The 53,236-nt window shown below is 55.5% G+C and carries 66 protein-coding genes and 6 pseudogenes (2 of these 72 only partly in view); 26 read left to right on the forward strand and 46 right to left on the reverse strand.

Going from position 1 to position 53,236, the window contains the following annotated elements; translation table 11 throughout:
- Together SK35_RS26340 and SK35_RS26345 are read right to left on the reverse strand one after the other, a co-directional pair.
- On the reverse strand, nt 1-1,191 hold the 5' portion of the coding sequence (locus SK35_RS26340; RefSeq protein WP_016479992.1) for a ParB/RepB/Spo0J family partition protein. The gene continues 819 nt to the left of window position 1, outside the view; 1,191 of the gene's 2,010 nt are visible here — the first part of the coding sequence; its start codon is at nt 1,189-1,191; the stop codon falls past the left edge of the window.
- 70 nt (nt 1,192-1,261) lie between these two features.
- Nucleotides 1,262-1,492: a DUF905 domain-containing protein gene (locus SK35_RS26345; RefSeq protein WP_015493071.1), complete on the reverse strand. Its 231-nt coding sequence runs from the start codon at nt 1,490-1,492 to the stop codon at nt 1,262-1,264.
- A gap of 284 nt (nt 1,493-1,776) precedes the next feature.
- Between SK35_RS26345 and SK35_RS27200 the strand changes: the two are divergent.
- Nucleotides 1,777-2,000 (forward strand): annotated as a pseudogene (locus SK35_RS27200) (hypothetical protein); the annotation flags it as partial.
- A gap of 117 nt (nt 2,001-2,117) precedes the next feature.
- Here SK35_RS27200 and SK35_RS26355 read toward each other — a convergent pair.
- From SK35_RS26355 to SK35_RS26390, 8 genes are all read right to left on the reverse strand, one after another.
- On the reverse strand, nt 2,118-2,435 hold the full coding sequence (locus tag SK35_RS26355; protein ID WP_016247540.1) for a hypothetical protein: 318 nt from the start codon (nt 2,433-2,435) through the stop codon (nt 2,118-2,120).
- Between the two features lie 34 nt (nt 2,436-2,469).
- A complete protein-coding gene (locus tag SK35_RS26360) occupies nt 2,470-2,724 on the reverse strand; it encodes a DNA polymerase III subunit theta (RefSeq protein ID WP_008324193.1) in 255 nt (84 codons plus the stop codon).
- A 192-nt stretch (nt 2,725-2,916) separates the two neighbouring features.
- A complete protein-coding gene (locus tag SK35_RS26365; RefSeq protein WP_015493073.1) occupies nt 2,917-3,108 on the reverse strand; it encodes a hypothetical protein in 192 nt (63 codons plus the stop codon).
- Nucleotides 3,109-3,150: 42 nt separating this feature from the next.
- Entirely contained in the window at nt 3,151-3,657 is a 507-nt protein-coding gene (locus tag SK35_RS26370) for an antirestriction protein ArdA (RefSeq protein WP_008324195.1), read from the reverse strand.
- Between the two features lie 398 nt (nt 3,658-4,055).
- Complete coding sequence (locus SK35_RS26375) at nt 4,056-4,835, reverse strand: hypothetical protein (protein ID WP_008324198.1); 780 nt, start codon at nt 4,833-4,835, stop codon at nt 4,056-4,058.
- Between the two features lie 53 nt (nt 4,836-4,888).
- The gene (locus tag SK35_RS26380; RefSeq protein ID WP_008324200.1) at nt 4,889-5,308 is read right to left on the reverse strand and encodes a DUF1380 family protein; all 420 of its coding nucleotides are present in this window, start codon (nt 5,306-5,308) and stop codon (nt 4,889-4,891) included.
- Nucleotides 5,292-5,540 carry a hypothetical protein gene (locus SK35_RS26385; protein WP_008324202.1) on the reverse strand — a complete coding sequence of 83 codons (249 nt, stop codon included), beginning with the start codon at nt 5,538-5,540 and terminating at the stop codon, nt 5,292-5,294. Before SK35_RS26385 ends, SK35_RS26380 begins: the two co-directional genes overlap by 17 nt.
- Nucleotides 5,540-6,217 (reverse strand): DNA methylase, encoded by a 678-nt coding sequence (locus SK35_RS26390; protein ID WP_016247541.1) that lies wholly within the window; start codon nt 6,215-6,217, stop codon nt 5,540-5,542. Before SK35_RS26390 ends, SK35_RS26385 begins: the two co-directional genes overlap by 1 nt.
- A gap of 359 nt (nt 6,218-6,576) precedes the next feature.
- Here SK35_RS26390 and SK35_RS26395 point away from each other — a divergent pair, with 359 nt between their 5' ends.
- The 3 genes from SK35_RS26395 to SK35_RS26405 all read left to right on the forward strand — a co-directional run bounded on the left by SK35_RS26395 (nt 6,577) and on the right by SK35_RS26405 (nt 9,124).
- Nucleotides 6,577-7,248, forward strand: coding sequence for an SOS response-associated peptidase family protein (locus SK35_RS26395; RefSeq protein ID WP_016247542.1), 672 nt, complete (start codon nt 6,577-6,579; stop codon nt 7,246-7,248).
- A 179-nt stretch (nt 7,249-7,427) separates the two neighbouring features.
- A complete protein-coding gene (umuD, locus tag SK35_RS26400; RefSeq protein ID WP_008324207.1) occupies nt 7,428-7,850 on the forward strand; it encodes a translesion error-prone DNA polymerase V autoproteolytic subunit in 423 nt (140 codons plus the stop codon).
- The gene (locus SK35_RS26405) at nt 7,850-9,124 is read left to right on the forward strand and encodes a Y-family DNA polymerase (RefSeq protein ID WP_016247543.1); all 1,275 of its coding nucleotides are present in this window, start codon (nt 7,850-7,852) and stop codon (nt 9,122-9,124) included. The genes umuD and SK35_RS26405 overlap by 1 nt, the downstream gene beginning before the upstream one ends.
- Nucleotides 9,125-9,162: 38 nt before the next feature.
- On the opposite strand, the gene SK35_RS26410 is transcribed toward SK35_RS26405, so the two are convergent.
- The 6 genes from SK35_RS26410 to SK35_RS26435 all read right to left on the reverse strand — a co-directional run bounded on the left by SK35_RS26410 (nt 9,163) and on the right by SK35_RS26435 (nt 13,955).
- Nucleotides 9,163-9,486: a hypothetical protein gene (locus SK35_RS26410; RefSeq protein WP_016247544.1), complete on the reverse strand. Its 324-nt coding sequence runs from the start codon at nt 9,484-9,486 to the stop codon at nt 9,163-9,165.
- Between the two features lie 433 nt (nt 9,487-9,919).
- A complete protein-coding gene (locus SK35_RS26415) occupies nt 9,920-10,951 on the reverse strand; it encodes a ParB/RepB/Spo0J family partition protein (RefSeq protein ID WP_016247546.1) in 1,032 nt (343 codons plus the stop codon).
- Entirely contained in the window at nt 10,951-11,817 is an 867-nt protein-coding gene (locus SK35_RS26420; protein WP_016247547.1) for a ParA family protein, read from the reverse strand. Before SK35_RS26420 ends, SK35_RS26415 begins: the two co-directional genes overlap by 1 nt.
- A gap of 405 nt (nt 11,818-12,222) precedes the next feature.
- On the reverse strand, nt 12,223-12,561 hold the full coding sequence (locus tag SK35_RS26425; RefSeq protein WP_071839718.1) for a hypothetical protein: 339 nt from the start codon (nt 12,559-12,561) through the stop codon (nt 12,223-12,225).
- Between the two features lie 109 nt (nt 12,562-12,670).
- Nucleotides 12,671-13,123, reverse strand: a complete 453-nt coding sequence (locus SK35_RS26430; RefSeq protein WP_016247548.1) for a hypothetical protein — start codon at nt 13,121-13,123, stop codon at nt 12,671-12,673.
- A 58-nt stretch (nt 13,124-13,181) separates the two neighbouring features.
- Complete coding sequence (locus SK35_RS26435) at nt 13,182-13,955, reverse strand: hypothetical protein (protein ID WP_016247549.1); 774 nt, start codon at nt 13,953-13,955, stop codon at nt 13,182-13,184.
- A 568-nt stretch (nt 13,956-14,523) separates the two neighbouring features.
- On the opposite strand from SK35_RS26435, the gene SK35_RS26440 reads away from it, so the two are divergent.
- The 3 genes from SK35_RS26440 (at nt 14,524) to SK35_RS26450 (ending at nt 16,507) form a co-directional block, all read left to right on the forward strand.
- A complete protein-coding gene (locus tag SK35_RS26440) occupies nt 14,524-15,120 on the forward strand; it encodes a recombinase family protein (protein WP_016247550.1) in 597 nt (198 codons plus the stop codon).
- A 190-nt stretch (nt 15,121-15,310) separates the two neighbouring features.
- A complete protein-coding gene (locus tag SK35_RS26445) occupies nt 15,311-15,466 on the forward strand; it encodes a hypothetical protein (RefSeq protein ID WP_000074143.1) in 156 nt (51 codons plus the stop codon).
- Between the two features lie 48 nt (nt 15,467-15,514).
- Nucleotides 15,515-16,507: a hypothetical protein gene (locus SK35_RS26450; protein ID WP_001145102.1), complete on the forward strand. Its 993-nt coding sequence runs from the start codon at nt 15,515-15,517 to the stop codon at nt 16,505-16,507.
- On the opposite strand, the gene SK35_RS27090 is transcribed toward SK35_RS26450, so the two are convergent.
- On the reverse strand, nt 16,446-16,673 hold the full coding sequence (locus SK35_RS27090; protein WP_306292279.1) for a hypothetical protein: 228 nt from the start codon (nt 16,671-16,673) through the stop codon (nt 16,446-16,448). The genes SK35_RS26450 and SK35_RS27090 overlap by 62 nt on opposite strands.
- A complete protein-coding gene (locus tag SK35_RS26455) occupies nt 16,655-17,635 on the reverse strand; it encodes an IS5-like element ISKpn26 family transposase (RefSeq protein ID WP_032432566.1) in 981 nt (326 codons plus the stop codon). Before SK35_RS26455 ends, SK35_RS27090 begins: the two co-directional genes overlap by 19 nt.
- Before the next feature lie 185 nt (nt 17,636-17,820).
- Between SK35_RS26455 and SK35_RS26460 the strand changes: the two are divergent.
- A pseudogene (locus tag SK35_RS26460) lies at nt 17,821-18,060 on the forward strand (helix-turn-helix domain-containing protein); the annotation flags it as partial.
- Nucleotides 18,061-18,112: 52 nt separating this feature from the next.
- Here SK35_RS26460 and SK35_RS26465 read toward each other — a convergent pair.
- Nucleotides 18,113-18,817: an IS6-like element IS26 family transposase gene (locus SK35_RS26465; RefSeq protein WP_001067855.1), complete on the reverse strand. Its 705-nt coding sequence runs from the start codon at nt 18,815-18,817 to the stop codon at nt 18,113-18,115.
- A gap of 319 nt (nt 18,818-19,136) precedes the next feature.
- Between SK35_RS26465 and SK35_RS26470 the strand changes: the two genes are divergently transcribed.
- Together SK35_RS26470 and SK35_RS26475 are read left to right on the forward strand one after the other, a co-directional pair.
- Complete coding sequence (locus tag SK35_RS26470) at nt 19,137-19,559, forward strand: MarR family winged helix-turn-helix transcriptional regulator (RefSeq protein ID WP_223296479.1); 423 nt, start codon at nt 19,137-19,139, stop codon at nt 19,557-19,559.
- A 26-nt stretch (nt 19,560-19,585) separates the two neighbouring features.
- Nucleotides 19,586-20,545 carry a YeeE/YedE thiosulfate transporter family protein gene (locus SK35_RS26475; protein WP_004099025.1) on the forward strand — a complete coding sequence of 320 codons (960 nt, stop codon included), beginning with the start codon at nt 19,586-19,588 and terminating at the stop codon, nt 20,543-20,545.
- 38 nt (nt 20,546-20,583) lie between these two features.
- Here the strand turns inward: SK35_RS26475 and SK35_RS26480 are convergent, their stop codons facing one another.
- A complete protein-coding gene (locus tag SK35_RS26480; RefSeq protein ID WP_166479491.1) occupies nt 20,584-20,943 on the reverse strand; it encodes a DUF6314 family protein in 360 nt (119 codons plus the stop codon).
- Nucleotides 20,944-21,240: 297 nt separating this feature from the next.
- Here SK35_RS26480 and SK35_RS26485 point away from each other — a divergent pair, with 297 nt between their 5' ends.
- Nucleotides 21,241-21,729 carry a YkgB family protein gene (locus tag SK35_RS26485; protein ID WP_004099027.1) on the forward strand — a complete coding sequence of 163 codons (489 nt, stop codon included), beginning with the start codon at nt 21,241-21,243 and terminating at the stop codon, nt 21,727-21,729.
- A 557-nt stretch (nt 21,730-22,286) separates the two neighbouring features.
- Nucleotides 22,287-22,781 (forward strand): MarR family winged helix-turn-helix transcriptional regulator, encoded by a 495-nt coding sequence (locus SK35_RS26495; protein ID WP_004099028.1) that lies wholly within the window; start codon nt 22,287-22,289, stop codon nt 22,779-22,781.
- 396 nt (nt 22,782-23,177) lie between these two features.
- Here the strand turns inward: SK35_RS26495 and SK35_RS26500 are convergent, their stop codons facing one another.
- The 3 genes from SK35_RS26500 to SK35_RS26510 all read right to left on the reverse strand — a co-directional run bounded on the left by SK35_RS26500 (nt 23,178) and on the right by SK35_RS26510 (nt 26,031).
- Nucleotides 23,178-24,203, reverse strand: a complete 1,026-nt coding sequence (locus tag SK35_RS26500) for a zinc-binding alcohol dehydrogenase family protein (RefSeq protein WP_004357654.1) — start codon at nt 24,201-24,203, stop codon at nt 23,178-23,180.
- Nucleotides 24,203-24,691, reverse strand: coding sequence for a peptide-methionine (S)-S-oxide reductase MsrA (msrA, locus tag SK35_RS26505; RefSeq protein WP_045269765.1), 489 nt, complete (start codon nt 24,689-24,691; stop codon nt 24,203-24,205). The genes SK35_RS26500 and msrA (SK35_RS26505) overlap by 1 nt, the downstream gene beginning before the upstream one ends.
- A 107-nt stretch (nt 24,692-24,798) precedes the next feature.
- Nucleotides 24,799-26,031 (reverse strand): bifunctional alpha/beta hydrolase/OsmC family protein, encoded by a 1,233-nt coding sequence (locus SK35_RS26510; RefSeq protein ID WP_004357650.1) that lies wholly within the window; start codon nt 26,029-26,031, stop codon nt 24,799-24,801.
- 228 nt (nt 26,032-26,259) lie between these two features.
- Here SK35_RS26510 and SK35_RS26515 point away from each other — a divergent pair, with 228 nt between their 5' ends.
- A complete protein-coding gene (locus tag SK35_RS26515) occupies nt 26,260-27,135 on the forward strand; it encodes a LysR family transcriptional regulator (protein ID WP_011191349.1) in 876 nt (291 codons plus the stop codon).
- 145 nt (nt 27,136-27,280) lie between these two features.
- On the opposite strand, the gene SK35_RS26520 is transcribed toward SK35_RS26515, so the two are convergent.
- Nucleotides 27,281-28,312, reverse strand: coding sequence for an IS630-like element ISEc33 family transposase (locus SK35_RS26520; protein WP_032425611.1), 1,032 nt, complete (start codon nt 28,310-28,312; stop codon nt 27,281-27,283).
- Nucleotides 28,313-28,436: 124 nt separating this feature from the next.
- Between SK35_RS26520 and msrB the strand changes: the two genes are divergently transcribed.
- The 3 genes and pseudogenes from msrB to SK35_RS26535 form a co-directional block, all read left to right on the forward strand.
- Complete coding sequence (gene msrB / locus SK35_RS26525) at nt 28,437-28,880, forward strand: peptide-methionine (R)-S-oxide reductase MsrB (RefSeq protein WP_004099035.1); 444 nt, start codon at nt 28,437-28,439, stop codon at nt 28,878-28,880.
- 1 nt (nt 28,881) lies between these two features.
- Nucleotides 28,882-29,421 carry a peptide-methionine (S)-S-oxide reductase MsrA gene (gene msrA, locus SK35_RS26530; RefSeq protein WP_004099036.1) on the forward strand — a complete coding sequence of 180 codons (540 nt, stop codon included), beginning with the start codon at nt 28,882-28,884 and terminating at the stop codon, nt 29,419-29,421.
- A gap of 132 nt (nt 29,422-29,553) precedes the next feature.
- A pseudogene (locus SK35_RS26535) lies at nt 29,554-30,255 on the forward strand (glutathione S-transferase N-terminal domain-containing protein); the annotation flags it as partial.
- Between the two features lie 278 nt (nt 30,256-30,533).
- Here the strand turns inward: SK35_RS26535 and SK35_RS26540 are convergent.
- A pseudogene (locus tag SK35_RS26540) lies at nt 30,534-30,710 on the reverse strand (IS110 family transposase); the annotation flags it as partial.
- Nucleotides 30,711-30,773: 63 nt separating this feature from the next.
- On the opposite strand from SK35_RS26540, the gene SK35_RS26545 reads away from it, so the two are divergent.
- Nucleotides 30,774-31,478: an IS6-like element IS26 family transposase gene (locus SK35_RS26545; RefSeq protein WP_001067855.1), complete on the forward strand. Its 705-nt coding sequence runs from the start codon at nt 30,774-30,776 to the stop codon at nt 31,476-31,478.
- 217 nt (nt 31,479-31,695) lie between these two features.
- On the opposite strand, the gene SK35_RS26550 is transcribed toward SK35_RS26545, so the two are convergent.
- The 12 genes from SK35_RS26550 to SK35_RS26605 all read right to left on the reverse strand — a co-directional run bounded on the left by SK35_RS26550 (nt 31,696) and on the right by SK35_RS26605 (nt 38,803).
- On the reverse strand, nt 31,696-32,268 hold the full coding sequence (locus tag SK35_RS26550) for a hypothetical protein (protein ID WP_004099040.1): 573 nt from the start codon (nt 32,266-32,268) through the stop codon (nt 31,696-31,698).
- A gap of 91 nt (nt 32,269-32,359) precedes the next feature.
- On the reverse strand, nt 32,360-33,328 hold the full coding sequence (locus SK35_RS26555) for a magnesium and cobalt transport protein CorA (protein ID WP_032640602.1): 969 nt from the start codon (nt 33,326-33,328) through the stop codon (nt 32,360-32,362).
- A gap of 36 nt (nt 33,329-33,364) precedes the next feature.
- Complete coding sequence (locus SK35_RS26560; RefSeq protein WP_048216446.1) at nt 33,365-33,922, reverse strand: recombinase family protein; 558 nt, start codon at nt 33,920-33,922, stop codon at nt 33,365-33,367.
- Nucleotides 33,916-34,287 carry a hypothetical protein gene (locus SK35_RS26565; protein ID WP_003100853.1) on the reverse strand — a complete coding sequence of 124 codons (372 nt, stop codon included), beginning with the start codon at nt 34,285-34,287 and terminating at the stop codon, nt 33,916-33,918. Before SK35_RS26565 ends, SK35_RS26560 begins: the two co-directional genes overlap by 7 nt.
- Nucleotides 34,284-34,784: a hypothetical protein gene (locus SK35_RS26570; protein WP_003100856.1), complete on the reverse strand. Its 501-nt coding sequence runs from the start codon at nt 34,782-34,784 to the stop codon at nt 34,284-34,286. The genes SK35_RS26565 and SK35_RS26570 overlap by 4 nt, the downstream gene beginning before the upstream one ends.
- Nucleotides 34,781-35,107, reverse strand: coding sequence for a hypothetical protein (locus SK35_RS26575; protein ID WP_003100858.1), 327 nt, complete (start codon nt 35,105-35,107; stop codon nt 34,781-34,783). Before SK35_RS26575 ends, SK35_RS26570 begins: the two co-directional genes overlap by 4 nt.
- Nucleotides 35,108-35,361: 254 nt before the next feature.
- Nucleotides 35,362-35,718, reverse strand: coding sequence for a cupin domain-containing protein (locus SK35_RS26580; RefSeq protein WP_000215515.1), 357 nt, complete (start codon nt 35,716-35,718; stop codon nt 35,362-35,364).
- A complete protein-coding gene (locus tag SK35_RS26585; RefSeq protein ID WP_001293886.1) occupies nt 35,708-36,109 on the reverse strand; it encodes a HepT-like ribonuclease domain-containing protein in 402 nt (133 codons plus the stop codon). Before SK35_RS26585 ends, SK35_RS26580 begins: the two co-directional genes overlap by 11 nt.
- Nucleotides 36,106-36,396 carry a nucleotidyltransferase family protein gene (locus tag SK35_RS26590; protein WP_001247892.1) on the reverse strand — a complete coding sequence of 97 codons (291 nt, stop codon included), beginning with the start codon at nt 36,394-36,396 and terminating at the stop codon, nt 36,106-36,108. The genes SK35_RS26585 and SK35_RS26590 overlap by 4 nt, the downstream gene beginning before the upstream one ends.
- Before the next feature lie 167 nt (nt 36,397-36,563).
- A complete protein-coding gene (locus SK35_RS26595) occupies nt 36,564-36,869 on the reverse strand; it encodes a PadR family transcriptional regulator (protein ID WP_040110298.1) in 306 nt (101 codons plus the stop codon).
- A gap of 10 nt (nt 36,870-36,879) precedes the next feature.
- Complete coding sequence (gene chrA, locus SK35_RS26600; RefSeq protein ID WP_048216447.1) at nt 36,880-38,040, reverse strand: chromate efflux transporter; 1,161 nt, start codon at nt 38,038-38,040, stop codon at nt 36,880-36,882.
- 58 nt (nt 38,041-38,098) lie between these two features.
- Entirely contained in the window at nt 38,099-38,803 is a 705-nt protein-coding gene (locus SK35_RS26605) for an IS6-like element IS26 family transposase (RefSeq protein WP_001067855.1), read from the reverse strand.
- Here SK35_RS26605 and SK35_RS26610 point away from each other — a divergent pair.
- Both SK35_RS26610 and SK35_RS26615 read left to right on the forward strand, forming a co-directional pair.
- A complete protein-coding gene (locus SK35_RS26610) occupies nt 38,794-39,327 on the forward strand; it encodes a recombinase family protein (protein WP_251365203.1) in 534 nt (177 codons plus the stop codon). The two genes, SK35_RS26605 and SK35_RS26610, sit on opposite strands and share 10 nt — an antisense overlap.
- A 131-nt stretch (nt 39,328-39,458) precedes the next feature.
- Nucleotides 39,459-39,791, forward strand: coding sequence for a DMT family transporter (locus SK35_RS26615; RefSeq protein ID WP_004118538.1), 333 nt, complete (start codon nt 39,459-39,461; stop codon nt 39,789-39,791).
- 353 nt (nt 39,792-40,144) lie between these two features.
- Here the strand turns inward: SK35_RS26615 and nhaA are convergent, their stop codons facing one another.
- Together nhaA and merR are read right to left on the reverse strand one after the other, a co-directional pair.
- A complete protein-coding gene (nhaA, locus tag SK35_RS26620) occupies nt 40,145-41,293 on the reverse strand; it encodes a Na+/H+ antiporter NhaA (RefSeq protein WP_011977829.1) in 1,149 nt (382 codons plus the stop codon).
- Between the two features lie 408 nt (nt 41,294-41,701).
- A complete protein-coding gene (gene merR, locus SK35_RS26625) occupies nt 41,702-42,157 on the reverse strand; it encodes an Hg(II)-responsive transcriptional regulator (protein WP_001166628.1) in 456 nt (151 codons plus the stop codon).
- Between the two features lie 71 nt (nt 42,158-42,228).
- Here merR and merT point away from each other — a divergent pair, with 71 nt between their 5' ends.
- Genes merT through merE form a run of 6 tightly spaced genes read left to right on the forward strand, consistent with a single transcriptional unit; the run spans nt 42,229 to nt 45,642 of the window.
- Nucleotides 42,229-42,594: a mercuric ion transporter MerT gene (gene merT, locus SK35_RS26630; protein ID WP_001294656.1), complete on the forward strand. Its 366-nt coding sequence runs from the start codon at nt 42,229-42,231 to the stop codon at nt 42,592-42,594.
- Between the two features lie 15 nt (nt 42,595-42,609).
- Complete coding sequence (merP, locus tag SK35_RS26635; RefSeq protein WP_000732275.1) at nt 42,610-42,885, forward strand: mercury resistance system periplasmic binding protein MerP; 276 nt, start codon at nt 42,610-42,612, stop codon at nt 42,883-42,885.
- A 27-nt stretch (nt 42,886-42,912) separates the two neighbouring features.
- A complete protein-coding gene (merC, locus tag SK35_RS26640; protein WP_000522996.1) occupies nt 42,913-43,338 on the forward strand; it encodes an organomercurial transporter MerC in 426 nt (141 codons plus the stop codon).
- Between the two features lie 38 nt (nt 43,339-43,376).
- Nucleotides 43,377-45,062 carry a mercury(II) reductase gene (gene merA / locus SK35_RS26645; RefSeq protein WP_000209296.1) on the forward strand — a complete coding sequence of 562 codons (1,686 nt, stop codon included), beginning with the start codon at nt 43,377-43,379 and terminating at the stop codon, nt 45,060-45,062.
- A 17-nt stretch (nt 45,063-45,079) separates the two neighbouring features.
- Nucleotides 45,080-45,445, forward strand: coding sequence for a mercury resistance co-regulator MerD (merD, locus tag SK35_RS26650; protein ID WP_001277466.1), 366 nt, complete (start codon nt 45,080-45,082; stop codon nt 45,443-45,445).
- Nucleotides 45,442-45,642, forward strand: a complete 201-nt coding sequence (merE, locus tag SK35_RS26655) for a broad-spectrum mercury transporter MerE (protein WP_022652206.1) — start codon at nt 45,442-45,444, stop codon at nt 45,640-45,642. Before merD ends, merE begins: the two co-directional genes overlap by 4 nt.
- A gap of 138 nt (nt 45,643-45,780) precedes the next feature.
- On the opposite strand, the gene SK35_RS26660 is transcribed toward merE, so the two are convergent.
- The 6 genes and pseudogenes from SK35_RS26660 to SK35_RS26685 all read right to left on the reverse strand — a co-directional run bounded on the left by SK35_RS26660 (nt 45,781) and on the right by SK35_RS26685 (nt 50,428).
- Complete coding sequence (locus tag SK35_RS26660; RefSeq protein ID WP_000027057.1) at nt 45,781-46,641, reverse strand: broad-spectrum class A beta-lactamase TEM-1; 861 nt, start codon at nt 46,639-46,641, stop codon at nt 45,781-45,783.
- Nucleotides 46,642-46,823: 182 nt separating this feature from the next.
- Nucleotides 46,824-47,141: pseudogene (locus tag SK35_RS26665) on the reverse strand (recombinase family protein); the annotation flags it as partial.
- Between the two features lie 199 nt (nt 47,142-47,340).
- The gene (locus SK35_RS26670; RefSeq protein ID WP_000722315.1) at nt 47,341-48,165 is read right to left on the reverse strand and encodes an oxacillin-hydrolyzing class D beta-lactamase OXA-9; all 825 of its coding nucleotides are present in this window, start codon (nt 48,163-48,165) and stop codon (nt 47,341-47,343) included.
- Between the two features lie 59 nt (nt 48,166-48,224).
- Nucleotides 48,225-49,013 (reverse strand): ANT(3'')-Ia family aminoglycoside nucleotidyltransferase AadA1, encoded by a 789-nt coding sequence (gene aadA1 / locus SK35_RS26675; RefSeq protein ID WP_001206315.1) that lies wholly within the window; start codon nt 49,011-49,013, stop codon nt 48,225-48,227.
- Nucleotides 49,014-49,082: 69 nt separating this feature from the next.
- Nucleotides 49,083-49,637 (reverse strand): aminoglycoside N-acetyltransferase AAC(6')-Ib', encoded by a 555-nt coding sequence (locus SK35_RS26680; protein ID WP_014454105.1) that lies wholly within the window; start codon nt 49,635-49,637, stop codon nt 49,083-49,085.
- 233 nt (nt 49,638-49,870) lie between these two features.
- Nucleotides 49,871-50,428 (reverse strand): recombinase family protein, encoded by a 558-nt coding sequence (locus SK35_RS26685; protein WP_001217881.1) that lies wholly within the window; start codon nt 50,426-50,428, stop codon nt 49,871-49,873.
- Between the two features lie 163 nt (nt 50,429-50,591).
- Between SK35_RS26685 and SK35_RS26690 the strand changes: the two are divergent.
- Nucleotides 50,592-51,491, forward strand: a pseudogene (locus SK35_RS26690) (DUF4158 domain-containing protein); the annotation flags it as partial.
- 51 nt (nt 51,492-51,542) lie between these two features.
- On the opposite strand, the gene tnpR reads toward SK35_RS26690, so the two are convergent.
- A protein-coding gene (tnpR, locus tag SK35_RS26695; RefSeq protein ID WP_004152391.1) for a Tn3-like element Tn4401 family resolvase TnpR crosses the window boundary here: on the reverse strand, nt 51,543-53,236 show its 3' portion. The gene runs 22 nt beyond the window's last position; 1,694 of the gene's 1,716 nt are visible here — the last part of the coding sequence; the start codon falls outside the window, past its right edge; it ends in the stop codon at nt 51,543-51,545.

The raw sequence follows: 53,236 nt of genomic DNA on the forward strand, positions 1-53,236 counted from the left end.
GCGCTGCACGTACACCTGCCCTTCGTACAGGCTGACCATCACTCCCGCGCCTGACTTCATGTCGTCAGTCCACGCGCTGGCTTCTGCCGCCGCCTGAATGGCGAGGATGTCCGCTTCGATCGCATCTGACTCGTCGCAAACGCTGTCATATGTATCGTACTGCTCCCGCAGCGCACCAAGACGCTGCTGCTGCTCAGGGGTGTACACCGGATCGGGTTCAGCAGGCTGCACGAACTCCTTACCGTCTTCGCCGTGGTACCAGATGCGGGCTGCGCGTCCGCGACTCCATGCCCAGCCCTCCCGCTGCTGAATGTCCTGCGCGATACGCTCCAGCTTTTCCTGCACCAGACGCTCAACCAGCACGCTGTCAGCCGTACCGTCGCCCTCGTCCTGGCTGAACAGATCTTCACGGACGTAACCCCCTGCCGCCTCGTAGGCATCGCGCCCGATAAAACGAAATTTGGCGTTGTCGGTGCGCATCTCGGTTTCGGTAATAGCGCGTTTAATCAGGTGTGCGGGCGCGTTTGACCAGCTGGCCTTCACGTTTTCGAATACCTCGACCTGACGGGCAGGATCGTCCTCGAGACAGAGCGCCTGACACTGCTCAACGGTCAGTTCGTCCTGTGCAAGCTTCTCCATCAGGGAGGGGGCGAGGTTTGCCAGCTTCAGCATGCGCTGCACGTGACGGGAGCCGAAGCCGAGCGCGTCGCCAATCTGCGCGGGGGTTTTGCCCTGCCCTGCCAGCGTACGGAAACCTGCAATCTGCTCGGCGGGATGCATGGCGGCGCGCTGCTCGTTCTCGGCGACGGAGGCAAGGGCGGCAATGTCGTCGGAAACACGCTTCACCATAACGGTATGGTCAGCAGCGAGACGCCCTTCCTGCGCCAGCAGTTGCAGGGCAGTTAATCGGCGGCCACCTGCGGCCACGCCGGATTGTCCGTCCGCGAGGGTGTGAACAATAAGGTTCTGCAGCAGTCCGAGCGTCTCGATGGAGTCGGCCAGACCGCGAACGCTGTCCACGGAATAGGGGATGGAGCGCACGTTCAGCGGGGATTTAACGAGATCGGACAGCGGAACGTACTCGACCGCAGCGGCCTCAAGGGCGATCTTCAGGGCAGCCTCCTGTGCCTTCGTAATTTTTTTGCTGCTCGCTTTTTTGGGTGCTTTTGCTTTAACATCGGTTACTGACATAGTTGATACCTCACTGATTGATGATTGTCCGGCCCTGCGGAGTTACCGCTCCGGCAGGGCACCTTCTTATTTACTGCTGTTTACGAATACCGTAACGTTCGATGTAACGGTTGAGCCATTTCCCGGTATCCGCTTCAAAATTCCACGCGCGCCAGACCATTACGCCGTTCTGACGAACGACCAGACGAAAATGTGTACCCTGATCGTCCTCAATTGCCACGTTGGTGTACTGCGCCGCAACGACCTCAGCCTGTTCGCGGGTAAAGGTGTCGTCGGGTAAAACCGCCAGCGCCTCGCTCATGTTGCCCCTCCTTCTGAACCTGTTTTGCTTTTAAAAAACCATCACCCGTTGAGTTGCCGGGGCCGCGGTTTTGACGTTTTGCGGGGACCTGCTGAACGCCCCCGCTGGTTGTTACCTTCACCCGTTTGAGAGCCGTTCGCCGCAGGGGCGTAAACCAGCGCGGGCGATGGCGGATGTCCGGGGCGCGGTTTACCGCGTGCCATTTACCCTGGACAGCTGACAGCGGCTGTGCTTGTCTCAGCCCCGGCGAAAGGACTCAAAAGGGTGAAAAAACCAGGCAAGGAATGAGCAGGAACCCGCCGCAACGACGGAAAGCGCGGGCGCGAAACGGCGTTGCCCCTTACAGCCCGGCGGCCGTTGATTTTCGCCGGGGTGCAGGGAGCGCAGGCCACGGCGCGACAGAGGCGGCGCATCCTGATAAGGATGCTGCAAGCCCTGGTGTTGCGTCATGGGATGGAAGCCCGAAGGGCGGAGACGGTTTACCGGCTCCGTTCACGACAGCCCGCCCGGACGCCCGCAATGAAAACGGGAACGGGCAGAAAACAGAAAACGGGAGGATAAGAATGGATTACATGCGGCTAAAATGATGGCTGACGATCATCCAGCTTGATGCCAGCCGGGAACATCAGGAGCGAAAATGCTTTTCTTTTCTGTACTGCACAACGCTATACCAGGCCGAAGCCAGGAAAGCAAAAACGGTGATCAGCACTCTTAATTCGTCCCCCGGTTCCTTCCCCTTCAGCATCAACATTATGATGATGCCGGCAACGATAATCCATGCAACGCCACTCCAGAGACGCAGTTTATCCGCCGCGACATTAATCAGGATAAAAGCAACGGCCAAGATTCCCCCCCATAGAGCCGGTACAGGCTGAAACGGAATAAACAACAGGTTAATACCGGTTAAAAGAGTCACGGCCGCAAACATCAGAGACATACGCATAAAATTTCCTCCCTGGACACACTGACTATAAGAATCACTTCTGCTGCTCATCTCCGGGTTTATTATATTCGGGCGCATTTGCGCGCGGCAGCTGCTGACTGTTCTGCCGATGAACGTCAAGCCGTTCACGAAAATACTGGCGAAGATGTTCAGGCTGTTCCCGTTCAACAAGCTCAGGCACAACAGGCTTGTTCATCCTTTCCTGCCAGGCAACGGCAGCGGCGGCTTTATCGACTGAGACCTTATCCTGATCATCTTTTGAGAAAGAGGCGATATTCCACTTCGACATATGCTTCACCGGTCTGCTTTACAGGAAGATATCCCTGATAATACGCGCATTCCCGGGCAACAGCGACTGACAACGGAGAGGAGAGTGCGCGGCGCCGGAGGCGCGGCGAAGTTTCTCTCCGGCAGGCGCAGCCTGCCCGGTTTTTCGCGCGGGCTGACAGGCGCCCTCCGGCCCGGACGCCTGCCATCATACTTACTGGCCTTTTCCACCCTGTAAGATGAAATGACCGCCGATGTACACGGCACACTGACAGGTCATGTATTCGCAGATTTCATCCATCACCTGCGCGGTGGTCAGTTCCCGCTGACCGGCATCACGTCGGCGGGCATTAATCAGGGCTTTGTACTGTCGCAGGATCTCGCGGGTTTCCGGTGCAAGTTTCATACGTTTTCTCCTTAACCGGCGGGTTTCCCCGCCGGACATTAATCAGTTGCTGAAGACATAGCCGTCATGGAACACATAACCGCTGCTGAACAGGTCACGCGCCCAGGCTTCAAAATCGAAATAGCTGCGCAACGGCTCCGGCACCTCATTTAACAGGCCGTTGTCCTCCACCATCTCCCGCGCATAGTCTTCCTCGCTTTCCGCCTCGCCGCGGTACGCATCATCAAACGCGTCATAGTCACATTCGCCGGTATACTCCGCCCAGGCGATAAAAGCGGCTTCCCTGCCCTCTTCTTCGGCGCGTTTGTAAGCGGCGATAAAATCCCAGTCAATGGAGCATTCAGAGACGAACTGCGACGGAATGCCCTCCCAGTCCTGGAACATAAACTCGGCATCCCATTCATCGGCATGCAGTGCCTGACAGGCCTCGTAAAAATCTTCCCTGCCGTTAAACTCCGTCAGATCAAACCATTTGCCGAAAATGCTGCCGCAGTTGTATTTGTGATACGTGCCCACGTAAACAGCCGGTGTGGTGGTTGTAGTGCGCATAAAAAATCCTCCATAGTCGATGTCGTCTGAGTTCCGGCTTACGCCGTGCCGACACGACAGCCGGGCGAAAAGCGGAGGATGCAAGGGCGTCACCGAAGCCGCAGCGCAGTAAAAAAGCAGGAGCTGGCTGGACGGTTTGACGGCGAAAATTGAGCCGGAAAACGACGGGAAGACGGCGGATAACGTATGAAATAAACTGCGACCGGGTGAAGGTGACGGCGTTTACGCTTCCCTTGCATCAGCCGCGGCCCGGCTATAGTAGAGGCACGGCGTTTGCCGCAGGCCGCACGGGACGTTACTCACCGCGAAGCCGGAACAACGTGAAGGAAGAGCCGTAAAAGTGGAGCCGGCGACATCCTTCGTGGTGGATTCAGGGGGCCGCCGCCCCCTGCTGTTCGCTACACTGGCCGGATTGCTGACAGGGCATTGCGGACAAGACTGATTTCTGCACGCGCTTCTGCCATGACCTCATGTAACAGGGTTAAATCCATCCACCGGCGCGGAGGCTCGCCCGGAATACGCAGCACATCGCACATCTGGCCACATGCCAGGATTTGATCAACATTGTCGCTGATAACAAAGAACTCGACGCTGCTGTAGCGTGCCCCTTTGTTCAGGATGGCATCGAGCACCACCGGCAAATTGTCATCATCGTCCAGCCAGCAGGGCATATCATTTTCCTTCACAACCAGACGGAAGTTTCGGGTCTGGCGATAAAACAGCGTTTCCCCGCGCGTGGTCAGCGCCGCCTTTATCCGGCGCGCATCCTCCCATACCTGCCGGGAGATATCCCGCACCGCGCGGGACAGGCAATCCGTTACAGCCTGAATCTCCGGCTCCGTCAGCCATTCCCCGGCCCAGGGGAACGCTATCTGTGTTCCGTCCTCCGGAAGCTGCGGCGCGTCGGCATAGCGGCTGCCGGATAAAATAATCTGCGCTGGCGTCCCGGCTATTTTTGTCATGGCACTTTGCAGCTCTGCGGGTACGTCACCGGTACAAAGCAAAGGCAGCAGATGAACAATATTTGCCGCATCCAGACGGACATAAATGCTTATCCATCCCGGTTTATTGACCGGATCACGCTGATCAACATCGGTATGGTCAGGCCATCCATAATCAGCAATCAAATCGCGCGCACGGCGCATAACAAGGGCGGTTAACGTGGTGATTTCCTGCATAATGGGTTCCTCTGAACGGGGTCAGTACACGCCGCCCGGGCGGCGTGTTGATTTCAGTTTTTCAGTAAGGCGCGAACTTTCGCCGCATCAGCCAGGCGGCGGGTAACGCTTTCCGGGACCGGATGATTGCTGTCACGGGCGGTCCATTCCCTGTGCCATAACGCCTGTTCGGCAGTGGTCAGCAGGGTTTCAAGCAGGTCAGCCGGCACACTCACCGCCGCTGCGGCCTGTTTCACCTGTTCAATCAGATCCATCACCGCACCGGCAGACACGCCCGATTCAAGCCGTTGTTCCTCCGGAATGGCGTCCATACGCGCCAGTACCACCCTTGTGTCCTGCTCCGAAACGGCATATTCCATTCCGTCGGCCAGCGCTTCGATATCCGCCGGGGACCAGACAATGAGGTTCAGCGGGGTTTCTGCGGGATACTGTTCACGCAACAACTGGCAGAGGGTTTCACAGGTTCCGTACATATTTTTCTCCTCTGTCCTTAAAGCAGGCATCCAACTCAAGAATTTCGTTGTATGCCGCCATAAACAGGGCATTGATGCGAAAAAGGGTCTGACGGGTCAGGCGTTCGGCCAGCACATCGGAGTCAAAGCGATAGCGGTGCTCCATCCCGTTCAGCGTCGCCCGCAGGTCACACATGCTGTTGGCGATTTCCGCCACTTCTGCGCGGAGTTTTTCGTGTCCGGCATAGTTCATTACGCGGCCTCCGGGAACTCGTCGTTAGCGGCCGGGTACTGCATGGCGCGCCGGACGGCGGCCAGACGTTGCTGTCCGGCCCGGTGATACTGCTCCAGCAGTTCAATACCGATGTAACGACGGCCAGCCTGGAGGGCGGCCACACAGGTGGAGCCACTTCCGGCAAAGGGGTCGAGCACAATTGCGCCGGGATGTGTGAAAGACTCAATCAGCGGTTGCAGGCTGGTTACGGGTTTTTCTGTCGGGTGGTGCCGGTTGCCTGAATATTTCCACGCAATCACGTCATTCAACGGGTTTTGCGGCAGGGACGGACGACCTTTTGCAAGGATGTAGGCGCATTCGTGGCGGTAGCCCACATATGCGGCCTTCGATGTGTAGGTTTTAGGGAAAACCAGATGACCAACAACGCTGAACCCGGCCTGTTTCCACGCAGCCATAAAGCGATCGACGCGGTTCCAGCCGTAGAAGCTCACCATCAGCGCGTCTTTTTTCAGCACGCGATACATCTCATGGCTGGCGGGTTGCAGCCATTCATCGGTTTTATCGCCGGCGATGGTACGCCCCTGACGGTCACGAAAACCGACGAGATATGGCGGGTCGGTCAGAATGAAATCGACAGCATTATCCGGAAAGCCGGACATGATATGGACGCAATTACCCTGGATAAATCGGGACATGGTAGTTCTCCTTTCTCAAATGCGGCGCCAGTTACGCCGTGCCGATACGACAGCCGGGCGAAAAGCGGAGAATGCAGGGGCGGTGCCGCAAGCCGCAGCGCAGTGAAAAAGCAGACGCTGGCTGGACGGTTTGACGGCGAAAATTGAGACGGAAAACGACGGGAAGACGGCGGATAATGCCTTTGAAATAAACTGCGACCGGGTGAGGACACCGGCAGAGCGAACCCTTGCATTCGAAGCGGCCCGGCTACAGTAGCGGCACGGCGGCCACACGATGGCAGGAACCTGAAAAACGGCCTATGTTCTGAACTGAAGAAAACACAGATTTCGCATGCGAAATCTACACCGGAGAAACGATAATGTGCGGTCGGTTTACGCAGTACAACTCCCGCGAGGAGTACCTGGCCTTTCTCGGAGAAGAAGCAGAACGGGACATCCCGTATGATCCGGAGCCCGTCGGCCGCTACAACGTTGCGCCCGGAACCCGGGTATTACTGCTGAGTGAACGCCGCTCGCAGCTGCATCTTGATCCTGTTCGCTGGGGTTATGCGCCGGAGTGGTGGAACAAGCCCGCTCTAATCAACGCCAGAAGTGAAACTGCGGCTGGCAGCCGGATGTTCAGGCCACTCTGGGAGCACGGACGGGCCATTATTTTTGCTGACGGCTGGTTTGAGTGGAAACAGCAAAACGGCGTGAAACAGCCGTTTTTCATTTACCGCAAGGACGGAAATCCACTCCTGCTCGCTGCCATCGGGAAACCACCTTTTGAGAATGGTAATGACCTGGAAGGATTCCTGATCGTCACGGCAGCTGCGGATGAGGGACTGCTGGATATTCACGATCGGCGACCGTTCGTGTACTCACCGGATGCCGCACGTAAATGGCTCAGTGAAAACACAACCGGTAAAGAGGCGGAAGACATTGCCCGTGAGGGCAGTCTTTCCGCCGAAGATTTCACATGGCACCCCGTCAGCCGGGCTGTTGGCAATCCCGGGAACCAGGGCAGGGAACTTATAGAGCCACTGGCTTAGCAGACGGTGAGATACCCGGCATCCACTCACAGGGTTATGCACCGTTTCTGTGGATAACCCAGAGCCTGTTTTATCCGGCAGAACAATAACCTGGCAGGAGCCGGTAAAATTCTCCTTGCAGGACGGGAAATATCTTAAATAATACTGTATATAAAAACAGGCATTTTAAGAGGTATGCCATGATCCTTTTTGTCACTCCCGCATCTGAACCAGCACTGTCCACCGCACCACTTTTCACAGAGCGCTGTCCGGCAGGTTTTCCGTCACCGGCCGCGGACTATACCGAAGACGAACTGGATCTGAATGCCTATTGTATCCGTCGCCCCAGCGCGACCTACTTTGTCCGGGCCATTGGCGACTCGATGAAAGATATGGGCCTGCACTCCGGCGATTTAATGGTTGTCGACAAAGCCGAAAAACCCATACAGGGGGATATTGTCATCGCGGAAACAGATGGCGAGTTCACCGTTAAACGCCTGCAGCTTAAACCCCGAATCGCCCTGCTGCCGATGAATCCCGCCTACCCCACCCTCTACCCGGAGGAACTGCAGATATTCGGCGTGGTGATGGCATTCATACATAAGACGCGGGGTACTAACTGATGTTTGCGCTCGCTGATGTGAATTCGTTCTATGCGAGCTGCGAGAAAGTTTTTCGTCCCGACCTGCGGAACAAACCTGTTGTTGTTCTTAGCAACAACGACGGCTGTGTAATAGCGCGAAGTGCCGAAGCGAAACGGCTGGGCATTAAGATGGGCGTCCCCTGGTTCCAGCTGAAGACGGCACAATTCCCGGAGCCGATCATCACGTTCTCGAGCAATTACGAGCTTTATGCATCGCTGTCGAACAGGGTTATGTCTCATCTTGAGGAGCTGGCGCCGCGCGTGGAGCAGTACAGCATCGACGAGATGTTTCTGGATATCCGCGGTATAGACAGCTGCATCGATTATGAGGACTTCGGCCGGCAGCTGCGCGAGCACGTACGCTCCGGTACGGGGCTGACAATCGGCGTCGGGATGGGGCCAACCAAAACGCTGGCTAAAAGCGCACAATGGGCGTCGAAGGAATGGCGGCAGTTTGGTGGCGTACTTGCTCTGACTTCAGGCAATCCAAAGCGAACGGAGAAACTGCTCTCACTACAGCCGGTGGAAGAAATCTGGGGAGTAGGTCGCAGGATCTCAAAAACGCTTAATACGATGGGCATCACTACGGCACTGCAGCTGGCGCGCGCGAATCCTGTATTTATCAGGAAAAATTTCAGCGTTGTGCTGGAGAGAACCGTTCGGGAACTCAACGGAGAAAGCTGTATTTCGCTTGAAGAAGCGCCGCCGCCAAAACAGGAGATTGTCTGCAGCCGGTCCTTTGGGGAGCGTGTCACGACGTATGAAGCCATGCGCCAGTCAGTTTGTCAGTACGCTGAGCGTGCAGCTGAAAAGCTGCGCGGTGAGCGTCAGTTCTGCAGGCATATTGCCGTTTTTGTGAAGACGTCACCGTTCGCTGTGAACGAACCGTATTACGGGAATGTGGCCAGTGAAAAGCTGATGACTCCCACGCAGGATACCAGGGACATCATAGCCGCAGCGGTGAAAGCACTGGATCGGATCTGGGTGAATGGCCATCGGTATGCAAAAGCAGGTTGCATGCTCAATGATTTCACTCCTGACGGGGTTTCGCAGCTGAATCTGTTCGATGATACTCAGCCCCGAAGCAACAGTAATCAGCTGATGAAAGTCGTGGACGGTATTAACCATTCCGGTCTGGGGAAAGTGTGGTTTGCGGGACGAGGCATCGCACCTGAGTGGCAAATGAAACGAGAAATGCTTTCTCCTGCATATACGACCAGGTGGAACGAACTACCGATGGCCATCATAAGGTGATCGGACACTTAAAGATTTCGCATGCGAAATCTTATGAATTAATCACGCCTGTGCAGCTGTATGAGTGCCTGAGAGGGCCGATAGTGCTGCTTCGCCCACCGCCCGTAATTATTAACGGACTCATACTGACGTTCTGCAGCACCATCACGGTAATACAGTACCTGAATAATCCCATGCAACTGCAGATAGCTGGCTACCGTAGTTACATTATTGCGAACGAAGTGTGTGTGGCCCTGGAAGTTATCAAGATCAACTCCGTCCTGTCCGTCATCAAGCGCATCAAGAATAAAAGCTATCAACGCTGAAGCTATAGAACGACGGCCAGAACCTGCGATACAAGCATCAAGCTCCTGAAAGGTCATCTGGATTTCCTGTTATAACGGTAATGGGCGTCCTCTTCGATTGCAGCCACGAGCCATCCGGTAGCGGTTCGCCTGTCTATGTTCTCAGGCAAGGAAGCGACGAGCTGCTCAAGTGGAAGTGTACGATTAGATCTGAATATAAGCGCCGACATTCCACACCAGTCTTGGTTACTTTCTGGCTTCCAGCCGGCGCCGAGCATCAACGTTAATGCCGTCTGAGCCGCCCATAACGGAGTTTCTGCCGGGCTCAAGGACCATGTGGCTAACGCTGCTCCGGGTACAGGCCTGCTTCTTGTTACGTACCCAAGTTTGATAGCCGCTTCTGTTAGTGCGGCAGCAGCTTCGGATTGAGTTCCGGGATACTGAAGCGCCCAGAGGCGGACAATTTGGCCACGGAATTCCGTGGCCATTTCGGTGAATGGAGTAGATTTCATTACTGAGATCGCATCCCTTTAACACGGAGTTCAGATGCCTCAACTGAAATTTCACCAATTTCCAGTTTCACCCACACATATCCCTCTGCGTCTGGCGCGCGGTCAGTCATTATAGTCCCTTGCTGACCGTCTATGTCGACAACGACCTGCCAGGGTTTTACACCTGAATTGCTGTCTACAGGCCTGGCAGGTTTTTTGTTCTGAGCCTTAGATTTCGCATGCGAAATCTTATCTTTGCCTTTGTTCTTTACTTCATCAAGAACAGCTTTAACCTGCGCGCGTGAAATACCTGACTCCCTCGCAGCTGCGACGAGCTTCTCGGCTTCTTCGGGGGAGTTTTCATTCACCTGAATCAATGTGTATGCCAGATCGACATCGGATGTAACTTTATCCCGAAGAAGGGCAGTAACATTTTCTGGTGCATCAATGAGACGAAGGTGTTTACTCACAAACGAGGTAGGTTTGCCCATCGTTTTTGCGATCTGCTCACCTGTCATGTTGAACTGATGCTTGAGCTCATAAAACGATTTTGCAGTCGCTAAAGGTTTCAAACCAGACTGCTGCAGGTTTTCAATGAGCTGACCGATGATGCGTTCTTTTCTTTCCCGCGGTGGTTTACCAACATAAATATCAATATGGGTATCACCACGTTTTCGAGCAGTACGAACACGCGTTTCGCCTAACCATATCTGGTAGCCGCGCCTGTCACGAGGATAGCAACGAGGTGGAGTAAGCATCCCTATAGTTTCAAAGGTGTCAGACATACCCTCGATAACTTCTTCATCGAAGTCTTCTTCAGGTCGCACTTGTTCTTCAGCATATACAAGATTTATATCTACACGGATTATCTGCCCATCAGGTTCGATGTCCGGGCGTGCTATATCCGCCATAATCTGGTGCGCAGCTATATCATGGCTCTGCTCATCTGGCTGTTTGTTTACAATGACATGTTCGATATCAGGTACAGCAGTCGCATTTTTTTTCATTTCCTGCTGCGCCTGGAGACGTTTCATGAACGGTTTCTTAGCCATCACTTACCTCCAGCGAGCTTAATAATTTTCTGTGTAAGTTCTTTATACTGGATTGCAGGAAGACATTTAGGGTCATATTCATCAAAGGATAGACCAAGCTCGATTGCCTCTTTTGCAGCTGCAGGTACAAATGATATATAAGCGAGAATGTATTCTTCGGAGTACCCCTTACCCTGAAGGATCTCGATGAGGAGATTCAGGTTCAGTGTATCAATAGGCCCCAGATACCCTTCTTTGAGCGGCTTTTTATAATTTTTCACCTGCGTCTGGGTCACATACGTCCCCATAAACTGGAGAGAAGGGTTATAGTTCCGCTTAATTTTCTGCATATAGGCAAGCTGTTTACCTACTGCATTACGGGCCTGTTTCTCCAGCAGAGTAGGGATTAGAAGGTAATCAGCTGACATATGAGCTGCGATCATGACATTCGAATATGATGGTGCTGAATCGGCAATAATAAAATCAAACTGCTTCTTCAGTTCTTCAATACGGTCCCTGAAGTCGAACATGCAATCGCTGTTGCGATAGTTAATTTCATTTAGTTCACTGGTAGCACCAATAAAGAAGCGCCCGCCGGGAAGTTCAATGGGTCGAACCTCTGTATCCGGGAAGAAAAGCTGATATGTGTTCGCCTCGCCAGGAGTAAAACTGTTACTTAAAGGTTCACGTTCAATTTCATAAGGTAAGTCATCGGGGAAAGCCCTCTCCGTCAGACCAGTTGTCCAGTCCATATCAATTTCAAGCACACGAAAGCCAGCACTACGAAGGTCATGTGCAATTTCACTGGATGACTGCGATTTAACGATTCCGCCCTTCTGGCTGCATACAACGATGAGTTTTCCGATGGGTCCAATTTTCAGGGTCATGGATCTGTCCTTAAGATTTCGCATGCGAAATGTTTGAGAAGGGGCGGCACGACTTGAGAGAGCATTTCAGTAATGTAATGAGATGATTACGGTATTTCATACACACTCCTATGAGTCAGGCGTTTCGCCAGATGTAGAAGCAGCTATCTGCCTCTGCGTTGATTGTCGTGCTTTCAGGACGACACAAACAGTATACAGAAAAATCATTAAGTATCAATAATGATACGCAATGGTTTTCGCATGCGAAATCACATATTGAGTATTTCTGGTGATCATATTTGATTTTGTTGACGCACAGCGCCTGTTCATAGCTTGCATCTGAGCAGGTGAAGGATTAGATATGCCCGACGGGCACGTCAGCCTAGCACATTGGGGTTTTCAGAAAGGTCATGCCAGTGGTCCTGATTAATAACCTCGAACTGCCACTACAATACCGCAGATTATGCAAAGGACAATTACCCAAAGAATGGCTGGCATTGGATTGCCATTTTTAGCTTCAGATGCCAAATACGCATTAAACTCTTTTTTACTTTGTCTTCGACCATGAGATGTAGAGAAATTGTGCTGCCTTAGCGGAACAGTACCAGACTCAACATATTCCTTAGCTGCCGCTAATGTGGGGACAGGTCCAAAATCATGAGCGCCATTAGCATCGACAATAAGCCACCCAGAGTTATTTTTTATAATGCAACGCCCATCATCTACTGCGTATCTTCCGGCCTGAATTCTGGTTATCTTAGCCAACGTTTGCTCCGTGTTGTATTATGCCCAACGGGCTACTTTGTTCATCAGTAAAAGTTTACAGCTTTATCCCTGCGCCGCAATGGGTTGGACACTCAGCTAATTCTGTCCATTAAAGATAATATTCGTAACGTTTCAGGGGAGGTATATCCAACGCCATAATTTCTTCAGAATTAACTATATAGGTATCAGGGAAAAAATCAGCCAAGACCTTAAAATTATGCTTTTGACAAAATGCCAGAAGGTGTGGATTTTTTACATCCTCAATAACTACATCGTTCCACGGATTAGATTCGCAGCATAATTTAAGAAAAGATTTAAACCAGCCTTTATTTTGTATTTCTTCGGGAAGTTCTACAACATGAATAGTCAGGCAGTCACCATCATACAGGTTCGTTCTTTGTCGCAGACCTACGATAATACCATTATCTTCGATCTGTACTCCATCGCGATGTTCTTTCATCTCACGGTTATAGCGTTTTGCTCTTTGGAGCCACGCCATAAGTTGCTGGGTCGTAGAAGGTGATTCAGCTATAAGCCATTTCAAATATTCAGTGCGATCCATATGTGCCTCTCAACAATAATAATTAATTACGATCGTATTGTGCATCCTGCCCCACGAATCACAGCGGCGTTCGTGATGCTCCCAACGGGAGTGGAACTTCGTAGCTACCATGCTCGCTTTCGTATCTACGGATGAAAGCGTTCACCTGCCTGTCCAGTAGGTCAAACAGTGAGATAAACTCAGCAATAAGTCCCGCCACATAACCCTCATCAATGATGATACGGTGTCGAATCAGCCTGATACCGTTTTTTTGCTTACAGTAGTTTTCTATATCATCAGCCAGCCGCTCTACCCTGTGCTTCTCAATCTCACCTTCAGAGTGAACCAGAACATGCCTGATTTGCTCCACTTTCAGCATATCCTCCCATCGTTTCCACAATAAATTCCCCTGATTAATATCAAAACTGGCTTCTCTCCTCAAAAATTGACGATAACGTTTTATACACACTTCTTTTAAATACTTATCGCTCATGTCCTGTGGGAGAAGTTTATTAATTTCGGCGCATAATGTTTTAACTTGATGTTCAAAGAAATTATACAGTGTTATCACCATGGCCTTGCGATGCATGGGGGGGTAAAATTCGCCAAATTCTCTTATTTCTTGACTGTAACTATCAATAATATCCTCGTGATATTCACCACCATTATTTTTCAGATGTTCATTTATTTCATTGCAAAGCATATCATTGCTTTTCTTAATATTATCCTCTGAGTAATTATTGTATGCGGCGTAATTATGCAGATCTATTGTTGTGAAATGACACAGATGAAAAAGGGTCGTACCGAAGAAATCGATAACATTCGGGTAGCGAAATTCAGTATCCAGTTCCATATACATCCTTCGTCGTATTACAGCCTTAAGCTGTTGCCGGTCGCACCGCTAAAGTAAGTATTAATAATAATTCCTGCCCGGATTGGACGTACAGCACTTTTTGTCCAGTTTTTCAGTGCCTCGCTCCGCCATCGTCAATCCTCCACCTGAAATGTACAAAAAAATGCTATTCATTCTGGACATTTCGGCACTATCGGAAAAAGTGTCCAAAAAATATTTCTGTTGATCGTATTTATTTTTGTTGACCTGTTTCCGAAACCGTGAGTCTGTTCAGAGCTTGCATCTGAGCAGGCGAGGGGTTGGGCAAGCCCGCAGGGCGCGTCAGCCTGTCACATTGGGGTATACTCTAATGTCATAGTCTGAAAGCTATAATCAGAATGCACTGAAATAATCCCGCAATAAAATATTAGACAGCTTATATTTTCACTCTTCCTGCAGGCTGCCTTAGCATGCTGTACCAAACCGACCGATTTCGGACACCGCTTACAGCACCTGTTCAAAACTTAGTGAAATTAGTTTCGTACATACGTTATAATTCGTACATCCATTTCGTACACAAAATTACGCCATGTCACGAGTTTTTGCTTACTGCCGGGTCTCCACACTGGAACAGACCACTGAAAACCAGCGCCGAGAAATTGAAGCAGCCGGTTTTACCGTTAAACCCCAGCGCCTGATTGAGGAACAAATCAGCGGATCAGTGGCTGCCAGCGAACGCCCCGGTTTTGCCAGACTACTTGATCGCATGGAAAATGATGATGTGCTGATAGTGACCAAACTTGATCGCCTGGGCCGTGACGCAATGGACGTGCGAAAGACCGTAGAGCAGCTGGCAGCATCCGGTATTCGCGTACACTGCCTCGCGCTGGGTGGCGTGGACCTCACCAGCGCGGCCGGAAAGATGACCATGCAGGTCATTTCGGCTGTGGCTGAGTTTGAAAAGGACCTGCTGATTGAACGCACGCATTCCGGCCTGGCAAGGGCTAGGGCAGCAGGCAAACGGTTTGGCCGGCCGCCGGCGCTTAACCAGGAACAGCGGCAGGCAGCGCTTGAACAACTGAAAGCAGGTGCCAGTATCAGCGCCATTGCCCGCGAGTTTGGGACCTCACGACAAACCATCATGCGCCTGCGTGGCGATGCAGTCAGCCCGGAGTTACCAGATTGACATCCACCCCCGACACAATCCGCTGAAGGAATGGCAATTCTGTTCACCACATTTGCTAAGAGATCAGGACTTACTTTGTAATCTGGAAGTACATCGAAGTTGCAACAATAGTACACTATTGCGTGACGTAGATTCGTGACGTATAGTTACTGCAACTTATTTGTTTATAACTACCGTCAGGTACAAAATTATGTCTCCAGCACAAGCTAAACAAAAGCAGCATGAACGCTACGAAGCCGTAGCGGTGCAGGTTTTGCGTGGTCGTGCCGGTTACAAACCTGCCGTGAAAAGCCGCTTCAGTAAGTCAGCCAGTAGCAAATTCTCTCATACTATCGCTTTTGCCTGATCCTGAACTTTGAGGCACAATAAACCATCATTCGCTGATGGTTTTTTTATGCCTGTTCAAGACGTTATTCCCCCCTATGAGCAGATGTACCTGCTAAATCAGCAGCTGATCTGCAACGCTGACCAGTTCAAACATGCCGTTATCACAGTTGGCGGTCAGGCTGTGCAATACTGGATATCCTATTATCATGCACAATATGGCGACAGATTGCCTGATGAGCGTCTCACCACTTCTGTTGACTGCGACTACAGCGCCCGGAAAGATGATATTGCGGCTATAGCAAAAACGCTCAACGTTAAGACGTGGGAGAACAAAGACGGCCAGCCCCCATCCCTTGCACAGTTTATGCTTATCGATCAGGACACACACGATATCAAACGGGATGATGGACGCTTATTTGCCGTACCGGATGCGCCTGACGAGCCAAATGTGGTGGATATTATCGACCGACCCGGAGGCTTTGACCGTTCTGATTTTCTGGGGGAAAAGCTTTACCTGTATACCGCCCCGTTTTATGTAGAAGCAACCGGCCCCGGTATGCCTGAAATGAATGAAAAGGTAAGGGTGTTGAACCCTGTCGCCTGTATGCGCTCGCGCTTTAGCAATCTGATTGCCTTGCGCCGTGATGCTGAAATTGAAATTGCGCGTATTAACGCGCTCAAGATCCCGTGTTATTTCTTTCTCATCGAACAGTTTGATGAACAGCCGTTCAAAGTTGCACGAGGAATCTTTATGGATTTGTGGTGGCTCGCGAATGACGAAAGCTGTCTGCGCCATCAGGCCTTCTGGCATAGCTGGCAGGGGCCGCTTCTTGAAGGGCAACAAAGTAACAACATCACTCTGATTGATGTGTTGGAAGGCGTACATGCATACCTGGAAGGGCATCTTGATGACTTTGAAATACCGGAAGCCTTTGTCACCAAAGAATTACCGCTAAAGCTCGCACAGCTGCGTGAACGCTGGGAGCGTTACGTGGTACTCAATGCTGAATGGGCAGCAAGAGGGCGCAGGGGATTTGAACGTAATCGCCGTGATGATTAGGGAAGGTGCGAATAAGCAGGTCATGTCTTCCCAAGCTGACTCGTTGATTAAAATTTCGCGGATCTGGGCCGATTTTTTTCCCGCAAACACATCGAATCAGCCTATTTAGGCTATTTTTTCCACCATTTCTGGCGTTATTTCCGGTTTTTACTGAGATCTCTCCCACTGACGTATCATTGGGTCCACCCGAAACAGGTTGGCCAGGGTGAATAACATCGCCAGTTGGTTATCGTTTTTCAGCAGCCCCTTGTATCTGGCTTTCACGAAGCCGAACTGCCGCTTGATGATGCGAAACGGGTGCTCCACCCTGGCATGGATGCTGGCTTTCATGTATTCGATGTTGATGGCCGTTTTGTTCTTGCGCGGATGCTGCTTCAAGGTTTTTACCCTGCCGGGACGCTCGGCGATCAGCCAGTCCACATCCACCTCGGCCAGCTCCTCGCGCTGTGGCGCTCCTTGGTAGCCGGCATCGGCTGAGACAAATTGCTCCTCTCCATGAAGCAGATTACCCAGCTGATTGAGGTCATGCTCGTTGGCCGCGGTGGTGACTAGGCTGTGGGTCAGGCCACTCTTGGCATCGACACCAATGTGGGCCTTCATGCCAAAGTGCCACTGATTGCCTTTCTTGGTCTGATGCATCTCCGGATCGCGTTGCTGCTCTTTGTTCTTGGTAGAGCTGGGTGCCTCAATGATGGTGGCATCCACCAAAGTGCCTTGGGTCATCATGACGCCTGCTTCGGCCAGCCAGCGATTGATGGTCTTGAACAATTGACGGGCCAGTTGATGCTGCTCGAGCAGGTGGCGGAAATTCATGATGGTGGTGCGATCCGGCAGGGCGCTATCCAGGGATAATCGGGCAAACAGGCGCATGGAGGCGATTTCGTACAGGGCATCTTCCATGGCACCGTCGCTCAGGTTGTACCAATGCTGCATGCAGTGAATACGCAGCATGGTCTCCAGCGGATAGGGCCGTCGGCCATTGCCCGCCTTGGGATAAAACGGCTCGATGACAGCGGTCATATTCTGCCATGGCAGAATCTGCTCCATGCGGGAGAGGAAAATCTCTTTTCGGGTCTGACGGCGCTTAGTGCTGAATTCACTATCGGCGAAGGTGAGTTGATGGCTCATGATGTCCCTCTGGGATGCGCTCCGGATGAATATGATGATCTCATATCAGGAACTTGTTCGCACCTTCCTTAGGTTCGTTACCTGACGCCTTAAATATTGCGGCTCCCGGTCAGCCGAAGATTCTATTATACCCGTGGCGATTCAGATGCTTGATTTTTTTTAGAATCAGGTTCACGCTACGAACCATGAAAATTACACTGACTCCTCAACAGAAACTGCAACTCGAACAAATGCACGATATTGAACGTGATAGTCGAGTTTGCGACCGTATTAAGGCTGTTTTGCTGGCTTCTGAAGGCTGGAGTCAGACCATGATTTCACAAGCTCTTCGGATTCATGAATCCACCGTTGCACGTCACCTTAGCGACTACGTTCTTTCTGAAAAACTTAAGCCTGAAAATGGCGGAAGTCAAAGCAAGCTTTCTGGCACTGTTGCAAAGTTAGCGATGAGGCAGCCTTTTGTCTTATTCAAAGGCCTTACATTTCAAAAACTCTGCTTACCAGGCGCATTTCGCCCAGGGGATCACCATAATAAAATGCTGAGGCCTGGCCTTTGCGTAGTGCACGCATCACCTCAATACCTTTGATGGTGGCGTAAGCCGTCTTCATGGATTTAAATCCCAGCGTGGCGCCGATTATCCGTTTCAGTTTGCCATGATCGCATTCAATCACGTTGTTCCGGTACTTAATCTGTCGGTGTTCAACGTCAGACGGGCACCGGCCTTCGCGTTTGAGCAGAGCAAGCGCGCGACCATAGGCGGGCGCTTTATCCGTGTTGATGAATCGCGGGATCTGCCACTTCTTCACGTTGTTGAGGATTTTACCCAGAAACCGGTATGCAGCTTTGCTGTTACGACGGGAGGAGAGATAAAAATCGACAGTGCGGCCCCGGCTGTCGACGGCCCGGTACAGATACGCCCAGCGGCCATTGACCTTCACGTAGGTTTCATCCATGTGCCACGGGCAAAGATCGGAAGGGTTACGCCAGTACCAGCGCAGCCGTTTTTCCATTTCAGGCGCATAACGCTGAACCCAGCGGTAAATCGTGGAGTGATCGACATTCACTCCGCGTTCAGCCAGCATCTCCTGCAGCTCACGGTAACTGATGCCGTATTTGCAGTACCAGCGTACGGCCCACAGAATGATGTCACGCTGAAAATGCCGGCCTTTGAATGGGTTCATGTGCAGCTCCATCAGCAAAAGGGGATGATAAGTTTATCACCACCGACTATTTGCAACAGTGCCCGAGCACGTCCGTTGATCTCAGATGTGGAATCCGAGCTGAGCCCCTCAATGAGCATGACCATGTCCGAATCTGTCATAGATGCATGCGGCGGTCATACATTTTCACACGCTTGAAGTCTATGCGCGAAGCATATATTCTTGCGGTATGGAGCCTGAGGTCGCCAAGTACCATTTAGGTGCACTCGCGTTGGCCGTTGCAGACAGCATCGCCAGTGTCTCGGCCTCGTTTTCACCAAGCGGCCCGGGGACCGCCGTGATGGTGTTACTCAGCATGGAGCCCGGACTGCCGATCAGCGTTTTGGCTACCTCGATCGGGCTTTCTCATGCCGGGACGGTGCGATTGATCGATAGGCTCGAGCGCGAACAGTTGGTGGAACGACGAAGACAAATCACCGACAGGCGGGCGCGCTTCATTCACCTCACCAATTCGGGGAAGAAGATAACGGACGCCTTGCTCAAGGCACGGGAGCAGGTGATCTCCGAATGTATTTCGCCCCTGTCGCCCAATGACCTCGACATTCTAGGCATGCTGTCGGAGCGGCTCCTTGTGGCAAACGGCTTCGACAAAGATGGCTCGGTCAGCCTTTGCCATCTGTGCGGCTACAGCAGGATCGCGCCTTCCCGTGGTAAAGCTAAGCCGGGGCGCTCGCCACGCTGGAACGTCGCATCAGAAGGCTGACGATATGATCAGGCAGGCTTGAAATAATGGGATCGTTTGCGCTCGAACTTCTTCTATGCGTACTTGCCTTCGGGTTCGGATATGCGGCGAACCAAGGCGGAACCTGTTTAGTGGTGGCCGCTCATGAGTTACACAGAAGACAGCCGCCGAAAATGTTCGTCGGATTTCTCGCAGCGTCGGCAGCGGCAGGCCTGGTTGCGGTCCCGATAGTCTGGACGGGAACACTGGGCGCAACACTCGCACCCTCGACCAGCATCAATTTCCTCCTGCTCATCGGCGCCATCGCCTTCGGCCTCGGCGCACTCATTAATGACACATGCCTGCTCGGATCGCTGGCGCGGCTTGGGGATGGGGAGATGCGACTTCTAGCTCTACCCTTGGGATTAACGATTGGTATCTTGGCTGCCGACCATGGCAGGTTCGGCTACGATTCAACATGGCCAAGCTTAATCTCCAAACCGAGCGCAACAGGCCTCGTTACTCTCCTAGCCTTCCTAGTTGTGCTCGTGCTGGCACTCGTTTTCGTTTCCACGAAGAGCGTTCTGCGAACAAAGCCGGGTTGGTCGTTCGGCGCTTCGATGATTGGACTCGGTATCACTGGCGGACTTCTATATGCACTCTCGCCGGCCTGGACCTTCGCAGACGTGATTCAACGCGCCCTTCCTCTCAGAATGTCCCCGGCCGGCGAGGTCGCGCTCACTGCGGTGATCTCTTCGATCGCAGGCGCCCTAACCGCCTCCTTTCGCCAAGGCAATCTGCGTCTCCAACTGCCGACAGCCAATGGCATTCTGCGATCTGTCGTCGGCGGCACATTGATGGGTATCGGCATCGCGCTCATACCCGGCGGGAATGATGGGTTGATCCTCGCAGCGGTTCCGACTCTTTCACCTGGTGGGATAGTCGCCTACCTTCTGATGACGACGACAATCGTCTTCGGATTTGCAGCGCGTGGTAAGTTATTCCGGCGCTGCCTTTCACGGCCATGATAAGGGCAACAGAGGACTTGCCCTCCTGACATGAGCATTTATCCCGACCGGGAATATCGGCTGACTAGCTCGTATGCCTTTGCAGGCCCTTGGACCATGATGACCACTTCAAAGGCCGCCGGCCCCAGAATCCTGTAGGTTGCATGGTAGGTGTCGTCTCCGCAGGCATAGACGCCACTCGCTTCCAACCCGGTATCCGTCCGCGAGAAACTCAAGCTGAGGAACTGCGTCCCGATATGAGGTCCGTCTGCGAACTCGACGACAACACTGTCCTCGCTCAAGCGATAGCGATACTGCCGGCACGCGGAGAATACTCTGCCATCTGCCAGTGAGAGAATGCCGCTCTCTCGATAAGCGAGCGCGCCTTCGCCGATCGCTGCTACGATTTCGGTGGGCATGGTTATCTCGTCCAGGGCCGCGTCCATCCGTACAGGCTGGACGTTTGCCAACGGGCTATAGGCCCACCCGGAGCGCCAGCCCCATCAAGTCAAAATCCCGCAAAGGTCGCGCGTTTGCTGGGTAAAGGCATCGCCGATGAGGATGGCTTCGTGAGGCAGCGAAGCGCGAGCCAGCCGCTCGACATATCTCGCTTATTAGTATATGGTATATGCGTCGCGCATATACTGCAACGCCTGCCCGAAGCACGTAGACGACGTTCGTGACGTTCCCACGGGACCACTGTTGAGGAATTTTAGATGAGCATTTTCGACCGTTATGAATTTCTTGTCCCCGAGCACGGTCGGAGGGATCTTGGCCTGCTTAGATGGGCTCTCGTGATCGTATTTCTGTGGTTCGGCGCGATGAAGTTCACAGCGTACGAGGCCTATGGTATCGCCCCGTTTATCGAACACAGCCCGATCATGAATTGGCTCGGCATGTTCGGGACGCAGGGGCAAAGCTATTTCATCGGCGTTATCGAGTTATCGACCGGTCTCGTTCTGATCCTTGGTGCATTTCGTCCACTCTTCTCTGCGCTAGGCGCACTAATGTCAGCAGCGACCTATCTGATCACGCTGACCTTTTTCATCACCACTCCAGGTGTCGCGGAGCAGACTGCCGGCGGCTTTCCTGCGATTTCGGCTGCACCAGGGCAGTTTCTACTGAAGGACGCAGTTCTGCTAGCGGCGTCCCTCGTGCTGCTGCGTGCTTCGGTCCGCCACAGAGGGGCGCTTGTGCTCTCGTGACTGTGGTCCTCTCGTGACGGCGGGCGTGCAAATCCTGCAGAACCTCCGCGGGGCATGGATGCTCCGTCGCGATATCGAGCCCGGAGGCGCTCAGCTGCATGGCGACGCGGTCTTCGCCCGTTTCGCCGCAATCCCCGACGTCGTGGAGCACGGACTGTTCCTCAATGGGATTGATACAATCGTGATCGCGCGCGGTGACACGATGGAAGTGCGACGCCGGGGGCAAGCTAGGTCTCGCTGATCTGCACCTGCGCGGCCTGGATGACAGCGCTGACGCGGAGTGATTCTCGGGCGCGACCTACGGCGATTCCGAGCGAAAAGGCTTGCCCTATAGCCGCCAGGTATCAACGGTTCCGCGGCCTTAACGAGCCGGACCCGTTTTTTTCGGCGCGCTCGATCAGTCGAAATCCTCCGAAACCCTTCTAAAACAGGACATTTTCCACAAGCCGCGCGGAGGAAGAGGACCACGGTATGGCTTGCTGTCTATGCTCCGCGCACATATAGATGTGGCAATGGATGGACCTCGAGATCGAAACATTTTCGGGGCGTTCGCACTCATGATCAGCGACGACATCGTTCGCGCTAGTTCATCGCGGGCGCCGGAAGCTGGACCCGCCGCCTCAGCGCTGGCGTTGCTCGCGCACAAGCCCGGGCTCTCGATCCGTATGCTTGCGATCGGGGTGGGCCTTTCACATGCTGGAACTGTTCGCCTGGTGGATAGATTGGTAAGCGAGGGATTGATCGAGCGTAGGGAGCATTCGACAGACGGGCGCGCGCGATCCCTCTATCTTACTCCAACTGGCAAGGTCGCGAGCGACGAGGTCCTGGCCTCGCGCGATCAAGTGATTGCCGAAGGGCTATCGATCCTTAATCCAGACGAACTGAAAACCTTATCGGACATCGCTGAACGCGTTCTCCGAAATCGCTTGGAAAACCTCGAGCAGTCATACCGCATCTGCCGCTTGTGCTGCTACGAGGGCTGCACGAACTGCCCCGTCGATGCCGAATTGCATGAGCGAGGTGTGGACCGCGAGAAGAACGACGACGCGTAGGAGACTCGCAATTGCGGCAGCTCAACGCTGCTCAGATGGCGGGGCTTCATAATGTCAGCGAGCCTACCATCAGCCGCATTCTTTTGGCTACGCGTCAAGCCGGCCGATCGGGCATGGCGGTCTCATTCTAATATGTCGGTGATCGCCCCACTTTTAGCCGCTCAATTGATCGGAACGCGGTTTCGGAAGCGGCCGTTCAAACCACTCGCTGCATTCCCATTTCTCTATGTCCGATAGGTAGTTTCGGGGAAAAGCAGTCGGGAACAGGTTTCGGGAACGCATGCTCCGGCAGGAGCGCAGCGCGCGTCCCAAACGCGTTTTCCCGGTAGAGCTTCCCAATCGGCAAAGTGCGGGCCACCTCAGACTGCGAACGCGAAAAACCGCCTGGCTGGTCACTCAAGGCAGGGTAACGACGATTTTCGCTGCGGATACACCCGCCTTCAGGGCTTCCAAGGCAGCCTGGAGCATTTCAAGGCCCTGGCCCACGATCTTCGCCGGAGGGGCGGGGACGAACGTGCGCGCCGCGAGAGCCTGCGGCAGGAATTCGCGGTAGATCATTGGACCAACCTCGTCATCCTTGAGGCTCGTCCCGGAGATGTGCGTCGCCTCGACTCCAAATGAACGCTCGTCGGGCGGGGCCAGCGTCGCTGCCACCCGGCGCGAGCCCTCGCATCTCGCAACTACGGCAAAACAGTCTTTCATGTGACCGGTCGCGTGAAGCGTTCCAGCGAGACTGCGCCCGCGCATTGCCTCAATCACGTCTTCCACGATGGCTGGACTCGAGTGGTCAAGAACCTCGCTTGCACCCAGCTCCTTCAACAGGCCGACGTTGCGCGCCGAAGCGGTGGCGACGCACCTGTAGCCCGACGCCACCGCGAGCTGGATGGCGTTGCAGCCAACGCTCGACGATCCACCCCAGACCAGAACGACCTCTGGACGCGCGGTCGGCGAGTGTAACGGTGGCGCGAGAGCCAACTGTGTCCGTCCGTAGAGCCCGCTTGCGGCGGTGCCAAGGCCAAGCGGGAGGACTGCCGCATCAGCGAAGGCAATGTTGTTGGGGATCGGCGCCGCCATGTGGTCCAGCACGATCGTGTGGTGCTGGAACGCACCCTGCGCAGGTTGATTTACGGTTGTCCCGACCGCCTGTCCGATGACTCGATCGCCGACCTTGAACCGCTCGACCGCGCCACCGACCGCCGCGACCTCACCGGAGACGTCGCTGCCGAGAATCGCGGGATAGTCGAGCCATGGCAAAAGCGCGACGTCCTGCAGAATCCAGTCGAGTGGGTTGATCGCGATGGCCGCGTTGCGGATCAATATCTCGTTCGCCGCCAGATGCGGCAGAGCGGTGACACCGATCCTCAGTGGCTGCCCCGGCGCTTTCTGCCAGGCGGCCTGATTAGTCACGGTTTCGGTCATCATCAACTCTTTCTGTCAAGTATTACAGCTGGGCGTTCGTCTGAGCGGTCCAACCGCCAGGTCGGGCGCACGAAGTGGCAGCTATAGCCCCCAGGATAGCGCACCAGGTATTCTTGGTGCTCTGGCTCCGCCTCCCAAAAGGGTTCTTCTGGGTTGATCTCCGACACGACCGGGCCTGGCCAGCTTCCTGATGCCTCGATTTCCGCGATGGTTGTGAGGGCGACTTCCTTCTGCACTTCGGTGGTGTAGAAAATCGCCGATCGATAGCTCGGACCGACATCGCTGCCTTGTTGCTCGTAGGTCGTGGGGTCATGTATCTGGAAGAAGAGTTCCAAGAGCGAGCGATAGGCGAGAACGGAAGGGTCGAAGGTCACTTCCACTGCTTCCGCATGGCCGTAATGTCTCGCGTAGGTCGGATCAGGCATTTCTCCGCCTGTGTAACCGACACGCGTCGAAATGACTCCCCTGGCTCGGCGCAGCAAATCCTCCATGCCCCAGAAGCAGCCGCCTGCGAGAATTGCTCGCTCTGTCGCGGCCGCCCTATTGCCGGTAGGCGATTGGCTCACAGTCCGTTCGCCCTCCTCCGTGTGCGCCACGGTCAAGCCAGCCTCGCGGGATCCGCAGCCTGACTGGCGCTCAAGAGCTCGGTCTGCACGTCCGAACCCCGGATGAGACTCAGATCGACGGGACACCGATCAGCGATCGCGAGGATCCGAGCGCGCTGATCATCACTCAGCGGCCCATCGAGGACAATGGTGCGGGTGAACCGGTCGGGTGGCATCATGTCCGGCACCTTCTCGTGCTGCACGGTCGTGCTCGCCCGTTCGAGCGGAAAGCCCTTGCGGTTCGCATAGAGACGCATCGTCATCACCGTGCAGGCTGCGAGGCCGGCAGATACGAGTTCGTAGGGAGATAGTCCGGTCCCGAGGCCACCGACCGATGCTGGCTCGTCGGCGAACAGAGTGTGCTCGCCGCTGCGGACCTTGAGCTGGAACGTCCCTGCAAGAGTTTCGGTGGAGACGACGCCCTCCGCAACCTCGACCTGCGGAAGATCCGCGCTGAGTGGTGGGAGAAAGCGGCTCGCCCAAACCGCCACCATGGCCGCGGCGTAGTTCGCGTCCGCGACGTCGGTGAGAAGGTGATCCGCGTTGTCGAGCGAGATGAAGCTTTTAGGGTGCCTGGACGCGACGAAGATGCGCGACGCGTGGTCGATGCCGACCACCTGATCCAGCGGAGAGTGCATGACCAGCACCGGCCGTCGCAGGGAGGCAATGGCCTTCTCGACGTCGATCCCCTCAACCGCCTCAAGGAACCCTCGGCGAATGAGGAAGGGCCTACCGGCAATCTCCACCGAGGCCTCGCCCTCGCTCGCGATGGTGTCCAGATCATTCGGTCCGAAGAGGCGCAAGATATGCTGAAGGTCGGCCGGCGCACCAATCGTCGCTACCGCCGCAATATCAGGCATGTCGGCGGCGGCTACGATCGCAGCGGTGCCACCCAGGCTGTGCCCGACGAGGAGGGACGGTGACATGCCCGCCGCCGCCATCGCATTTGCGGCGGCCCGAAGGTCCTCGACGTCCGACGCGAAGTTCACAGGTTCTCCCGTCCCACCGCCGATCCCGGTCCCGGCGAAATCGAACCTCAAGACCCCGATGCCCGCACGCGACAGCGCGCGCGAGATGTGAACAGCGGCGCGACTGTCTTTCCCGCACGTGAAGCAGTGGGCGAAGATCGCCCAGCCCCGCGGCGTCCCTTCCGGCGGTTCGAGGTGCCCGGACAGCGGAGAGCCAGCCCCACTGACAAACGTAAATGATCTTCCTGCCATGTCCATCAAACCTCCAGCACGCGGCTTGGCGGTTGCGCTCTCAGAACCTTCGACGGAGCTGAGCGGAGCGCACCGCCAACCGGTAATCGTCATCTCAGGCTATCATTTATATGTCTGGCGCATATAGACAAGCCCCTATACCATGATTATATGCGCCAAGCATACTTCTGCGACCTGCTTTCCAAAGGCGGTCTCACGGAAGAGGTATCAGTCAGGCGCGTGGGCCAAAGGACTATGGAACTCAATCAAGTCAGCTATTTCATCAACTTGGCCGAGACGCTGAATTTCACAGCGGCCGCTCGCTTGAGCGGTGTGTCACAGCCAAGTCTGACCCGCGCGATCCGCCGCTTGGAAGATGAGCTTGGCGGGCCGCTGATCTATCGCGACGGGAAGAACAGCCGCCTGACTGGCCTTGGCCATGACGTCGAGGCAGAATTCCGGCGCATGGTGGTCGCGATGAAGAGCGTTCGCAATCACTCGGAGCACTGGGCGATGGGGGGGCACCGCGTGCTGGATGTCGCCGTCGCGCCCACCGTCGGACCAAAGGAATTTACGGCATTCTTCGAGAGCGCATTGGCGGAGATGCCATCCATCGAAATCAAGCTGCACTCGCTCCAGTCGAACGAGGACACATCGGAGGTGCTTTCAGGAAAATACCACGCGTGCATCATGCCGCGTGAAACAAGACCGGAACGCAAGCTGGATGTGCATCCTCTATTTCGGGAGCGCTTCGTGCTCGGCTGTTCTGCAAACCATCCCTTGGCTGCCAACGAGATCGTGCGCGGCGAAGACCTGCTCGAGTTTCCTTTCGTCGATCGCCTGAAATGCGAGTTTCGCGATCGGATCCTCGATCACTTCGCGCGACGGGACTTGCTCATGCGACCTCGCTTTCGATCAGATCGCGAGGACTGGGTGCAACGGGTCGTCGCTGACGGCCACGCCATATGCATTCTTCCGGAACGATCGCCGACCGTGCAAGGCCTCGTCACTCGGCCGATCGACGGATTTGTCTTGGAGCGCGAAGTCGTGATCGCGACAGTATCCGGCTCCACGGCAACGGTCGAGATACGGAACATCGCGCAGCTGGCAGCCCGGTATGAGTGGAACTGAATCACGACGTGAAGAGCTTCGGCGCTATGGAAACTATACGCGCAGCGTATTGGATAAATCTGGGGCGCACTGCGATAGTCGGCGCAATGACTGCAAAGATAAATGACAGTGTGTCGAGCTCTCTAAATAGCTGCGCCTAATACCGCTACACTTTTGCCTGACCATGTTTTCCTCCGGGGAATGGGCTGGCGGTTTCCATAAAATGGCGGACCTTTTTCAGTAACTGCCACATTGAGCGGCACTGATGATTACGGGTTATCGTGTCATGAAGTGCCTGCCATAGCCGTTCCACATGATTCACCCACGGCGAGTAAACCGGCTGGTAAATTACCCTGAACTTGGGATTTGCTTTCAACCAGCGCTGTGTTTCGCGGCTTTTATGGATAATGTAGTTATCAACGATCAGCGTGATTGTTTTCGCCCGCCGGTAAGTGGCTTTCAGGTGCTTCAGCAGAGCGATAAACAGCGCTGAACTTTTGCTGTTGCCGCCCACGTAGCTGACTTTACCCGTGCCACTGTGCAGTGCGCCGGCCAGATAGTATTTTTCGTTCTGCCCCGGCGTCACTACCCGTTTCTGCTGTCCGCGCAACTGCCAGTCCGCACCGATTTTAGGATTAAGGTGGATATCCACTTCATCTTCATAAAATACCGGATGCTCTGCGCTGCATTCATCCAGCGCTTTGTGGATTACCGCCATCTTTTCATCTTTATGTGGGTCACGGATACGCAGAGTTGGCGCGGCCCTGCGCCATACAAGCCCCGCAGATGGCAACCAGCGGCGAACGGTTCCTGCATGTAACTGGCAACCGGTTATCTCATTGATTTTTAATGCCAGTAATTCGGTGCTCCAGCGTGAACGTTGATAACCAAAATCGCCGGGAGAATGCTTTATCAGCTCACGTAACAGGGTGCAGATATGTTCAAAAGGCCAGCGTCGGGAGCGCCCTGCGGGTAAGGATTTCAGGCCTTCAATACCTGAGTGCGTAAACCAGTTAATCCAGCGACCAACGGATGAACGAGCACAACAGAGAGTTCTGGCAACATCGCTGACCCGTTCACCCCGATGAAGCATCAGCATGGCCGTGAGTCTGCGGGCATGATTTTTATCGCGCGTTTTATGAATAGCTTTCTGCATCAGGCGTCGTTCGCCACGGGGTATTGGTGCTATGATCGGCATCGCTCAGTCCGGTTGGTGGTTTTGGTTGGTTTGGCGATTGATCAGATCGCACAATCCGGGCTGAGTTCCCTTTCAGTGATCTACTATTCCGCGCATCTATTTAGATTAATTATTGGAGACTATCATGAAGTTTGAGAAGTCACAGGCAGCAGTTGACCGCCTGACCCCCGAGCAACGCCGGATTACCCAGGATTCGGGGACCGAAAGGCCCTTCACGGGTGAGCACAACGACAACAAGGAGCCTGGCATCTACGTCGACATAGTGTCGGGAGAGCCGCTGTTCGCTTCAACGGACAAGTTCGATTCGGGTACTGGCTGGCCCAGCTTCACCAAGCCGATCGTTCCGGCAAACGTGAACGAGGTGCGGGACAGTGCACACGGCATGGTCCGGACGGAGGTCAGGTCGGTACACGCCGACAGCCATCTGGGCCACGTTTTCCCGGACGGTCCTTCCGACCGCGGCGGTCTGCGCTACTGCATCAACTCTGCGTCCCTTCGCTTCATCCCGCGCGACGAGATGGAGTCCGAGGGATACGGTGAATATCTCGATCAAGTAGAGGAGGCTTAACATGCATCAGCGCGCTGTTCTCGCAGGAGGATGTTTCTGGGGCATGCAGGATCTGATCCGCAAGCGGCCCGGCATCATCTCGACCCGTGTGGGTTACACGGGCGGCGATATTCCGAACGCCACGTATCGTAATCACGGCACGCATGCCGAGGGGATCGAGATTGTCTTCGACCCGACAGTGACGAGCTACCGGCACATCCTGGAATTCTTCTTCCAGATCCACGATCCGACGACGCTGAACCGCCAGGGCAATGATCGTGGGCTCTCCTACCGGTCGGGCATCTATTATGTCGACGAGGAGCAGAAGCGCGTCGCCGAGGATACGATCGCCGATGTGGATGCCTCGGGGCTGTGGGATGGCAAAGTGGTGACCGAGGTCCAGCCGGTCGGCGAGTTCTGGGAGGCCGAGCCCGATCACCAGGATTATCTGGAGAAGCGGCCGGGCGGCTACACCTGCCACTTCGTCCGTCCCGACTGGGTTCTTCCAAAGCGGCATGAGGCCGGCGATGTGAGCCCTGCGGCCGGGGCTGCAGCGGAATAGGCTTCGCTGCCGTTAGTGCCGCGCCGATCCGGTTCGCAACCTCCGACGACCGCGTCAATCGACGCGGTCGTCGAACCCGGCCTTGAAGCAGATCATTCCATTCAGCCGCCGTCGCAGTGCCAGGATCCAGATATGACAGACCTCTCCTCCTTTCCCATCACGCAGCGCTGGCCAGCATCTTATCCGGATCGCTTGCAACTATACGCGGCCCCCACGCCCAACGGCGTCAAGGTCTCGATGATGCTGGAGGAGACTGGCCTGCCGTATGAGCCCCACTTCGTCGACATCTCGAACAACGAGTCGAAGGATCCAGCGTTCGTGTCGTTGAATCCCAACGGCCGCATACCCGCGATCATCGATCCGGCTGGCCCTGACGGCCAGCCCATTGGCATATGGGAAACCGGTGCGATCCTCATCTATCTGGCCGACAAGACGGGGCAGCTCATCTCAACAACACCCGCCCAGCGGTACGAGACTCTGGCCTGGGTGTTCTTTCAGGTGTCGGGCGTTGGGCCGACCTTCGGACAGCTAGGCTTTTTCCTGCGATTTGCCGGCAAGGACTATGAGGACAAGCGACCTCGGCAGCGCTTTGTTGATGAATCCAGGCGTCTTCTCGGGGTCCTGGATCACCGGCTGGAGGGCCGCGAATGGATTGTCGATGATTACTCGATCGCGGACATTGCGACGTTTGGCTGGGTGAATGCGCTGGTCGAATTCTACGCAGCGGGCGACATCCTCGGCCTAAGCAGCTATTCGAACGTGCAGGCATGGCTCGAACGCGGGCTGGCGCGACCGGCTGTACAGCGTGGCCTGCGAATTCCTGCGAGGCCTGCATGGGGTCGTCTCAGAAAACGGAATCTATGGTCACTCCCGTTTTTGCAACACCGATTTTGACGACAAGTTGGCTTGCTTGAATCTATCCGGCGTCTGAATGGGATTTTATTCCCGCGCCTTGATGAGTTCCGCGCCTGATGAACCTCCAGAAAATATACGGCTTCAATGAGCCTTTCCGTTTTACAGGTTCCTCAACAGGCCGGTGGGCCGTTAGTATCATCAATATCAGTATTCGCAAAACCAGATCAGTAATTCTTTAAACCGGTGTATTTCTGCCGTTATGCTACATAAGTTTGCTGTCGTGCCGTTAGGGCCCAGGCTATTCTGGCCAGCTTGTTTGCCAGAGCACAAGTGACGACAAAGTTGCTTTTCCGGCACAGTAAATCCCTGACCCAATCGGCCAATTTGCCAGACTGGTGTTCCAGTTTTTGTATGAATACCCTGGCACATTGAACGGCACTGTTGCAAATAGTCGGTGGTGATAAACTTATCATCCCCTTTTGCTGATGGAGCTGCACATGAACCCATTCAAAGGCCGGCATTTTCAGCGTGACATCATTCTGTGGGCCGTACGCTGGTACTGCAAATACGGCATCAGTTACCGTGAGCTGCAGGAGATGCTGGCTGAACGCGGAGTGAATGTCGATCACTCCACGATTTACCGCTGGGTTCAGCGTTATGCGCCTGAAATGGAAAAACGGCTGCGCTGGTACTGGCGTAACCCTTCCGATCTTTGCCCGTGGCACATGGATGAAACCTACGTGAAGGTCAATGGCCGCTGGGCGTATCTGTACCGGGCCGTCGACAGCCGGGGCCGCACTGTCGATTTTTATCTCTCCTCCCGTCGTAACAGCAAAGCTGCATACCGGTTTCTGGGTAAAATCCTCAACAACGTGAAGAAGTGGCAGATCCCGCGATTCATCAACACGGATAAAGCGCCCGCCTATGGTCGCGCGCTTGCTCTGCTCAAACGCGAAGGCCGGTGCCCGTCTGACGTTGAACACCGACAGATTAAGTACCGGAACAACGTGATTGAATGCGATCATGGCAAACTGAAACGGATAATCGGCGCCACGCTGGGATTTAAATCCATGAAGACGGCTTACGCCACCATCAAAGGTATTGAGGTGATGCGTGCACTACGCAAAGGCCAGGCCTCAGCATTTTATTATGGTGATCCCCTGGGCGAAATGCGCCTGGTAAGCAGAGTTTTTGAAATGTAAGGCCTTTGAATAAGACAAAAGGCTGCCTCATCGCTAACTTTGCAACAGTGCCGTTTTCGCGAGCGCTGTGCAACGCTGCTGTCTCCAGCAAGAGCATAGTTTCTCGTATGTGGTCCTTGTTCCAGTCCATAATCACCTCCTAATTTTCGATGTTCTTAAAGTTCAGCCTGCAGATGTGTGGGCCAGGAAGGCCAGCCTTTCCGGCTAAGCGACACCGCTATTCGTCGCTGATGACGTCTTCGCCCTGGTATGGAACCCTGATCAGCCGAGGATCTCGAATGATGCTCGTGACGAGCCAGACATATTCCTGCTCGGCGGTATCGAAGCCGAGGATGCTGAAGGATTGGCCGAAAGGGCATGGCGGGAAGTCTGGAAAGCCCTCGCGCAGAACGTAACGCTCGGGATCGCTGTGAAACTCGCTCTTGTAGACTTTCCGTAGTCCGTGCTTGCTCGGCGCGTCCTGGTCACCTGCCGGTGCTGTTTCCCGATGCGCCACAAGGCGCTCGGACAAGTCGCGGGGGCAGATTTCGTGGAACACGTCGAAGGCGTCGATCAACAGGCCTTTATGCTCTGTCGCCGGATCGGTGATCGCGTAGATGTTGGAGGCATCTTCGCCGTCGTCCCCGCTCTCGAGGCGCAACGCCGCATCGACGCGAATGCTGCATGCATCGAGGGTTGACCCTAGTTCGAGATCGACGAGATTGCCGTCCTTGACGCGGTATTCGCGGTCATAGCCTTTGGCGATGAATGACTGGACTGCTTCTAGAACGTCGGTCACCTGGGAGGTCATGGAAGCACCTTCATCTTGAACTGGATTGGACACGCTCGCGCACAAAGCGCGCTGTGACTCGGCGGACGGAGAAGCTCGCGAAGTGCGTTACTCATAGCCACTTGGCCTTCTTGAAGCGCATGAATAGGAGAAGGCAGAACACCGCTATCACTCCGAGCACGACGAAGTAGCCATATGGCGTGTCCAGTTCCGGCATGTGCTTGAAGTTCATGCCATATATTCCGGCGATCGCCGTCGGGACCGCCAAGATCGCCGCCCAGGCCGCGAGCTGGCGAGTGACCACACCGATCCTTTGCGCTTCCAGAAGGCTGCTGGCCTCGAAGACCGTGGACAGGACAAGCAGGAGGCCGTCGACCATGGACTGCACGCGGTGGACATGGTCCGCGACGTCGTGGAAATATGGTGTCATTTCGGCGCTGATGCAGGGAAAGTGGCCGCGAACGAGCTTTCGCACCAGCTCGGCCATAGCCCCGAGCGTGCGCTGGAACCGCGTGAGTTCGGACCTTAGTTCGAAGATTCGCGCCACCTCTTCTGGCTCGAGGAAATCGTGCAGCGACCGTCGCTCCATCGCCAGGACGTCGTCCTCGATCATTTCGAAGATGGGCAGATACTGGTCGACCACTCGGTGCAAGATCGCGTGCAGCACATAGTCGACACCCTTGCCGAACTGCGTCGGCGATGCCTCGAGTTGCTCCCGAAGTTTGCCCAGCGCTCCGGCATTGCCGTGCCGCACGGTGATAAGGTGATTGTGACCGGTGAAGATCGCCATCTTGCCGTAGCTGATCCGGTCGCCGACCAGCTCGGCGGTCTGGGCGACGACGTACAACTCATCGTTGTAGACCTCGAGCTTGGGCGGGCACAGCGGGTGCATGGCGTTGTCGATCGCCAAAGGATGGAGGTTATACGTCGTCTGGATCGCGCTGAGTTCGTCTGCGGTGGGCTCGCTAAGCGCGATCCAGCAGAAGCCCGAGCGATTCTCGTTTAGTTCGACGTGCTCATCGAGCCTGATTTCACGGACTCGCTTACCTTCGTTGTAATAATATGCGGCGATAATGGTCATGCAGGGGTCGTCTCAGAAAACGGAAAATAAAGCACGCTAAGCGTGCGTGGAGGCTGGCACCCAGCGGTACAGCGTCGGAATGGACACGCCGAGGTTCTTGGCCACGTCCTTGGGCGGCACCCCGCTGGCCAGCAGCTTCTTGGCCGACTCGATCTTGCTGTCGGTCATCTTCGGCTTGCGGCCGCCTTTGCGGCCGAGCTGCTTGGCGACTTCCAGCCCGGCGCGGGTGCGCTCGACGGTCAGCTCGCGCTCCATTTCGGCAAGGCTCGCCATGACGTGGAAGAAGAACCGCCCGGATGGTGTGCCGGTGTCGATGGAGTCGGTGAGGCTCCTGAACTGGACACCGTGCTTGTGCAGATCGCCGACCAGATCGACCAGTTGCTTGACCGACCGGCCCAGCCGGTCGAGCTTCCAGACGACCAAAGTATCGCCTTCGCGCAGCATTTCGAGCGTCTTGGCCAAGCCAGGCCGGTCTGCCCGCGTGCCACTCACCTTGTCCTCGAAGACCTTTTTACATCCGGCCTTGCTCAAGGCTTCGCGTTGCAGCTCCAGGTTCTGATCCTGCTTCGAGACGCGCGCATAGCCAATCAACATGGCTTGTCTCGCGCCCGGTCGATGCGTTCCTGCATCGCCTGCATCACTTCTTCGTGGGTGTACGATCTGGCGTTGGCGTCGGTGGCTTGCCGCAGGGCTTCCTCAACCTCGCGCGTCATCCGCTCGTAATCCTCCGGCCACAGCGCTTGCTCCATGCGCAGCGACGCCTGACCCAGCAGGTGCAGCAGGCTGAACAGCCGCATGTCGTTGGTGGCGACGATGCGCTCCCGAATCTGCTCCTGAATAGCTTCGCTAGCCCGATGCGCTTGTGGTGTGGCAGTCCCCTCGTAGTCAGCGGGGAATTCCGCTTCCTCGGCAATCCTTGCCCAGGCGCTGGCCAGCGCCTCGATGGTTGACGTGCTCATTTCCGCCGCTCCTGTGCTCTTTGGCGAATCAACCGGCCAAGGGGCCTCGACGCGAAAACCAGCAGCATCACGCCTATCGGATACCAGGTCGAGAAGACCACCAAGGCATCGAAGGCTGGCCGTCCGGTGTTGGTAGGCAGTACGGCGGTCACAGCCATCAACCCGCCGACCGTCCAGATGATGCGCCACACGTAGGGCATCACGCGGGGCACGTAGCCGTCATCGAAAGCGGTCTGGTAGTAGCGGCGCAGGCCGCGCTCGGCAAGCGCCTGGCGCTGCCGCTCCGACAGCGCATCCGTCCGGCCATACCAGCGCCGGAATGGTGGACAGCGCAGCAGCAAAGGGGTGAAGAGGATCATCACCGCCACGATCGCGACACCCCACGCCATGACGGCGCCGGCATCGGGCCGCTTGGCGTTCTCGATCACGGGCGCGAAGACGCCCGGAGCACCGATCATCCAGAACAGCGCAATGTGCTGATGGAAGGAGAGCTTCATTTGCTCATCCACTTGCGCAGCAGGCGCTTTTTCAGGGAGGCGCGTTCTTGCGGGTTGCGTCCCTTGTGATTGGCGATGCGATCCGCCGTGGCGGCCTGGCGCTTGACGGGCCAGTAGGAGCGGCCATCCTTGCCCATCGACCAGACGCTGCTGGCCTGGTTTTCCAGCAGGGGCAGATGGGCGCTCAGGGCTTCGGGCGACGCGCTGGTCAGCGCCGTGCGCTCACGGGTGCGCCAGCGCTGATGCCAGAGCTTCTTGTCCTCGCGCTCGCTGCCGCAGGTCGTGTGCCCGACGATGGGTGTTTTGCGGCGGCTGCGGCTCATAACGTAGTGGTCTCCAAGAACATTCAGGACTGATCCCAGGCGTCGATGGTCAAGACCTGATCGGCAGGACAGGCGGCTACGCGGTCGGGAACTGGATGGTGTTCAGTCTCATGCCGACCCCATTCGATTGATCGCGTCGCTTGCGGCACGCTGCGACGCAAGGAGGTTTGCGACCTGGTTTAGCAGCCGTGTCCGCTGCATGTCTGTTACCTATCTCCCCGACCGCTCATTGGACCAACTCCAGAGATTGGGCTCTATCGCTCAGCCAATACGAAACCGGCATTGGCTGATGCCACAACCGAGACTAACACAAATGGCTCGGTACCTGTATTTCGCGCCCCGTGCACTTGGCCCGGTCTTGCCACGGCTATCTCACCTTCCCTGAGGGCACGAACAATCCCATTGCCCTGAAAGTAATCAGCCATTCCCGACAAAACAGTCCACGTGTCTTGGCCGTGAGGATGAATGTGAGCCGCAATTTCCTGCCCGGGATGGACATGCCAAACCACGATAATTGAGTCTCGGGTTTCAAGCACAACGGAACGAATAGGCTCGCCTTCGGACGGCTGAACATACTCGGCTACAGAAAATATTCTCGATTCAACAGTCATCGGAGATCCCTCTTTCACAGTTGTCGTTACGGTCTTCATCGTCGGCATCCTGACGCACGGCGGGCAATTGCTGGAGCAACGCCGGCAGCCATTCCTGTACCGTCTCCCACACCACATCGAGGTTGATGTCGAAATAGCCGTGAGCCATGCGATTACGCATATTGCGCATGCTGCGCCACGGCACGTCGGCATGCGCCTGGGTGAACTCGACGTAGCCATCCATCACCTTTGTGGCCGCCTCGCCGATGACGATCAGGCTCATGATGACGGCCTGCTGGGTGCGCTTGTCGGCCAAGAAGTCGTCCTTGGCCATCCCTTCCACGAAGCTGCGCGCATCGGTTGCGGCCTGCTGAATGTGGTCGAGGTAATCGGGCAGGCGGTTCTCGCTCATATCGGTTGCGCCTCCGCGAGCACCTTGGCCCGGAACTTCGGCGGCAGGTCGCCGGGAGTCAGCAGATCGACGTCAACGCCGAGCAGCGATTTCAGTTCTTCTTCCAAATCGCCCAAGTCCAACAACGTGGCACCGGGCAGCGCATCGACCAACAGGTCGAGGTCGCTGCCATCCCGGTCGGTGCCATGCAGCACCGAGCCGAAGACGCGCGGGTTCGCGGCGCGAAAGCGGCCTACCGCTTCACGCACTGCGCTTCGCTTCATGTCAAGCACAACAGACGGTCGCATGCGCATCCTTTCTTATCGAAACTCGTTGAGATGATATGCAATCAAGAATAGAATTTCAAGAACTATTTTCGAGAATCGCAATGCCTTGATTCCCGTGCCGCGCTGTCACTTTCAGAAGGCGACTGCACGGACTATCAGAAGTCAACTGCACTACAACCATAAGCAAATCATTTGCCTTCAATCAGTTCGCCAAACAGCTCCTTGACCTTGGCTTTGGCATCGGTCAGCGCCACGCGGCCTTGCTCGGTGATCTCATACACCCGCCGATCCCGTCGACCGGTGCGCTCATGCCGTGAAGTGAGATAGCCCTTCTTTTCCAATCCGTGCAGCATCGGATACAAGGTGCCTGCGCTGATCTCGTAACCGTGGTGTCGCAATTCCTCGATGATGCCGAGGCCGAAGATGGGTTCTTCGGCTGCGTGATGCAGGATGTGCAAACGGATCAATCCACCGTAAAGGTCTTTGTCGGTCACGCTCGGAACCTCACAGGGTCACGCTCAACAACCAGCCCGCGACACCACTACCAACTACGACTAGCCACGGCGGCAGCTTCCAGAACATCAGGGCAACTAATGCCACAAGGGCCAAGCCGAAGTCTTGCGGTGCATGAATCGCGCTCGTCCATACCGGTTGATAGAGGGCTGCCAGCAGCAGGCCAACCACGGCCGCGTTGATGCCCAACAACGCCGCTTGCGTGCGGGAGTTGCGGCGCAGACGTTCCCAAAACGGCAACGCACCCACGACCAGCAGGAAGGACGGCGCGAAGATCGCAAGCAGGCAGACCAAGCCACCAAACCAGCCGGAGGGTGCCTGGTTCATCGAAGCACCGAGAAACGCCGCAAAGGTGAACAAGGGGCCAGGAACCGCCTGCGCGGCACCGTAGCCTGCCAGAAATGCGTCATTGCTGACCCAGCCGGAAGGCACCACTTCGGCTTGCAACAGCGGGAGCACGACGTGCCCGCCACCAAAGACCAGTGATCCAGCCCGGTAAAAGGCATCCACCATCGACAGCGTCTGGTTCGGGAATGTGGCGGTCAACAACGGCAACCCCATCAGCAGCGCAAAGAACAGCGTCAGCCAGAACAATCCAACGCGACGCCGGATGGCAATTGGCAATGGATCATGCGCTGCCCCCTGCTGAGGTTTGAATAGCAACAGACCTATGACCGCTGCAATGGCGATAACCCCCACCTGCCCCAAGGTGGACGGCACCAAAAGAACAAAGCAGGTTGCCGCCGCCATGATGGTGATGCGCGGTGCGTCTGGACAGAGATTGCGAGCCATTCCCCATACGGCTTGCACGACCACCGCCACGGCGACCACCTTCAATCCATGCAGTACGCCAGACGGCATCGCATCCCCGTAGCTGGCAATGCCCAGCGCAAACAGGATCAGCGCAATCGCTGAAGGCAGCGTGAAACCAGCCCACGCAGCCAACGCCCCGGCATAGCCGGATCGTGACAGCCCAATTGCGATGCCAACCTGACTGCTGGCCGGCCCCGGCAGGAATTGGCAGAGGGCGACCAAATCTGCATAGCTGCGCTCGGTCAACCACTGCCGTCGCGTCACGAACTCATCGCGGAAGTAGCCCAAATGGGCAATCGGGCCGCCGAAAGAGGTCAGGCCCAATCGGAGAAAGACCAGAAAAACGGCACTGTTGCAAAGTTAGCGATGAGGCAGCCTTTTGTCTTATTCAAAGGCCTTACATTTCAAAAACTCTGCTTACCAGGCGCATTTCGCCCAGGGGATCACCATAATAAAATGCTGAGGCCTGGCCTTTGCGTAGTGCACGCATCACCTCAATACCTTTGATGGTGGCGTAAGCCGTCTTCATGGATTTAAATCCCAGCGTGGCGCCGATTATCCGTTTCAGTTTGCCATGATCGCATTCAATCACGTTGTTCCGGTACTTAATCTGTCGGTGTTCAACGTCAGACGGGCACCGGCCTTCGCGTTTGAGCAGAGCAAGCGCGCGACCATAGGCGGGCGCTTTATCCGTGTTGATGAATCGCGGGATCTGCCACTTCTTCACGTTGTTGAGGATTTTACCCAGAAACCGGTATGCAGCTTTGCTGTTACGACGGGAGGAGAGATAAAAATCGACAGTGCGGCCCCGGCTGTCGACGGCCCGGTACAGATACGCCCAGCGGCCATTGACCTTCACGTAGGTTTCATCCATGTGCCACGGGCAAAGATCGGAAGGGTTACGCCAGTACCAGCGCAGCCGTTTTTCCATTTCAGGCGCATAACGCTGAACCCAGCGGTAAATCGTGGAGTGATCGACATTCACTCCGCGTTCAGCCAGCATCTCCTGCAGCTCACGGTAACTGATGCCGTATTTGCAGTACCAGCGTACGGCCCACAGAATGATGTCACGCTGAAAATGCCGGCCTTTGAATGGGTTCATGTGCAGCTCCATCAGCAAAAGGGGATGATAAGTTTATCACCACCGACTATTTGCAACAGTGCCTTTTTACTGACATGATGTCGGGCGCCACGGACGAACGTGAAGGGTTACAACGGCTGCTTGCCCGTGCCGAAAAAGATGACATTATCATGTGTACCAAAATGGACCGGCTTGGCCGCAACACAGCGGATATGATCCACATTGTTGATGCCTGCTATAAAAAGGGAATAGCCATCCGGTTTCTGGAGAATGGACTGAGTACTGAAGGCACGATGGGTAAAATGGTCATTCAGATCCTTGCTGCCGTTGCTGAAGCTGAGCGGGAGCGGATCCTGGAGCGCACAAACGAAGGCCGGGTCATCGCCATGGCGGCAGGCGTCAGGTTTGGACGGAAACCTCATCACAAATCGGCCGCCGCACTGGAGCTTATCCGGCACGAAACGCCCATTAAACTGGTGATGGAGAAAACCGGCATATCCAGGGCCACCTATTTCAGGTTAAAAAAACTGGGCCCAGGCAGTTAACCCGACGCAGGCAGCGATTTTTTCCTGTGCCGGAAAGGGTTTCGCGGTTGATGCTGATGATCCCCTGCTTAAAAACAGAGTTAACATTGCCCACAATATTGCTGGTTTTGATGAGCCGTTAAAGGAGTTTTATGAATGGATGGATGTATCTGGTGATTGCCGGCATAGCCGAAGTCTTTTATGCCGCGTCAATGCTCCGGACTGAGGGATTTACCCGGATCTACCCCAGTATTTTTTGCCTGACATTTATCGGTGTGAGCATGTACTTTTTGTCCCTGGCAACACGGACTATTCCTGTAGGAACCGCTTATGCGGTCTGGGTCGGGATTGGTGCTTTAGGGACAGCAGCGTACGGAATAATTTACTTAAATGAAGATAAGGGCCTGTTACGCATTGCCTGTTTCGGACTGATTCTGGCGGGTATCATTGGCCTGAAAATTCTGGCAGGACACAAGCAGCTGTAGGTTCTCATCCATAAACAGAACTCCGGGGGCATTCTGATTTTAGACATCAGCATGCCTCTCCCTTTCCCCTTTTTGAAATGGGACATTACCCGCTACATTAATAACAGGCGAGAGAACCGACATAACCGGGGGCGGCCAGGAAAAGTTGCCATGATTGACAAAAAGACTGCTTTTTGTTTGTACCTGCATGATTAACGGTGCGAATTTTTTCGGCAAACTATAAATGCGGGCACCAGTGTGATGATAAGCACCTGAATAAATGCCGACGGTAATGAAGGTGGCCCTGTTGATTAATAAGTTTGCAGGGAAATAAAAATCCCCGTCATCACGGGGATTTTCCGGACCCGAATGCGTTACCGGGAAGGATGCGAAGGAGAAAAGCGCAGTATCAGCATACCCGCCAGTGCTGCCAGTACAGAGCCGGCAAGTACCCCCACCTTGACCTCGTCCACCAACAGGGGGCTTTCTGCAAACGCCAGGTTGCCGATAAACAGGCTCATGGTAAACCCTATTCCGCACAGGACCGATACGCCGTAAACCTGCAGCCAGGTACTTTTTTCAGGCCGTTTTGCCAGGCCCAGGCTGACGGCCAGCAGCGACAGGCCGAAAATGCCCGCCTGCTTGCCAACAAACAGGCCCAGCGCAACGCCGACCGGTACCGGCGACATCAGGTCATCAGCCGTCATACCGGAGAGCGCGACCCCCGCATTTGCGAAGCCAAACAGCGGCAGTATCAGAAACGTCACCCACGGATTGATGCCGTGCTCCAGCCGGGCAAGAGGGGATTGTTTATCCGGATCGGTTACCCGCAGCGGGATAAAGAGCGCCAGCAGGATACCCGCGATGGTGGCGTGCACCCCGGACTGAAGCATGAAAAACCACAGCACGCCCCCCGCCAGCAGATAGGGAAACAGCCGGGTAATCCCGGCACGGTTCATGATAAACAGCAGAGCAACCGTGACCGCCGCACCGGCCAGCATCAGAAACGAAATATTACTGGTATAGAAGAGCGCAATAATAGCCACTGCGCCCATGTCGTCCAGAATAGCCAGCGCCGACAGGAAAATTTTCAGCGAGGCAGGTACGCGACTGCCCAGCAGTGCCAGTACCCCGAGCGCAAAGGCAATGTCCGTGGCGGCAGGAATTGCCCAGCCAGCGAGGGTTTCATCGCTGCCCGCATTAAACCATACGTAAATGGCCGCAGGCACGGCCATCCCGCCCAGCGCGGCAAATCCCGGCAGCGCGCGCTGGCCCCAGGTGGCAAGCTGACCGGTGAGAAGCTCGCGCTTGATTTCCAGGCCGACCATCATGAAGAACACGGCCATCAGGGCGTCGTTTATCCAGTGCTCAACGGAGAGGCCGGCGGCGTTGTATTTCAGGAATACCTCATATCCCTCCCTGAGCGGAGAGTTAGCCACGATGATAGCGGCTGCTGAGGCGATGATGAGCACGATGCCGCCGGCTGCGGGCGAGCTGAAAAATGCAGATGGCACTTCTGACATCCTCTTTTTATTTCTGTCTGGGATTTCTGACACACTCCCTCCCTTTATTCAAAAAAAACAGGCCTTCCCCTGATATACAACCGCTGGTTATCAGAGGATAAGCCGGCTGAGCTACGCTGAAGATATAAAAAATACGATAATTAATTGCTGATAAATTAACGAATTAGCGTGACGTTAATTTTATCATAACGTCCGGCCCGCTTCAGGCGGAAGAGGTAAAGCCCTGTAAAGCTGCCGCAGGCAGGGGCATTTTTATCCGTCATCAGCCACACGCTCACAGCAGCCATGTGACGACAAAAAAACCCAGGGCAGTCATCAGAATGGAGCCGGTTACGTGTACCAGCAGTGTAAGCGTCGTCTCAGCACCGTCTGGCAGGGGTCGTCTCAGAATTCGGAAAATAAAGCACGCTAAGGCGTAGTCACCCCGTGACTCCCCCGCGCCGATGCAGCGAGCTTCGTTCCGTCTTGCAGTGACGCAATCAGCGGGCAGGAAACGTTCCCTTTCCGCGCATGGCAGGCGCACACCAGTTCAGACAGCACGGCCTCCATGCGTGCCAAGTCGGCCATCTTCTCGCGCACATCCTTGAGCTTGTGCTCGGCCAGGCCGCTGGCTTCCTCGCAATGGGTGCCATCCTCCAGCCGCAGTAGCTCGGCGATTTCGTCCAGGCTAAAGCCCAGCCGCTGGGCCGATTTCACGAACCGCACTCGTGTTACATCCGCCTCGCCATAGCGGCGAATGCTGCCATAGGGCTTGTCTGGCTCCGGCAGCAGGCCCTTGCGCTGGTAGAACCGGATGGTCTCCACATTGACCCCGGCCGCCTTGGCAAAAACGCCAATGGTCAGATTCTCAAAATTAATTTGCATATCGCTTGACTCCGTACATAACTACGGAAGTAAGCTTAAGCTATCCAAACCAAATTTGAAAGGACAAGCGTATGTCTGAACCACAAAAGTCTGAACCACAAAACGGGCGCGGCGCGCTCTTCGCCGGTGGGCTGGCCGCCATTCTTGCGTCGGCCTGCTGCCTGGGGCCGCTGGTTTTGATCGCCTTGGGGTTCAGCGGGGCATGGATCGGCAACCTGACGGTGCTGGAACCCTATCGCCCGATCTTCATCGGCGCAGCGCTGGTCGCGCTGTTTTTCGCCTGGCGGCGCATCTACCGCCCGGCGCAAGCCTGCAAACCGGGTGAGGTCTGCGCGATTCCCCAAGTGCGAGCTACTTACAAGCTCATTTTCTGGATCGTGGCCGCGCTGGTCCTGGTCTCGCTCGGATTTCCCTACGTCATGCCATTTTTCTATTAATCACAGGAGTTCATCATGAAAAAACTGTTTGCCGCCCTCGCCCTCGCTGCCGTTGTTGCCCCCGTGTGGGCCGCCACCCAGACCGTCACGCTGTCCGTGCCTGGCATGACCTGCGCCTCTTGCCCGATCACTGTCAAGCACGCGCTTTCCAAGGTTGAGGGCGTGAGCAAGACCGACGTAAGTTTCGACAAGCGCCAGGCCGTCGTCACCTTCGACGATGCCAAGACCAACGTCCAGAAGTTGACCAAGGCGACCGAGGACGCGGGCTATCCGTCCAGCCTCAAACGCTGATCCGTTAACCGAACTCGGGAGCGACACATGGGACTCATCACGCGCATCGCTGGCAAAACCGGCGCGCTCGGCAGCGTCGTTTCCGCGATGGGCTGCGCCGCCTGTTTTCCTGCCATCGCCAGCTTTGGCGCGGCCATCGGACTGGGCTTCTTGAGCCAGTACGAGGGGCTATTCATTGGCATCCTGCTGCCGATGTTCGCCGGCATCGCGTTACTCGCCAATGCTATCGCTTGGCTCAATCATCGACAGTGGCGACGCACGGCGCTCGGCACGATAGGCCCGATCTTGGTGCTGGCAGCGGTGTTTTTAATGCGGGCTTACGGCTGGCAGAGCGGTGGACTGCTCTATGTCGGCCTGGCCTTGATGGTTGGGGTGTCGGTCTGGGATTTCATCTCGCCAGCACATCGCCGCTGCGGGCCGGACAGCTGTGAATTGCCAGAACAACGTGGCTGACGGCAACAGCCGTAGCCACCACAGAAAAGGAAAAATACATGACCACCCTGAAAATCACCGGGATGACCTGCGACTCGTGCGCGGCTCACGTCAAGGAAGCCTTGGAGAAAGTGCCCGGCGTGCAATCGGCGCTGGTGTCCTATCCGAAGGGCACAGCGCAACTCGCCATTGAGGCGGGCACGTCATCGGATGCGCTGACTACCGCCGTGGCCGGACTGGGCTACGAGGCAACGCTTGCCGATGCGCCACCGACGGACAACCGCGCCGGCCTGCTCGACAAGATGCGCGGCTGGATAGGGGCCGCTGATAAGCCCAGTGGCAACGAACGCCCGTTGCAGGTCGTCGTCATTGGTAGCGGTGGAGCCGCGATGGCGGCAGCACTGAAGGCCGTCGAGCAAGGCGCGCAGGTCACGCTGATTGAGCGCGGCACCATCGGCGGCACCTGCGTCAACGTCGGTTGTGTGCCGTCCAAGATCATGATCCGCGCCGCCCACATCGCCCATCTGCGCCGGGAAAGCCCATTCGACGGCGGCATGCCACCCACACCGCCGACGATCTTGCGCGAGCGGCTGCTGGCCCAGCAGCAGGCCCGTGTCGAAGAACTCCGTCATGCCAAGTACGAAGGCATCCTGGACGGCAATTCAGCCATCACCGTTCTGCACGGTGAAGCGCGTTTCAAGGACGACCAGAGCCTTATCGTTAGTTTGAACGAGGGTGGCGAGCGCGTCGTGATGTTCGACCGCTGCCTGGTCGCCACGGGTGCCAGCCCGGCGGTCCCGCCGATTCCGGGCTTGAAAGAGTCACCCTACTGGACTTCCACCGAGGCCCTGGCGAGCGACACCATTCCCGAACGCCTTGCCGTAATCGGCTCGTCGGTGGTGGCGCTGGAGCTGGCGCAAGCCTTTGCCCGGCTGGGCAGCAAGGTCACGGCCCTGGCGCGCAATACCTTGTTCTTCCGTGAAGACCCGGCCATCGGCGAGGCGGTGACAGCCGCTTTCCGTGCCGAGGGCATCGAGGTGCTGGAGCACACGCAAGCCAGCCAGGTCGCCCATATGGACGGTGAATTCGTGCTGACCACCACGCACGGTGAATTGCGCGCCGACAAGCTGCTGGTCGCCACCGGCCGGACACCGAACACGCGCAGCCTGGCATTGGAAGCGGCGGGGGTAGCCGTCAATGCGCAGGGGGCCATCGTCATCGACAAGGGCATGCGCACCAGTAGCCCGAACATCTACGCGGCCGGCGACTGCACCGACCAGCCGCAGTTCGTCTATGTGGCGGCAGCGGCCGGCACTCGTGCGGCGATCAACATGACTGGCGGCGATGCGGCCCTGGACCTGACCGCAATGCCGGCCGTGGTGTTCACCGACCCGCAGGTCGCCACCGTGGGCTACAGCGAGGCGGAAGCACATCACGACGGGATCGAGACCGACAGTCGCCTGCTAACACTGGATAACGTGCCGCGTGCGCTTGCCAACTTCGACACACGCGGCTTCATCAAGCTGGTCATCGAGGAAGGTAGCGGACGGCTCATCGGCGTGCAAGCGGTGGCCCCGGAAGCGGGTGAACTGATCCAGACGGCGGTGCTCGCCATTCGCAACCGTATGACCGTGCAGGAACTGGCCGACCAATTGTTCCCCTACCTGACCATGGTCGAAGGGCTGAAGCTCGCGGCGCAGACCTTCAGCAAGGACGTGAAGCAGCTTTCGTGCTGCGCCGGATGAGGAAAAGGAGGTGTTCAATGAGCGCCTACACAGTGTCCCGGCTGGCCCTTGATGCCGGGGTGAGCGTGCATATCGTGCGCGACTACCTGCTGCGCGGATTGCTACGGCCGGTCGCGTACACCACGGGCGGCTACGGCTTGTTCGATGACACCGCGTTGCAACGGCTGCGCTTTGTACGGGCTGCCTTCGAAGCGGGTATCGGCCTGGACGCACTGGCGCGGCTGTGCCGGGCGCTGGATGCTGCGGACGGTGACGGTGCGTCTGCGCAGCTTGCCGTGTTGCGGCAACTCGTCGAGCGTCGGCGCGAGGCCCTGGCCAGCCTCGAAATGCAACTGGCCGCCATGCCAACCGAACCGGCACAGCACGCGGAGAGTCTGCCATGAACAGCCCAGAGCACTTGCCGTCTGAGACGCACAAACCGATCACCGGCTACTTGTGGGGCGCGCTGGCCGTGCTCACCTGTCCCTGCCATTTGCCGATTCTCGCCATTGTGCTAGCCGGCACGACGGCCGGCGCGTTCATCGGGGAGCACTGGGGTATTGCAGCCCTCACGCTGACCGGCTTGTTTGTCGGGGTCTGACGCTCAGTGGAACGAAAACTCACGTTAAGGGATTTTGGTCATGAGATTATCAAAAAGGATCTTCACCTAGATCCTTTTAAATTAAAAATGAAGTTTTAAATCAATCTAAAGTATATATGAGTAAACTTGGTCTGACAGTTACCAATGCTTAATCAGTGAGGCACCTATCTCAGCGATCTGTCTATTTCGTTCATCCATAGTTGCCTGACTCCCCGTCGTGTAGATAACTACGATACGGGAGGGCTTACCATCTGGCCCCAGTGCTGCAATGATACCGCGAGACCCACGCTCACCGGCTCCAGATTTATCAGCAATAAACCAGCCAGCCGGAAGGGCCGAGCGCAGAAGTGGTCCTGCAACTTTATCCGCCTCCATCCAGTCTATTAATTGTTGCCGGGAAGCTAGAGTAAGTAGTTCGCCAGTTAATAGTTTGCGCAACGTTGTTGCCATTGCTGCAGGCATCGTGGTGTCACGCTCGTCGTTTGGTATGGCTTCATTCAGCTCCGGTTCCCAACGATCAAGGCGAGTTACATGATCCCCCATGTTGTGCAAAAAAGCGGTTAGCTCCTTCGGTCCTCCGATCGTTGTCAGAAGTAAGTTGGCCGCAGTGTTATCACTCATGGTTATGGCAGCACTGCATAATTCTCTTACTGTCATGCCATCCGTAAGATGCTTTTCTGTGACTGGTGAGTACTCAACCAAGTCATTCTGAGAATAGTGTATGCGGCGACCGAGTTGCTCTTGCCCGGCGTCAACACGGGATAATACCGCGCCACATAGCAGAACTTTAAAAGTGCTCATCATTGGAAAACGTTCTTCGGGGCGAAAACTCTCAAGGATCTTACCGCTGTTGAGATCCAGTTCGATGTAACCCACTCGTGCACCCAACTGATCTTCAGCATCTTTTACTTTCACCAGCGTTTCTGGGTGAGCAAAAACAGGAAGGCAAAATGCCGCAAAAAAGGGAATAAGGGCGACACGGAAATGTTGAATACTCATACTCTTCCTTTTTCAATATTATTGAAGCATTTATCAGGGTTATTGTCTCATGAGCGGATACATATTTGAATGTATTTAGAAAAATAAACAAATAGGGGTTCCGCGCACATTTCCCCGAAAAGTGCCACCTGACGTCTAAGAAACCATTATTATCATGACATTAACCTATAAAAATAGGCGTATCACGAGGCCCTTTCGTCTTCAAGAATTTTATAAACCGTGGAGCGGGCAATACTGAGCTGATGAGCAATTTCCGTTGCACCAGTGCCCTTCTGATGAAGCGTCAGCACGACGTTCCTGTCCACGGTACGCCTGCGGCCAAATTTGATTCCTTTCAGCTTTGCTTCCTGTCGGCCCTCATTCGTGCGCTCTAGGATCCTCCGGCGTTCAGCCTGTGCCACAGCCGACAGGATGGTGACCACCATTTGCCCCATATCACCGTCGGTACTGATCCCGTCGTCAATAAACCGAACCGCTACACCCTGAGCATCAAACTCTTTTCATGATATATCTCCCAATTTGTGTAGGGCTTATTATGCACGCTTAAAAATAATAAAAGCAGACTTGACCTGATAGTTTGGCTGTGAGCAATTATGTGCTTAGTGCATCTAACGTTCAAGGTGAGCGGACTCGCGCGGCTTTATGCGCGAGGTCCGCTCGAGCGCAGGGTTATGCATCTGCTCTCGATGACGCCACATATCATTTGTTACCCATCAACACGGGTAATTCCACGAGAATATCCTCTCGTGCTTTAGACCCGCCGGGAATATCGGACTTTTCCTTTCCTATTTCCAATCGGGCGAAAACAACTTGCCGTCCGTTTTTTTCAGCCCAGCCCACGAACCAGCCCTGCGGACGACTTTCATTTATCTTGCCGTTATTGTCCCGAAGCCAGCCGCTGCCGCTTTTTCCATGTACAGCCCATCCTTCGGCTGCCTGGTACTGCGGGATTGTGGCATACGCCATGTCATAAGCCGCTTCGGATACAGGCAGCTTATGCGCGACAAAGCGTAGAAGAAACTGAATTTGCTCCTTGGGAGATATGGTGAGCGACGACATCAGCCATGACTGGGTCAAGCCGTTATGCTTCCCCGAGTCACCGGAAACATCTTGATTACCGTACTCAAATTTCTTTACGTATTCCGTGAACCGATCAACTCCCAGACGGCTTGTTAATTGCTGCGAGAACCAGACAACAGAGTCGCTTTGCCATAGCGCCGGATAGACTTGTTTGTATGTGCGATCTCTCGGAGACGGGTTGTATTCCGGCTTCAATTCCCACGTAGGTGATTTTGGCGACTGCAAGATTCCACTATCAAACCCCATGATTGCCAATGGAAGTTTAAAAGACGAGCACGGAGACACACGACGGGCACATTCTCCGGTCTCATATAAGGTATTTCCGGTAATGGCGTCTGCGATGATGGTGCATTTAAGCGTTTCAACCTCATCAGAAGCCACGGAACTGATTGGGAGAGTGGCGGAAACGAACACCAACATATGCAGCAGCAAAATTTTTTTCATCAAGGTATCCTTCATTGCTCCGCTGTGCGCTTAATAGGTGCATAACTTTGTTTTAGACATTATTTGCCGACTACCTTGGTGATCTCGCCTTTCACGTAGTGAACAAATTCTTCCAACTGATCTGCGCGCGAGGCCAAGCGATCTTCTTGTCCAAGATAAGCCTGCCTAGCTTCAAGTATGACGGGCTGATACTGGGCCGGCAGGCGCTCCATTGCCCAGTCGGCAGCGACATCCTTCGGCGCGATTTTGCCGGTTACTGCGCTGTACCAAATGCGGGACAACGTAAGCACTACATTTCGCTCATCGCCAGCCCAGTCGGGCGGCGAGTTCCATAGCGTTAAGGTTTCATTTAGCGCCTCAAATAGATCCTGTTCAGGAACCGGATCAAAGAGTTCCTCCGCCGCTGGACCTACCAAGGCAACGCTATGTTCTCTTGCTTTTGTCAGCAAGATAGCCAGATCAATGTCGATCGTGGCTGGCTCGAAGATACCTGCAAGAATGTCATTGCGCTGCCATTCTCCAAATTGCAGTTCGCGCTTAGCTGGATAACGCCACGGAATGATGTCGTCGTGCACAACAATGGTGACTTCTACAGCGCGGAGAATCTCGCTCTCTCCAGGGGAAGCCGAAGTTTCCAAAAGGTCGTTGATCAAAGCTCGCCGCGTTGTTTCATCAAGCCTTACGGTCACCGTAACCAGCAAATCAATATCACTGTGTGGCTTCAGGCCGCCATCCACTGCGGAGCCGTACAAATGTACGGCCAGCAACGTCGGTTCGAGATGGCGCTCGATGACGCCAACTACCTCTGATAGTTGAGTCGATACTTCGGCGATCACCGCTTCCCTCATGATGTTTAACGTTTGACATGAGGGGCGGCCAAGGGCGCCAGCCCTTGGACGTCCCCCTCGATGGAAGGGTTAGGCAACACTGCGTGTTCGCTCGAATGCCTGGCGTGTTTGAACCATGTACACGGCTGGACCATCTGGGGTGGTTACGGTACCTTGCCTCTCAAACCCCGCTTTCTCGTAGCATCGGATCGCTCGCAAGTTGCTCGGCGACGGGTCCGTTTGGATCTTGGTGACCTCGGGATCATTGAACAGCAACTCAACCAGAGCTCGAACCAGCTTGGTTCCCAAGCCTTTGCCCAGTTGTGATGCATTCGCCAGTGACTGGTCTATTCCGCGTACTCCTGGATCGGTTTCTTCTTCCCACCATCCGTCCCCGCTTCCAAGAGCAACGTACGACTGGGCATACCCAATCGGCTCTCCATTCAGCATTGCAATGTATGGAGTGACGGACTCTTGCGCTAAAACGCTTGGCAAGTACTGTTCCTGTACGTCAGCAAGTGTCGGGCGTGCTTCTTCTCCGCCCCACCACTCGACGATATGAGATCGATTTAGCCACTCATAGAGCATCGCAAGGTCATGCTCAGTCATGAGGCGCAGTGTGACGGAATCGTTGCTGTTGGTCACGATGCTGTACTTTGTGATGCCTAACTTTGTTTGGAAATGTTGAATACTCATACTCTTCCTTTTTCAATATTATTGAAGCATTTATCAGGGTTATTGTCTCATGAGCGGATACATATTTGAATGTATTTAGAAAAATAAACAAATAGGGGTTCCGCGCACATTTCCCCGAAAAGTGCCACCTGACGTCTAAGAAACCATTATTATCATGACATTAACCTATAAAAATAGGCGTATCACGAGGCCCTTTCGTCTTCAAGAATTTTATAAACCGTGGAGCGGGCAATACTGAGCTGATGAGCAATTTCCGTTGCACCAGTGCCCTTCTGATGAAGCGTCAGCACGACGTTCCTGTCCACGGTACGCCTGCGGCCAAATTTGATTCCTTTCAGCTTTGCTTCCTGTCGGCCCTCATTCGTGCGCTCTAGGATCCTCCGGCGTTCAGCCTGTGCCACAGCCGACAGGATGGTGACCACCATTTGCCCCATATCACCGTCGGTACTGATCCCGTCGTCAATAAACCGAACCGCTACACCCTGAGCATCAAACTCTTTTATCAGTTGGATCATGTCGGCGGTGTCGCGGCCAAGACGGTCGAGCTTCTTCACCAGAATGACATCACCTTCCTCCACCTTCATCCTCAGCAAATCCAGCCCTTCCCGATCTGTTGAACTGCCGGATGCCTTGTCGGTAAAGATGCGGTTAGCTTTTACCCCTGCATCTTTGAGCGCTCTGATCTGAATATCGAGGGACTGCTGGCTGGTTGAGACCCGCGCATAACCAAAAATTCGCATAAAAATGTACCTTAAATCGAATATCAGACACGATGTGTCTATTATGCCAAAATGACGATTTAATGGACACTCAAACGAAGCCGTTTTACTATGTCTGATAATTTATAACATTTCGTACGGTTGGAAAAATGTTACTAAATGCCCGTCAGGCAGGGAGGCCGATATGCCCGTTGACTTTCTGACCACTGAGCAGACTGAAAGCTATGGCAGATTCACCGGTGAACCGGATGAGCTTCAGCTGGCACGATATTTTCACCTTGATGAAGCAGACAAGGAATTTATCGGAAAAAGCAGAGGTGATCACAACCGTCTGGGCATTGCCCTGCAAATTGGATGTGTCCGTTTTCTGGGCACCTTCCTCACCGATATGAATCATATTCCTTCCGGCGTCCGGCATTTTACCGCCAGACAGCTCGGGATTCGTGATATCACCGTTCTTGCAGAATACGGTCAGAGGGAAAATACCCGCCGTGAGCATGCAGCGCTGATACGTCAGCACTATCAGTATCGTGAATTTGCCTGGCCCTGGACATTTCGCCTTACCCGTCTTTTATATACCCGGAGCTGGATAAGCAACGAACGTCCTGGCCTGCTTTTCGATCTGGCGACAGGGTGGCTTATGCAACATCGTATTATTCTCCCCGGAGCCACTACGCTGACCCGGTTGATTTCAGAGGTAAGGGAAAAGGCGACGTTGCGCCTGTGGAACAAACTGGCACTGATACCGTCAGCCGAACAGCGTTCACAGCTGGAGATGCTGCTGGGGCCAACTGATTGCAGCCGCCTGTCTTTACTGGAATCACTGAAAAAGGGCCCTGTGACCATCAGTGGTCCGGCGTTTAATGAAGCAATTGAACGCTGGAAAACTCTGAACGATTTTGGCCTGCATGCTGAAAACCTGAGTACACTCCCGGCTGTGCGCCTGAAAAATCTCGCACGTTATGCTGGTATGACTTCGGTGTTCAATATTGCCAGGATGTCACCGCAGAAAAGGATGGCGGTTCTGGTTGCCTTTGTCCTTGCATGGGAAACGCTGGCGCTGGATGATGCATTGGACGTTCTGGGGTTCTAAGCGGGAATCCCAGAAAATTCCGTCATTCCGTATGATGAAAATTCAGTCGACTCCTCGCTTGACGTGACGAGCGCCAAAAGCCTGCCGCATCTGCCTGGCGCGCTCGAGCTCATCGCCATGCAAATACATCGACGTCGTGGCGATCGACGCATGGCGTAGGTTGTCGCGCACCGCGGTGAGCTGAGCTCCCCGGGCCAACGCATGGCTGGCATGACTGTGACGCATCCAATGAGGCGTGGCACGGCGCAGCTTTTCGGCGGCGACCGGATGATCGGCCTCAATGGCCTCAGCGGCTTGCGTAAAGAATCTTCGCAACACGCACCAAAGGTGAGGGCCGGTGATGCCGGCATTACCGTCTTCCCCAAGACTGCCCACCAGGGGCGTTTTCGGATTCCACCGTTCCCGGCTGACTGGCAGTTGACGCTGTGCCAAGTATTGGTCCAGCGCCGTATACGCGAGCGGCGGCAAGGCCACCTTACCTGGTTTGCCACCTTTGCCAACCAAATGCAGCCAGTGGTCACCGTGCTCGTCGAGGCGGACATTACCCAGGACGGCGCCGACCAGTTCGCTAGCGCGCAGGCCCGTGGCATAGCCGAAGTCGAGCATGAAGCGCAGGCGTTGTGCTGCCGGCTCGGACCAGCCGTAGGACCATTCCAGGCCGTCTGCAATGGCGCGCAGCAGTAGCCATTCTCCCTCGGTAAAGCCTCGCGCCGTATCCAGTGCGGGCCGCAAGGCGTGACCGCGTACCTTGACGCCGGCGAAAGGGTTGGCCAGCACATAGCGCTGCTCGATGAGCCACCGGAACAGCGCCGAGAGCACCGTCAGCGCATACGCTGCCGAGCGTGCGGACAAGCCGCCCGAGAAGGGGCGCCATTCCACCGAATCGCGTGGTCGAGGTGGCCCCACCCAACGCTCGCGCGGGGTCGGGTGCCGGACAAAGGCCCGGTACGCGATTGCATCGTCCGTGGTCAGGGATGATAGCGCCCGTCCGCGTTCGACGATGGCCCACAGGATTAGCCGCGCAGCCTCCTTGCGATAGGCGCGCTGTGTGGCGACAGTCTCGTGCAGCGCCAGCCAGGCCTGCACGGCCTCGTAGTCGTTGGTCGCATTCAGCGTGCAAGCGTTGCGCGGGGCCCGGAAATTGCCCTGCGAGCCGTCGACTTCGTTCGGCAGACGCAACTGCTCCCACGGCACGATGCCGCTGGGCTGAATAATCGGGATCAGGGCCCGGGCGCGCTCGGTGAGCTGCGGATGTGCGGCAAAGAAAGCCTCGACCTGCCGGGCGCCTGTCATGCCGAGTCCCTCGATGGCTTTCCACCAGCCACGCCGGCGGGGAATGCGCACGGTCAGCGCCGAGAGGGTGTGGATACCGTACGCCTGCAGTGCCCTGACGGTCCTCGGAGACAGCCACTGGTCGATGCTGTCGCTGATCTGGGGCTTCGGCGCCGGCAGCGTGGGCAAGAGCCGGATCGCGCGTTCGACGGCACCCGCGCGCCCCTGTCGCTCTTCGGGGGCGTGCTGGAACACGTCGGCCAGATCCGGCCGGTGGCGGCTGTTGGCGAAAACGATGAGCTGGCGGCGGATATGCCCCAGCATCCCTCGCGCTGATTGACCGGCGGCCTTGCGTGCCGCCAGGTAGTGTTCAACGGCCGCGCGAGAGCTGAGTCCCGCGTACCAGCCGCGCAAGGCAGCCAGCGAATCCGCATCGGGAAAGCCGACTGGGGTAGAACTCGAAG

Origin of the sequence: Citrobacter sp. MGH105 (assembly GCF_001037485.2) — a bacterium.
Taxonomy (GTDB): domain Bacteria; phylum Pseudomonadota; class Gammaproteobacteria; order Enterobacterales; family Enterobacteriaceae; genus Citrobacter; species Citrobacter portucalensis.

Bases quoted from the DNA above. Each gene is read 5' to 3' on its own strand.
- SK35_RS26345 (WP_015493071.1), bottom strand. From the start codon at position 1,492: ATGAGCGAGGCGCTGGCGGTTTTACCCGACGACACCTTTACCCGCGAA.
- SK35_RS26355 (WP_016247540.1), bottom strand. From the start codon at position 2,435: ATGCGTATGTCTCTGATGTTTGCGGCCGTGACTCTTTTAACCGGTATT.
- SK35_RS26360 (WP_008324193.1), bottom strand. From the start codon at position 2,724: ATGTCGAAGTGGAATATCGCCTCTTTCTCAAAAGATGATCAGGATAAG.
- SK35_RS26365 (WP_015493073.1), bottom strand. From the start codon at position 3,108: ATGAAACTTGCACCGGAAACCCGCGAGATCCTGCGACAGTACAAAGCC.
- SK35_RS26370 (WP_008324195.1), bottom strand. From the start codon at position 3,657: ATGCGCACTACAACCACCACACCGGCTGTTTACGTGGGCACGTATCAC.
- SK35_RS26375 (WP_008324198.1), bottom strand. From the start codon at position 4,835: ATGCAGGAAATCACCACGTTAACCGCCCTTGTTATGCGCCGTGCGCGC.
- SK35_RS26380 (WP_008324200.1), bottom strand. From the start codon at position 5,308: ATGTACGGAACCTGTGAAACCCTCTGCCAGTTGTTGCGTGAACAGTAT.
- SK35_RS26385 (WP_008324202.1), bottom strand. From the start codon at position 5,540: ATGAACTATGCCGGACACGAAAAACTCCGCGCAGAAGTGGCGGAAATC.
- SK35_RS26390 (WP_016247541.1), bottom strand. From the start codon at position 6,217: ATGTCCCGATTTATCCAGGGTAATTGCGTCCATATCATGTCCGGCTTT.
- SK35_RS26395 (WP_016247542.1), top strand. From the start codon at position 6,577: ATGTGCGGTCGGTTTACGCAGTACAACTCCCGCGAGGAGTACCTGGCC.
- umuD (WP_008324207.1), top strand. From the start codon at position 7,428: ATGATCCTTTTTGTCACTCCCGCATCTGAACCAGCACTGTCCACCGCA.
- SK35_RS26405 (WP_016247543.1), top strand. From the start codon at position 7,850: ATGTTTGCGCTCGCTGATGTGAATTCGTTCTATGCGAGCTGCGAGAAA.
- SK35_RS26410 (WP_016247544.1), bottom strand. From the start codon at position 9,486: ATGACCTTTCAGGAGCTTGATGCTTGTATCGCAGGTTCTGGCCGTCGT.
- SK35_RS26415 (WP_016247546.1), bottom strand. From the start codon at position 10,951: ATGGCTAAGAAACCGTTCATGAAACGTCTCCAGGCGCAGCAGGAAATG.
- SK35_RS26420 (WP_016247547.1), bottom strand. From the start codon at position 11,817: ATGACCCTGAAAATTGGACCCATCGGAAAACTCATCGTTGTATGCAGC.
- SK35_RS26430 (WP_016247548.1), bottom strand. From the start codon at position 13,123: ATGGATCGCACTGAATATTTGAAATGGCTTATAGCTGAATCACCTTCT.
- SK35_RS26435 (WP_016247549.1), bottom strand. From the start codon at position 13,955: ATGGAACTGGATACTGAATTTCGCTACCCGAATGTTATCGATTTCTTC.
- SK35_RS26440 (WP_016247550.1), top strand. From the start codon at position 14,524: ATGTCACGAGTTTTTGCTTACTGCCGGGTCTCCACACTGGAACAGACC.
- SK35_RS26445 (WP_000074143.1), top strand. From the start codon at position 15,311: ATGTCTCCAGCACAAGCTAAACAAAAGCAGCATGAACGCTACGAAGCC.
- SK35_RS26450 (WP_001145102.1), top strand. From the start codon at position 15,515: ATGCCTGTTCAAGACGTTATTCCCCCCTATGAGCAGATGTACCTGCTA.
- SK35_RS26455 (WP_032432566.1), bottom strand. From the start codon at position 17,635: ATGAGCCATCAACTCACCTTCGCCGATAGTGAATTCAGCACTAAGCGC.
- SK35_RS26465 (WP_001067855.1), bottom strand. From the start codon at position 18,817: ATGAACCCATTCAAAGGCCGGCATTTTCAGCGTGACATCATTCTGTGG.
- SK35_RS26470 (WP_223296479.1), top strand. From the start codon at position 19,137: ATGGTGTTACTCAGCATGGAGCCCGGACTGCCGATCAGCGTTTTGGCT.
- SK35_RS26475 (WP_004099025.1), top strand. From the start codon at position 19,586: ATGGGATCGTTTGCGCTCGAACTTCTTCTATGCGTACTTGCCTTCGGG.
- SK35_RS26480 (WP_166479491.1), bottom strand. From the start codon at position 20,943: ATGCCCACCGAAATCGTAGCAGCGATCGGCGAAGGCGCGCTCGCTTAT.
- SK35_RS26485 (WP_004099027.1), top strand. From the start codon at position 21,241: ATGAGCATTTTCGACCGTTATGAATTTCTTGTCCCCGAGCACGGTCGG.
- SK35_RS26495 (WP_004099028.1), top strand. From the start codon at position 22,287: ATGATCAGCGACGACATCGTTCGCGCTAGTTCATCGCGGGCGCCGGAA.
- SK35_RS26500 (WP_004357654.1), bottom strand. From the start codon at position 24,203: ATGATGACCGAAACCGTGACTAATCAGGCCGCCTGGCAGAAAGCGCCG.
- msrA (WP_045269765.1), bottom strand. From the start codon at position 24,691: ATGGAGGATTTGCTGCGCCGAGCCAGGGGAGTCATTTCGACGCGTGTC.
- SK35_RS26510 (WP_004357650.1), bottom strand. From the start codon at position 26,031: ATGGACATGGCAGGAAGATCATTTACGTTTGTCAGTGGGGCTGGCTCT.
- SK35_RS26515 (WP_011191349.1), top strand. From the start codon at position 26,260: ATGGAACTCAATCAAGTCAGCTATTTCATCAACTTGGCCGAGACGCTG.
- SK35_RS26520 (WP_032425611.1), bottom strand. From the start codon at position 28,312: ATGCCGATCATAGCACCAATACCCCGTGGCGAACGACGCCTGATGCAG.
- msrB (WP_004099035.1), top strand. From the start codon at position 28,437: ATGAAGTTTGAGAAGTCACAGGCAGCAGTTGACCGCCTGACCCCCGAG.
- msrA (WP_004099036.1), top strand. From the start codon at position 28,882: ATGCATCAGCGCGCTGTTCTCGCAGGAGGATGTTTCTGGGGCATGCAG.
- SK35_RS26545 (WP_001067855.1), top strand. From the start codon at position 30,774: ATGAACCCATTCAAAGGCCGGCATTTTCAGCGTGACATCATTCTGTGG.
- SK35_RS26550 (WP_004099040.1), bottom strand. From the start codon at position 32,268: ATGACCTCCCAGGTGACCGACGTTCTAGAAGCAGTCCAGTCATTCATC.
- SK35_RS26555 (WP_032640602.1), bottom strand. From the start codon at position 33,328: ATGACCATTATCGCCGCATATTATTACAACGAAGGTAAGCGAGTCCGT.
- SK35_RS26560 (WP_048216446.1), bottom strand. From the start codon at position 33,922: ATGTTGATTGGCTATGCGCGCGTCTCGAAGCAGGATCAGAACCTGGAG.
- SK35_RS26565 (WP_003100853.1), bottom strand. From the start codon at position 34,287: ATGAGCACGTCAACCATCGAGGCGCTGGCCAGCGCCTGGGCAAGGATT.
- SK35_RS26570 (WP_003100856.1), bottom strand. From the start codon at position 34,784: ATGAAGCTCTCCTTCCATCAGCACATTGCGCTGTTCTGGATGATCGGT.
- SK35_RS26575 (WP_003100858.1), bottom strand. From the start codon at position 35,107: ATGAGCCGCAGCCGCCGCAAAACACCCATCGTCGGGCACACGACCTGC.
- SK35_RS26580 (WP_000215515.1), bottom strand. From the start codon at position 35,718: ATGACTGTTGAATCGAGAATATTTTCTGTAGCCGAGTATGTTCAGCCG.
- SK35_RS26585 (WP_001293886.1), bottom strand. From the start codon at position 36,109: ATGAGCGAGAACCGCCTGCCCGATTACCTCGACCACATTCAGCAGGCC.
- SK35_RS26590 (WP_001247892.1), bottom strand. From the start codon at position 36,396: ATGCGACCGTCTGTTGTGCTTGACATGAAGCGAAGCGCAGTGCGTGAA.
- SK35_RS26610 (WP_251365203.1), top strand. From the start codon at position 38,794: ATGGGTTCATGTGCAGCTCCATCAGCAAAAGGGGATGATAAGTTTATC.
- SK35_RS26605 (WP_001067855.1), bottom strand. From the start codon at position 38,803: ATGAACCCATTCAAAGGCCGGCATTTTCAGCGTGACATCATTCTGTGG.
- SK35_RS26615 (WP_004118538.1), top strand. From the start codon at position 39,459: ATGAATGGATGGATGTATCTGGTGATTGCCGGCATAGCCGAAGTCTTT.
- nhaA (WP_011977829.1), bottom strand. From the start codon at position 41,293: ATGTCAGAAGTGCCATCTGCATTTTTCAGCTCGCCCGCAGCCGGCGGC.
- merR (WP_001166628.1), bottom strand. From the start codon at position 42,157: ATGCAAATTAATTTTGAGAATCTGACCATTGGCGTTTTTGCCAAGGCG.
- merT (WP_001294656.1), top strand. From the start codon at position 42,229: ATGTCTGAACCACAAAAGTCTGAACCACAAAACGGGCGCGGCGCGCTC.
- merP (WP_000732275.1), top strand. From the start codon at position 42,610: ATGAAAAAACTGTTTGCCGCCCTCGCCCTCGCTGCCGTTGTTGCCCCC.
- merC (WP_000522996.1), top strand. From the start codon at position 42,913: ATGGGACTCATCACGCGCATCGCTGGCAAAACCGGCGCGCTCGGCAGC.
- merA (WP_000209296.1), top strand. From the start codon at position 43,377: ATGACCACCCTGAAAATCACCGGGATGACCTGCGACTCGTGCGCGGCT.
- merD (WP_001277466.1), top strand. From the start codon at position 45,080: ATGAGCGCCTACACAGTGTCCCGGCTGGCCCTTGATGCCGGGGTGAGC.
- merE (WP_022652206.1), top strand. From the start codon at position 45,442: ATGAACAGCCCAGAGCACTTGCCGTCTGAGACGCACAAACCGATCACC.
- SK35_RS26660 (WP_000027057.1), bottom strand. From the start codon at position 46,641: ATGAGTATTCAACATTTCCGTGTCGCCCTTATTCCCTTTTTTGCGGCA.
- SK35_RS26670 (WP_000722315.1), bottom strand. From the start codon at position 48,165: ATGAAAAAAATTTTGCTGCTGCATATGTTGGTGTTCGTTTCCGCCACT.
- aadA1 (WP_001206315.1), bottom strand. From the start codon at position 49,013: ATGAGGGAAGCGGTGATCGCCGAAGTATCGACTCAACTATCAGAGGTA.
- SK35_RS26685 (WP_001217881.1), bottom strand. From the start codon at position 50,428: ATGCGAATTTTTGGTTATGCGCGGGTCTCAACCAGCCAGCAGTCCCTC.